The sequence below is a fragment of the Agrobacterium sp. LR_9 genome (assembly GCF_041954855.1).
GTDB classification, from domain to species: domain Bacteria; phylum Pseudomonadota; class Alphaproteobacteria; order Rhizobiales; family Rhizobiaceae; genus Agrobacterium; species Agrobacterium leguminum.
On sequence record NZ_JAVAYA010000004.1, the window covers coordinates 220,990 to 277,019 of the forward strand.

At 60.9% G+C, this 56,030-nt stretch carries 55 protein-coding genes (2 of these 55 only partly in view); 19 read left to right on the plus strand and 36 right to left on the minus strand.

Annotated elements, in window-relative coordinates; genetic code table 11:
- From RAC79_RS07465 to RAC79_RS07525, 13 genes are all read right to left on the minus strand, one after another.
- On the minus strand, nt 1–445 hold the 5' portion of the coding sequence (locus RAC79_RS07465) for a hypothetical protein (RefSeq protein WP_174038857.1). It extends 8 nt beyond the left edge of the window; only the first 445 of its 453 coding nucleotides appear in the window; the start codon lies at nt 443–445; its stop codon lies beyond the left edge, outside the window.
- A 216-nt stretch (nt 446–661) separates the two neighbouring features.
- A complete protein-coding gene (locus tag RAC79_RS07470; protein ID WP_020810758.1) occupies nt 662–1,147 on the minus strand; it encodes a F0F1 ATP synthase subunit B in 486 nt (161 codons plus the stop codon).
- Nucleotide 1,148: 1 nt separating this feature from the next.
- Nucleotides 1,149–1,790, minus strand: a complete 642-nt coding sequence (locus RAC79_RS07475) for a F0F1 ATP synthase subunit B (protein ID WP_059760786.1) — start codon at nt 1,788–1,790, stop codon at nt 1,149–1,151.
- Between the two features lie 79 nt (nt 1,791–1,869).
- Nucleotides 1,870–2,097, minus strand: coding sequence for a F0F1 ATP synthase subunit C (locus RAC79_RS07480; RefSeq protein WP_003494147.1), 228 nt, complete (start codon nt 2,095–2,097; stop codon nt 1,870–1,872).
- Nucleotides 2,098–2,169: 72 nt separating this feature from the next.
- Nucleotides 2,170–2,919, minus strand: coding sequence for a F0F1 ATP synthase subunit A (locus tag RAC79_RS07485; RefSeq protein ID WP_003521045.1), 750 nt, complete (start codon nt 2,917–2,919; stop codon nt 2,170–2,172).
- 60 nt (nt 2,920–2,979) lie between these two features.
- Nucleotides 2,980–3,345, minus strand: a complete 366-nt coding sequence (locus tag RAC79_RS07490) for an AtpZ/AtpI family protein (RefSeq protein WP_035261818.1) — start codon at nt 3,343–3,345, stop codon at nt 2,980–2,982.
- Between the two features lie 270 nt (nt 3,346–3,615).
- Nucleotides 3,616–4,779, minus strand: a complete 1,164-nt coding sequence (locus RAC79_RS07495) for a cell wall hydrolase (RefSeq protein ID WP_065654347.1) — start codon at nt 4,777–4,779, stop codon at nt 3,616–3,618.
- Nucleotides 4,780–5,146: 367 nt separating this feature from the next.
- Nucleotides 5,147–7,066 (minus strand): potassium transporter Kup, encoded by a 1,920-nt coding sequence (locus tag RAC79_RS07500; protein ID WP_065654348.1) that lies wholly within the window; start codon nt 7,064–7,066, stop codon nt 5,147–5,149.
- A gap of 15 nt (nt 7,067–7,081) precedes the next feature.
- A complete protein-coding gene (locus tag RAC79_RS07505; protein ID WP_174043999.1) occupies nt 7,082–8,056 on the minus strand; it encodes a magnesium transporter CorA family protein in 975 nt (324 codons plus the stop codon).
- Between the two features lie 340 nt (nt 8,057–8,396).
- The gene (locus RAC79_RS07510) at nt 8,397–9,530 is read right to left on the minus strand and encodes an Mrp/NBP35 family ATP-binding protein (protein WP_374996956.1); all 1,134 of its coding nucleotides are present in this window, start codon (nt 9,528–9,530) and stop codon (nt 8,397–8,399) included.
- Between the two features lie 118 nt (nt 9,531–9,648).
- A complete protein-coding gene (locus tag RAC79_RS07515) occupies nt 9,649–10,872 on the minus strand; it encodes a CmpA/NrtA family ABC transporter substrate-binding protein (protein WP_374996957.1) in 1,224 nt (407 codons plus the stop codon).
- A gap of 78 nt (nt 10,873–10,950) precedes the next feature.
- The gene (locus tag RAC79_RS07520; protein ID WP_078051191.1) at nt 10,951–11,691 is read right to left on the minus strand and encodes an autoinducer binding domain-containing protein; all 741 of its coding nucleotides are present in this window, start codon (nt 11,689–11,691) and stop codon (nt 10,951–10,953) included.
- A 211-nt stretch (nt 11,692–11,902) separates the two neighbouring features.
- A complete protein-coding gene (locus RAC79_RS07525) occupies nt 11,903–12,772 on the minus strand; it encodes an IclR family transcriptional regulator (protein WP_374996958.1) in 870 nt (289 codons plus the stop codon).
- A gap of 80 nt (nt 12,773–12,852) precedes the next feature.
- On the opposite strand from RAC79_RS07525, the gene RAC79_RS07530 reads away from it, so the two are divergent.
- From RAC79_RS07530 to RAC79_RS07545, 4 genes are read left to right on the plus strand one after another with little or no spacing between them, the layout of a single operon-like run.
- Nucleotides 12,853–13,626 carry an SDR family NAD(P)-dependent oxidoreductase gene (locus RAC79_RS07530; RefSeq protein WP_222857761.1) on the plus strand — a complete coding sequence of 258 codons (774 nt, stop codon included), beginning with the start codon at nt 12,853–12,855 and terminating at the stop codon, nt 13,624–13,626.
- Nucleotides 13,626–14,540, plus strand: a complete 915-nt coding sequence (locus RAC79_RS07535) for a 2-dehydro-3-deoxygalactonokinase (protein ID WP_174043989.1) — start codon at nt 13,626–13,628, stop codon at nt 14,538–14,540. Before RAC79_RS07530 ends, RAC79_RS07535 begins: the two co-directional genes overlap by 1 nt.
- A 15-nt stretch (nt 14,541–14,555) precedes the next feature.
- Complete coding sequence (locus RAC79_RS07540; protein ID WP_003521032.1) at nt 14,556–15,185, plus strand: 2-dehydro-3-deoxy-6-phosphogalactonate aldolase; 630 nt, start codon at nt 14,556–14,558, stop codon at nt 15,183–15,185.
- A gap of 4 nt (nt 15,186–15,189) precedes the next feature.
- On the plus strand, nt 15,190–16,077 hold the full coding sequence (locus tag RAC79_RS07545) for an SMP-30/gluconolactonase/LRE family protein (RefSeq protein WP_174038851.1): 888 nt from the start codon (nt 15,190–15,192) through the stop codon (nt 16,075–16,077).
- Between the two features lie 268 nt (nt 16,078–16,345).
- Here RAC79_RS07545 and RAC79_RS07550 read toward each other — a convergent pair whose 3' ends face one another.
- Complete coding sequence (locus tag RAC79_RS07550; protein ID WP_174038850.1) at nt 16,346–17,698, minus strand: bifunctional diguanylate cyclase/phosphodiesterase; 1,353 nt, start codon at nt 17,696–17,698, stop codon at nt 16,346–16,348.
- 86 nt (nt 17,699–17,784) lie between these two features.
- Entirely contained in the window at nt 17,785–19,404 is a 1,620-nt protein-coding gene (locus RAC79_RS07555; RefSeq protein WP_174039001.1) for a response regulator, read from the minus strand.
- A 409-nt stretch (nt 19,405–19,813) separates the two neighbouring features.
- On the opposite strand from RAC79_RS07555, the gene mutL reads away from it, so the two are divergent.
- Both mutL and RAC79_RS07565 read left to right on the plus strand, forming a co-directional pair.
- The gene (mutL, locus tag RAC79_RS07560; protein ID WP_174039000.1) at nt 19,814–21,646 is read left to right on the plus strand and encodes a DNA mismatch repair endonuclease MutL; all 1,833 of its coding nucleotides are present in this window, start codon (nt 19,814–19,816) and stop codon (nt 21,644–21,646) included.
- Nucleotides 21,647–21,794: 148 nt separating this feature from the next.
- Nucleotides 21,795–22,016 carry a DUF2093 domain-containing protein gene (locus RAC79_RS07565; protein ID WP_174038849.1) on the plus strand — a complete coding sequence of 74 codons (222 nt, stop codon included), beginning with the start codon at nt 21,795–21,797 and terminating at the stop codon, nt 22,014–22,016.
- 193 nt (nt 22,017–22,209) lie between these two features.
- Here the strand turns inward: RAC79_RS07565 and lpxK are convergent, their stop codons facing one another.
- The 6 genes from lpxK to RAC79_RS07595 all read right to left on the minus strand — a co-directional run bounded on the left by lpxK (nt 22,210) and on the right by RAC79_RS07595 (nt 28,223).
- A complete protein-coding gene (gene lpxK, locus RAC79_RS07570; protein ID WP_080856003.1) occupies nt 22,210–23,256 on the minus strand; it encodes a tetraacyldisaccharide 4'-kinase in 1,047 nt (348 codons plus the stop codon).
- Nucleotides 23,257–23,405: 149 nt separating this feature from the next.
- On the minus strand, nt 23,406–24,143 hold the full coding sequence (locus RAC79_RS07575; protein WP_174038847.1) for an HAD family hydrolase: 738 nt from the start codon (nt 24,141–24,143) through the stop codon (nt 23,406–23,408).
- Nucleotides 24,137–25,459 (minus strand): lipid IV(A) 3-deoxy-D-manno-octulosonic acid transferase, encoded by a 1,323-nt coding sequence (waaA, locus tag RAC79_RS07580; protein WP_174038846.1) that lies wholly within the window; start codon nt 25,457–25,459, stop codon nt 24,137–24,139. Before waaA ends, RAC79_RS07575 begins: the two co-directional genes overlap by 7 nt.
- A gap of 216 nt (nt 25,460–25,675) precedes the next feature.
- Complete coding sequence (locus RAC79_RS07585) at nt 25,676–25,915, minus strand: DUF4170 domain-containing protein (protein ID WP_174038845.1); 240 nt, start codon at nt 25,913–25,915, stop codon at nt 25,676–25,678.
- Between the two features lie 61 nt (nt 25,916–25,976).
- Entirely contained in the window at nt 25,977–26,783 is an 807-nt protein-coding gene (locus RAC79_RS07590) for a 3'(2'),5'-bisphosphate nucleotidase CysQ (protein WP_174038844.1), read from the minus strand.
- 93 nt (nt 26,784–26,876) lie between these two features.
- On the minus strand, nt 26,877–28,223 hold the full coding sequence (locus RAC79_RS07595; RefSeq protein ID WP_003522934.1) for a TldD/PmbA family protein: 1,347 nt from the start codon (nt 28,221–28,223) through the stop codon (nt 26,877–26,879).
- 116 nt (nt 28,224–28,339) lie between these two features.
- Here RAC79_RS07595 and RAC79_RS07600 point away from each other — a divergent pair, with 116 nt between their 5' ends.
- Entirely contained in the window at nt 28,340–30,169 is a 1,830-nt protein-coding gene (locus tag RAC79_RS07600; RefSeq protein ID WP_080852599.1) for a monovalent cation:proton antiporter-2 (CPA2) family protein, read from the plus strand.
- 175 nt (nt 30,170–30,344) lie between these two features.
- Here RAC79_RS07600 and RAC79_RS07605 read toward each other — a convergent pair whose 3' ends face one another.
- From RAC79_RS07605 to RAC79_RS07615, 3 genes are all read right to left on the minus strand, one after another.
- Nucleotides 30,345–31,271, minus strand: a complete 927-nt coding sequence (locus RAC79_RS07605) for a patatin-like phospholipase family protein (RefSeq protein ID WP_174038843.1) — start codon at nt 31,269–31,271, stop codon at nt 30,345–30,347.
- A gap of 188 nt (nt 31,272–31,459) precedes the next feature.
- A complete protein-coding gene (gene rsmD / locus RAC79_RS07610) occupies nt 31,460–32,017 on the minus strand; it encodes a 16S rRNA (guanine(966)-N(2))-methyltransferase RsmD (protein WP_035259743.1) in 558 nt (185 codons plus the stop codon).
- A complete protein-coding gene (locus RAC79_RS07615; protein ID WP_174038841.1) occupies nt 31,998–33,938 on the minus strand; it encodes a pseudouridine synthase in 1,941 nt (646 codons plus the stop codon). The genes rsmD and RAC79_RS07615 overlap by 20 nt, the downstream gene beginning before the upstream one ends.
- Nucleotides 33,939–34,009: 71 nt before the next feature.
- Here RAC79_RS07615 and RAC79_RS07620 point away from each other — a divergent pair, with 71 nt between their 5' ends.
- Nucleotides 34,010–34,468: a nucleoside deaminase gene (locus tag RAC79_RS07620; RefSeq protein WP_003522940.1), complete on the plus strand. Its 459-nt coding sequence runs from the start codon at nt 34,010–34,012 to the stop codon at nt 34,466–34,468.
- Between the two features lie 50 nt (nt 34,469–34,518).
- On the opposite strand, the gene RAC79_RS07625 is transcribed toward RAC79_RS07620, so the two are convergent.
- The 4 genes from RAC79_RS07625 to RAC79_RS07640 form a co-directional block, all read right to left on the minus strand.
- Nucleotides 34,519–35,163: a hypothetical protein gene (locus RAC79_RS07625; RefSeq protein ID WP_162934031.1), complete on the minus strand. Its 645-nt coding sequence runs from the start codon at nt 35,161–35,163 to the stop codon at nt 34,519–34,521.
- A 142-nt stretch (nt 35,164–35,305) separates the two neighbouring features.
- Complete coding sequence (ileS, locus tag RAC79_RS07630; protein WP_174038840.1) at nt 35,306–38,209, minus strand: isoleucine--tRNA ligase; 2,904 nt, start codon at nt 38,207–38,209, stop codon at nt 35,306–35,308.
- 280 nt (nt 38,210–38,489) lie between these two features.
- Nucleotides 38,490–39,470: a bifunctional riboflavin kinase/FAD synthetase gene (locus RAC79_RS07635; protein WP_078051201.1), complete on the minus strand. Its 981-nt coding sequence runs from the start codon at nt 39,468–39,470 to the stop codon at nt 38,490–38,492.
- 48 nt (nt 39,471–39,518) lie between these two features.
- Nucleotides 39,519–40,367, minus strand: coding sequence for a TIGR01459 family HAD-type hydrolase (locus tag RAC79_RS07640; protein ID WP_065654367.1), 849 nt, complete (start codon nt 40,365–40,367; stop codon nt 39,519–39,521).
- 368 nt (nt 40,368–40,735) lie between these two features.
- Between RAC79_RS07640 and groES the strand changes: the two genes are divergently transcribed.
- The 4 genes from groES to RAC79_RS07660 all read left to right on the plus strand — a co-directional run bounded on the left by groES (nt 40,736) and on the right by RAC79_RS07660 (nt 44,564).
- Entirely contained in the window at nt 40,736–41,032 is a 297-nt protein-coding gene (groES, locus tag RAC79_RS07645; protein ID WP_374996959.1) for a co-chaperone GroES, read from the plus strand.
- A gap of 74 nt (nt 41,033–41,106) precedes the next feature.
- Entirely contained in the window at nt 41,107–42,741 is a 1,635-nt protein-coding gene (gene groL / locus RAC79_RS07650) for a chaperonin GroEL (protein WP_063947704.1), read from the plus strand.
- A gap of 784 nt (nt 42,742–43,525) precedes the next feature.
- Complete coding sequence (locus RAC79_RS07655) at nt 43,526–43,966, plus strand: hypothetical protein (protein ID WP_142843985.1); 441 nt, start codon at nt 43,526–43,528, stop codon at nt 43,964–43,966.
- A gap of 151 nt (nt 43,967–44,117) precedes the next feature.
- Complete coding sequence (locus tag RAC79_RS07660) at nt 44,118–44,564, plus strand: DoxX family protein (RefSeq protein WP_003519535.1); 447 nt, start codon at nt 44,118–44,120, stop codon at nt 44,562–44,564.
- Nucleotides 44,565–44,624: 60 nt separating this feature from the next.
- Here RAC79_RS07660 and hisG read toward each other — a convergent pair whose 3' ends face one another.
- From hisG to hisS, 4 genes are read right to left on the minus strand one after another with little or no spacing between them, the layout of a single operon-like run.
- The gene (gene hisG, locus RAC79_RS07665) at nt 44,625–45,317 is read right to left on the minus strand and encodes an ATP phosphoribosyltransferase (RefSeq protein WP_174038837.1); all 693 of its coding nucleotides are present in this window, start codon (nt 45,315–45,317) and stop codon (nt 44,625–44,627) included.
- Nucleotides 45,314–46,441: an ATP phosphoribosyltransferase regulatory subunit gene (locus tag RAC79_RS07670; RefSeq protein ID WP_174038836.1), complete on the minus strand. Its 1,128-nt coding sequence runs from the start codon at nt 46,439–46,441 to the stop codon at nt 45,314–45,316. Before RAC79_RS07670 ends, hisG begins: the two co-directional genes overlap by 4 nt.
- Nucleotides 46,442–46,457: 16 nt before the next feature.
- The gene (locus tag RAC79_RS07675) at nt 46,458–46,826 is read right to left on the minus strand and encodes a VOC family protein (RefSeq protein WP_035218711.1); all 369 of its coding nucleotides are present in this window, start codon (nt 46,824–46,826) and stop codon (nt 46,458–46,460) included.
- Between the two features lie 4 nt (nt 46,827–46,830).
- Entirely contained in the window at nt 46,831–48,354 is a 1,524-nt protein-coding gene (gene hisS, locus RAC79_RS07680) for a histidine--tRNA ligase (protein WP_078051207.1), read from the minus strand.
- Between the two features lie 156 nt (nt 48,355–48,510).
- On the opposite strand from hisS, the gene RAC79_RS07685 reads away from it, so the two are divergent.
- The 4 genes from RAC79_RS07685 (at nt 48,511) to RAC79_RS07700 (ending at nt 50,635) form a co-directional block, all read left to right on the plus strand.
- Entirely contained in the window at nt 48,511–48,738 is a 228-nt protein-coding gene (locus RAC79_RS07685; protein WP_013635548.1) for a DUF6290 family protein, read from the plus strand.
- Complete coding sequence (locus RAC79_RS07690) at nt 48,722–48,979, plus strand: type II toxin-antitoxin system RelE/ParE family toxin (protein WP_174038833.1); 258 nt, start codon at nt 48,722–48,724, stop codon at nt 48,977–48,979. The genes RAC79_RS07685 and RAC79_RS07690 overlap by 17 nt, the downstream gene beginning before the upstream one ends.
- Before the next feature lie 18 nt (nt 48,980–48,997).
- Nucleotides 48,998–49,762 carry a hypothetical protein gene (locus RAC79_RS07695; RefSeq protein ID WP_174038832.1) on the plus strand — a complete coding sequence of 255 codons (765 nt, stop codon included), beginning with the start codon at nt 48,998–49,000 and terminating at the stop codon, nt 49,760–49,762.
- Nucleotides 49,763–50,260: 498 nt separating this feature from the next.
- Complete coding sequence (locus RAC79_RS07700; RefSeq protein WP_174038831.1) at nt 50,261–50,635, plus strand: DUF305 domain-containing protein; 375 nt, start codon at nt 50,261–50,263, stop codon at nt 50,633–50,635.
- A gap of 52 nt (nt 50,636–50,687) precedes the next feature.
- On the opposite strand, the gene RAC79_RS07705 is transcribed toward RAC79_RS07700, so the two are convergent.
- On the minus strand, nt 50,688–51,605 hold the full coding sequence (locus RAC79_RS07705; RefSeq protein ID WP_080855993.1) for a LysR family transcriptional regulator: 918 nt from the start codon (nt 51,603–51,605) through the stop codon (nt 50,688–50,690).
- An 81-nt stretch (nt 51,606–51,686) separates the two neighbouring features.
- On the opposite strand from RAC79_RS07705, the gene RAC79_RS07710 reads away from it, so the two are divergent.
- Nucleotides 51,687–52,730: a YeiH family protein gene (locus tag RAC79_RS07710; RefSeq protein WP_174038830.1), complete on the plus strand. Its 1,044-nt coding sequence runs from the start codon at nt 51,687–51,689 to the stop codon at nt 52,728–52,730.
- 15 nt (nt 52,731–52,745) lie between these two features.
- On the opposite strand, the gene RAC79_RS07715 is transcribed toward RAC79_RS07710, so the two are convergent.
- Both RAC79_RS07715 and RAC79_RS07720 read right to left on the minus strand, forming a co-directional pair.
- Nucleotides 52,746–53,189, minus strand: coding sequence for a hypothetical protein (locus RAC79_RS07715; protein ID WP_003524901.1), 444 nt, complete (start codon nt 53,187–53,189; stop codon nt 52,746–52,748).
- The gene (locus tag RAC79_RS07720) at nt 53,186–53,815 is read right to left on the minus strand and encodes a DNA-3-methyladenine glycosylase I (protein ID WP_003524902.1); all 630 of its coding nucleotides are present in this window, start codon (nt 53,813–53,815) and stop codon (nt 53,186–53,188) included. The genes RAC79_RS07715 and RAC79_RS07720 overlap by 4 nt, the downstream gene beginning before the upstream one ends.
- Before the next feature lie 235 nt (nt 53,816–54,050).
- Between RAC79_RS07720 and RAC79_RS07725 the strand changes: the two genes are divergently transcribed.
- Complete coding sequence (locus tag RAC79_RS07725) at nt 54,051–54,827, plus strand: L,D-transpeptidase (protein WP_174038829.1); 777 nt, start codon at nt 54,051–54,053, stop codon at nt 54,825–54,827.
- Nucleotides 54,828–55,090: 263 nt separating this feature from the next.
- Nucleotides 55,091–55,750 carry an outer membrane beta-barrel protein gene (locus tag RAC79_RS07730; protein ID WP_065654383.1) on the plus strand — a complete coding sequence of 220 codons (660 nt, stop codon included), beginning with the start codon at nt 55,091–55,093 and terminating at the stop codon, nt 55,748–55,750.
- 209 nt (nt 55,751–55,959) lie between these two features.
- Here the strand turns inward: RAC79_RS07730 and glcF are convergent, their stop codons facing one another.
- Nucleotides 55,960–56,030, minus strand: partial view of a glycolate oxidase subunit GlcF gene (glcF, locus tag RAC79_RS07735; RefSeq protein WP_174038828.1) — the final stretch only. Its footprint extends 1,231 nt past the window's final position; only the last 71 of its 1,302 coding nucleotides appear in the window; its start codon lies off the right edge, out of view — the gene reads right to left on this strand; it ends in the stop codon at nt 55,960–55,962.

Genomic DNA, 56,030 nt, shown 5'->3' on the forward strand with positions numbered 1-56,030 from the left:
CTCCCTTGGTATTCCGAGCGAGAGTTGCGGGCAGTAGTGCGCTGATACCGGTTGCTTCGTCACCTAAATAGCCAGACGCAACGGCACTACACTCCAAACCGTTTTCCTGTGCCGAAGGGTCGTTCAGGAAAATCACTGGTACGCAAAGAGCATGGGCGAAGGCCGCTTCCATCAACGTATTTGGTCCGACGTACCCCTCAATGCCTCGCTTCGGGAAATTAGCGATCAAGACGACATCGCAGTGCCTGATTATCTCAAGATGCCGGTCGATGTAATATTTCTTATTTGCAATTACGTCGGTATTCTTCAAATCCGACCCGTCGACATCTCGCTCTTCCCGGGCCGGGGCCGTTGGCCGGTATCCCATCGCTTCCAGCGCACTCGCAATTGCCTCCATTTCATCCACAAAGGCCGTCGAGCCACAGATAGCGATACGAACAGTCATACTTAACTCCAAAATTTCATCAGTATATTATCTCGCGATTAAGAAAATAGACCATAAAAATCGGCAAGAACTCAGCAAAATTCCACATTCCGTCGCGAGACTTGCTGCGGAATTGGGCGCAATCTTGCTCCTTAGACTGTCCGGAACTTGAGTAAACAAACAAAAAACCCCTCGCGGCTTGCGCCGGAGGGGTTTTGAACAATACCGAGATAAATCTCAGTTCAGCTTCGACTTCACTTCGCCGATCGTGGCGGTGAAAAGCTTGGCCTTTGCGGCGGCGGTGGTCTTTTCGGCAATGAGCTTCTCGGAAGCGGCAATGGCGATATCCACGGCGGCGGCGCGGACGGCGCCGATGGCGTCGTCTTCGGCCTGCTTGATCTTCTGTTCCGAAAGGGCCGTGCGGCGGGCGACGAATTCTTCCGTCTTCTGCTTGGCTTCTTCCGTCAGGGCTGCGGCCTCACGCTCGGCGGCGGCAACGATACCTGCGGCTTCGGCTTCTGCTTCCTTACGCTTGCGCTGATATTCGGCCAGCAGGTGCTGGGCCTCTTCGCGCAGGCGCTTGGCTTCGGCCAACTCGTCCTGAATGTTCTGGGCGCGCTCGTCCAGAGACTTGGCGAGCATGCCGGGAACCTTGAGATAGGCGACCAGAACGAAGAAGAGGACGAGACCGACGAGAGCGAAAAATGATGCATCAAATGCCATATCAGGCTCCCTTCACGTTCGAAGCGGCGGCAATCGCTGCCTTCACGTCCGTGTCCTTGACCTTGGCGCCGACCAGCTGGTCGACGATGGCGGTCGCGGTTTCTTCGGCGATTGCGCCGACATCGGCGAATGCCTGTTCCTTGATGCCGGCAATGCGCTTTTCGGCGGCGGCAAGCTTTTCGGCAAGACCGGCTTCGATAGCGGCGCGGTCGGCATCGGCCTTCGCCTTTGCGGCGTCACGGGCCGCAGCGCCGATGGAGCCTGCCTTGGCGCGGGCTGCCGCGAGTTCTTTTTCATAGGTTTCGACGGCAGCGTCGGCTTCGCTTTTCAGCCGTGCCGCTTCATCGAGATCCTGTGCGATGCGTCCGTGACGGTTTTCGAGAATGCCGCCGACGCGCGGAACGATGACCTTCTGCATGAGCAGGTAGAAAAGGCCGAACGTGATCGCCAGCCAGAGAACCTGCGATGCATAAGTAGACTGATCGAACGGCGGGAATACGCCGGAAGCGCCGTGTTCGGCGCCGTGCGCCACACCGGTTTCCGTGTGCGTGGCTTCCGGTTGCGGCTGGCCGACAGCCGGAGTTTCCGTATGCGTTTCACCTACGGTCGGTGCTGACTGGGCATAAGCCTCGGTCACGAACATGCTCACCTCCAGGGGTACTGCAAATGCGAAGGATCACGGCACGCCATTTGCGGGCCGTGATCCAGACCTGATGCCGATATTAGACAGCGAACAGGAGAAGGAGAGCAACGAGCAGCGAGAAGATGCCCAGAGCTTCCGTAACGGCGAAGCCGAATACCAGACGGCCGAACTGGCTGTCGGCAGCAGAGGGGTTGCGCAGTGCGCCGGACAGGTAATCACCGAAGATACGGCCGAGTGCGAGGGACGTACCAGCCATGCCGAGGCATGCGAGACCTGCGCCGATGTACTTTGCTGCTTCCGCTTCCATGTGAGACTCCTTGAGATATTGGTTGTTGCGGCTGTTTTTGACGCCCGTTGCCGGGGCCAGCGACTTTACTTCTCAGTGACCACCATGCACGGCGTCGTTCAGGTACATGCAAGTCAGTACCGCGAAGACATAAGCCTGCAGGAAGGCAACGAGAAATTCGAGAGCGGTCATGGCGACCGTCATGATGAGAGGCAGGACAGCACCGCCGACACCGAGCGCGCCGAGCGCGCTCATGGAGGCGACGAAGCCTGCGAAAACCTTGAGCGTGATGTGGCCGGCCAGCATGTTCGCAAAAAGACGAACCGAAAGGCTGATCGGGCGCGACAGGAACGAGATCATTTCAATCGACGCCACAAGCGGCAAAAGCGCCTTGGGCACGCCCGAGGGGGCGAAGATGCCGAAGAAATGCAGGCCATGCTTCCAGAAACCGTAAACCAGGACCGTACCGATGACGAGGCAGGCGAGTGCAAAGGTGACGATGATCTGGCTGGTGACCGTGAAGAAATACGGGAACATGCCGAGAAGGTTAGCCGTCAGCACGAACATGAACAGCGAGAAGACGAAGGGGAAGAACACCATGCCCTTCTTGCCGGCGCCTTCGCGCAGCATGGAGGCGATGAATTCATAGGACATTTCAGCAACGGACTGCATGCGGGTCGGGATCAGACCGCGGTTCGACGTTGCGAAATAAAGGAAACCGGAAGCCGCAGCCACGGTCGCGACCATGAAGAGCGACGCATTGGTGAAGGAAAAATCGACGCCGCCAATTTCGATCGGAATGATCGGCTGCACCAAGAACTGATGGGTCGGATCGTTTGCCACCGGCTGCCCTCTTTACCTGTCGCCGCCTGTCGCGGCATCTCAACTGCAAGAAAAAACAGCTTAAACGCCGCCTTTTCCACCCTCGTCTCGCCTGTCCGCCTTCTCCAGCAGCGGCGGCTTGGCCACCGCGCCCGTCGAGCGCAACACATTCAATACGCCTGCGCAGAAACCGAGAAGAAGAAGAACGATCATCCCCCACGGCGTCGTGCCGGCAAAATAGTCCAGAAGATAACCCAGCATAGCGCCGACCACGATGGCCGAAATGAACTCCGATGAGAGCTTAACCGCCATCGCAAAGCCCTTCCGGCTTTCCGCAGCGTTGGTCTCCGCCCTCACTTCCGCCTCATCCTCCGCCTTCACCTTGGCCAACTCGTCAGCAAGGCGCTTGCGGCGCTCGTCCAGACTATCGTCACGGTTGCCAGTCATCTTAAAATCCCACCCATTTTCTCCGTTCCAGCCATGCCAGAACCCTTTGGAGTTGTAAACGGTGACGGATTAAGCCTGTTCCAGCCCGCTCTGAAGTCGCGCGCAACATAGTTTTAGGGGCTTCTCTAGTCAAGGCACTGGCGACGGTTGTTACAGCACAAATTAATCATGCAAAAACAACAGCTTGACCTCAAATCGCCGTTTGACCGCGATGTTTCGCAAAGGAATCGGCATTTTTGACACGCAAAATGCGACAAATCGGCGGTGGTATCAGCTCCAGCCGCCACCATAGGTACGGTAAAAGACATGCAATCCGATTCTGCCGACCTTCTTCATCGTGCGGCCCCAGGCGGGACGCACATAAACGGCGTGATAATGGGTTGCCGAACCCACTTCCTTCATCCAGATTTTGCCGGCGGTGGTGGCCATGGCCACTTCGCGCGCCATTTTCCAGTGGCGTTCGGAGTTCACGCGGTCCTTGATATTGTCGCAGGCGAAGGAAAACTGGCAGCGGTTACGCCAGTCCTTGTTCTGATAGACGACGCCGCAGATGGTTTTCGGATAGGCGGGATTGCGCACGCGGTTAAGAATGACCTGTGCCACCGCCGCCTGCCCCTTCACCGATTCTCCGCGCGCCTCGAAATAGATGCCGGAGGCAAGGCATTGCTGTTCGGCTGCGGAAAACACGGTGGCGGGCAGCGGGGTGGCTGCCCAGGCGTGGTCGTCCTCGGCGATCTGCGGCACGAAACGGCCAGCCTCGGGCTTTTTGAGAATGGCGTCGAAGGGCGACTCGCGGGCAAAATCCGGTTCGGCCGGCGCATAGGCCGTGGCGAGAATATCCGGCGTGCGATTGGTGATGAGCTCCGCCAGCATTGGCGAGACGCTTCTGTCCGCCTTTTTTTCCTCGCGGCGGAAATAGAAGGAGGCGAGTTCCACGTCCTTGCCGCGCTTCGGCTTGACGAAAGCGGTGCGGTCCTTGCGCTTCAGCGGCTCGATATCCAGCATGCTGGTGCGCTGCAGGACGGAACCGGCGGTGAAGGCCTTGGGCGGCTGCATGATTTCTGTGGCGACGATGCGGCCCTTCTTGGCGGCGCGGTTGACGCGCTCGCTGTCGGGCGTCGTTGCCTCGCCCTTCTTGTTGGTGACGAAGGCGACCTTGCTGCCATTGGGCAGGGTCATGCCGCCGCCGTGCAGCGCCGCCTCCCCTGCCGCATCGTTAAAGGTGAGCGAGGCATTGTGCACCGAGCCCGCCGGAGAGGCCGTCAGCACCATGCGCCATTGCTCGCCGCCCTTGTCCAGACCAGCCAGAAGCGAGGCCAGATCCGCGCGCGCAGCGAGGGAGGGAAAAACCAGCCAGGCGGCAAGGCCGAAGACGACGGGCGAGGTCCATTTTGACGCCCACCCCTGAAGGGACACGGGGGACCGACGACGCATTACTCTTTTCGAACGCAAAACAAGCACTCCGAACACCGACAACCATATTTGCTACAGGTGTTCGAGAATCTCTTATTAACCTTGATGCTTGGTTAACGCCGCGCGTGGACGCGGCTTCACGTTAATGTGTAACCATCTTCTAATGCGCGTGGCGTGGCGTCGAGTTCGCTTGTGCCGATCATAACTGTCCCGCAGGGCATCTCCACATCCGTCATTCCGGCCTCGAGCCGGAATCCAGCCGACGCGCGTCCGCGCGGCGTAAAGACTCCTTTCAGCCCAAGGACTTGCGCTGGCTGGATACCGGCTCAAGGCCGGTATGGCGGAAAGAAGGAGACCGCCCAGCTACATTGAGGGCATGCCCACTTCATCAGACGACGACGTGCGAGCCCAGTTCCACCACGCGGTTGGCTGGCAGACGGAAATAATCGGACGGATCGGCGGCGGTTTCGGCGAGCGCGATGAACAGGCGGTTCTGCCAGCCCGGCATCCCCGATTTCGGGTCCGGCACCAGCTTGCGGCGGCCGAGATAAAACGAGGTCGACATGATGTCGAATTTGTAGCCGGTGCGCCGAAGATACCCCAGCGCCTGGGTGACATTCTGGGTTTCCATGAAGCCGAAATGCAGTTCGACCACGGCGAAACGGTCGCTCAGTTTTGTCAGCGTATATCGTTCGGCAGGATGAACGCGGGGCTGGTCTTCGGTGCGGATCGTCAGGATGACGTTCTTGTCGTGCAGCACGTGGTTATGCTTGAGATTGTGCAACAGTGCGGCCGGCGCCGTCTCGGGATCGCCGGTGAGGAAGATGGCGGTGCCGGGCACGCGCACCGGCGCATGCGGGCTTTCCTTTTCCACAGAGGCGACGAAGGCCTTCAACGGCACATCGGTGCGGCGGGTCTTGGCGAAAAGGATTCTCGAACCGCGCTGCCAGGTGGTCATGATGACGGTGAAGGCGATTGCCAGCAGCACCGGCACATAACCGCCGTCGTGAATCTTCAGGAGGTTCGCGCCGAGGAAGATCAGTTCCAGCGCCAGGAGCGGAGCCAGCACGGCAATGGCCAGCCAGACCGACCATTGCCAGCGCTTGCGCACGAATTCGAAGAACATCAGGCTGGTGACGACCATCGCGCCGGTGACGGAAATACCATAAGCGGTGGCCAGCGCATCCGAACTCTTGAAGGTGAGCACCAGCGCCACGACGCCGAACAGCAGGATGGTGTTGACGGCCGGCAGGTAAATCTGCCCGGTATTGGTTTCCGAGGTGAAGAGGATTTCCATGCGCGGCAGGTAGCCGAGATGGATCGCCTGACGCACGAGCGAAAACGCACCTGTTATGACCGCCTGGCTGGCGATGATGGTGGCGGCAGTCGCCAGAATGACGGCCGGCAGGATCGCCCATTGCGGGAACATCAGGTAGAAGGGATTGGACATCGCCGCCGGGTCTTTCAGCACCAGCGCGCCCTGCCCGAGATAGTTCAGCGTCAATGCCGGGAAAACCAGACAGAACCACGCCCACTGGATGGGACGGCGGCCGAAATGGCCGAGATCGGCGTAAAGCGCTTCCGCCCCGGTGATCGTCAGGAAAACCGCGCCAAGCACAACGATGCCGTAGAAGCCTTCACTGGCCAGAAACTCCACCGCATGCCACGGGTTGAAGGCGAAGAGGATGCTGAAATCATCGGCGATATGAAGGAGACCGGCCAGACCCATGACGATGAACCAGACGGCAGTGATCGGTCCGAAGAATTTCGCCACCGTGCCCGTGCCGTGGGACTGGATGGCAAAAAGGCCGATGAGAATGCCGACTGAGATCGGGATGATGAAGGCGTCCATTTCCGGCGTGACGAGCTTCAGGCCCTCCACCGCCGAAAGCACCGATAGCGCCGGGGTAATCATGGCGTCGCCCAGAAACAGTGCCGCGCCGATGAGGCCGAGTACAATGAGAACGCCGCGATGGGTGCCCGCCGTTTTCATCAGCAGCGCCAGCAGCGACAGCGTGCCGCCCTCTCCGTCATTGTCGGCGCGCAGCAGCAGGGTAATGTATTTGAAGGTGACGATGATGGTCAAAGACCAGATCATCAGCGATGTGAGGCCGATGACTTCTTCCTGCGTCACGCCGTCATAGGCGATGGGCCGCAGCGCCTCGCGGAAGGCGTAGAGCGGGCTGGTGCCGATATCGCCATAAACGACGCCGATGGAACCAAGGATCGCGGCATAAAGCCCCTTGTTCTTGTGCTCGTCATCCGCATCCGGTTTCTCGGCAACATCCTTGTCAGCGATCTGGGACATGATGATCCTGGCTCCTCAGAGCCAGCCCTTCCAACGAAAAAAGAGAAACGGGATGATGGCGGACATCAGCATGACGATGAGCGCGAGTGGGTAACCGAATGTCCAGTTCAACTCCGGCATGAGCTGAAAGTTCATTCCATAAACAGAGGCCACCAGCGTCGGCGGCAGGAACACCACCGAAGCGATGGAAAAAATCTTGATGATGCTGTTCTGCTCGATGTTGATGATACCAAGCGAGGCATCCAGCAGGAAGGTCAGATTGCCGGAAACGAAGGAGGCATGTTCGTTCAGCGACTGAATATCGCGGCCGATCGACTTGCCCTGCTCCCGCGCGCCCTTGTCTTCGCGCACCTGATCGCTGGTGGACAGAAAGGTCTGCAGGCGCGCCAGAGATGCGAGGCTCACGCGGACCTTCGATATCAGCCGGTGATAGGCGGCGATGTTGCCGAGGCGGTCTTCGAGATAGCGCGGCGCCTTGCGTTTGGAACGAGCCTGGCTGCCGAGAATGTCGGCGGCGAGATTGTCGATGCCGGCGACAGAGTTTTCGAGAATTTCAGCCGTGCGGTCGACGATCGTTTCGAGCAGCTTCAAAAGCAGCGCCGTGCCGCTGCGCATTTCGTGCGGCGCGCGGGTAATGGCGGCAATGAAAAGGTGGAACGATTTCGGCTCGGCATAACGGATTGTCACCAGACGCTTGCCAACCAGAACGAAGGCGACGTCGGTGAGACGGGGATCATCCGAATCCGCCTTCCATACCAGAGACGCGGTCATGAAGACATTGGCGTCTTCCATATAGAGACGACTGGAAGGCTCGATATCCTTCAGGTCTTCGCGCGTCGGCAGTTCCACGCCCAGCAGCTTTTCCACATGCTGCTCTTCCGCCCTGTCCGGATTGACGAGATCGATCCAGACGATGTCGTCGGGAATCTGTCCGGAGCCGTCTGACGACAGGCTGATCGCCTCGCAATTGGCGCGATAGGCTTTTATCAATCCGTTTCTCCGCTCCACATTGCAGGCTTCAGCCGCAATGCTGCTTAACATATCCTGTTTGCGCTCGGCAAACCCTTGGACGACACTTCACGGAACGCCGGAACGAGCGGGATTTTCACAATCTCGCCAGCCCGATGGACCAAGAGCCAAACGGCGCAGGCGTATGCGCCCAAAGCGAGATGCAATCAAGCAATATTTTTTCTCGACAGCATTGCAGGCGAAGCATTTCTGCAGCTCCAATCCGGAAAGTCTGCCCGATACTGGCGATTAATCTTCTGTTTTCAAAGGATTATTCAAAGCGGGCAGACACCTGCCCGATTTTGTGTCCGTGATTGCCGCGTTATTCGAAAACGATCTTCGGCGCCGCTTTTCTCTCGCCCGCACCGATGCGCGCCCAGACTTTTTCGGCAATATCGCGATAGATCGCGGCCTGCGGGCCATTGGGCTCGGCGGCGACGACCGGCGTTCCGGCGTCCGACATTTCGCGGATGGAGATGGTGAGCGGAACTTCGCCGAGGAAGGGCACGCCGATCCTTTCAGCCTCCGCCTTCGCGCCGCCATGGCCGAAAATATCGTAGCGCGCGCCGGTGTCGGGCGCGATGAAATAGCTCATATTCTCGATGACGCCCAGGAGCGGAACCTCCACCTTGCGGAACATGGTGATGCCCTTGCGTGCGTCGATCAGCGCCAGATCCTGCGGCGTGGAAACGATGACGGCGCCGGCGAGCGGCACCTGCTGGGCGATGGTCAGCTGCGCATCGCCCGTGCCGGGCGGCATGTCCAGCACCAGCACATCCAGTTCGCCCCAGGCCACTTCGCGCAGCATCTGCATGAGGGCGGACTGCACCATCGGCCCGCGCCAGATCATCGCGGCTTCCTCATCCACCAGAAAGCCCATGGACATGACCTTCAGCCCGTAATTTTCCATGGGAAGGATGATGCGGTCTTCCTGCTGCTGCGGGCGGCCGGAAATTTTCAGCAGTCGCGGCAACGAGGGGCCATAAATATCGGCATCGAGCATGCCGACCTTGAGGCCGAGCGACTGGAGGCCGAGCGCCAGATTGACCGCGGTGGTAGACTTGCCCACCCCGCCCTTGCCCGAGGCGACGGCGATGATGGCCCGCACACCCGGGACGCCGACCTTCGACGAGCCGGGCTGTTGGGCCGGCCGGCCGGTTGCGGCGGCGGGGCGCGCGGCGGGTGCGGGTTGCTGCTGGCCGGGCTTGCGGTCGGCCGTCAACGCCACGACCGCGCCGACGATACCTTCCACGCTTTTGGCCGCCTGTTCGGCGGCAAGCCGCAACGGCTCCATCTCCGCAGCCTTGTCGGCCGGGACAGTGATCGAGAAATAGGCCTTCGCATCGGCGATGAAGATTTCCGAGACCATGCCGAGTGCGACGATGCTCTTGCCGCTGCCGGGGTAAATTACCGCTTCCAGCGCCTTTTCCACCTGGCTCTTGCTGACCTCTGCCATATTCCTGCTCCGCTTCATCATCCGACCGGTATTGCGTGCCATCCATAGACAAGCCGGAGCGCTTCGCCAATGCCAAAGCGCGACAGTCCGCCATTCGCGACGATTTAACGCTGCGGTTTCAGATTTCGTCGTCCATCGCCAGCGTCTCCGGATCGAAAACATGGCCGTCGAAAAAACAGTCGGGGCCGAGCACCAGACCCGTTCGCGATGCGCCGACGTGAACAGGCTCGCGCAGCGTGCCCTCGAGCTTCAGATTAGCACCCGGCACCGGCACGAAAAGCGGCTTCATCGCCTTGCGGAAAATATCCGGCCGGTAGGCGTTGCGGGCCGCCTCCACCACGGCGGGATCGAACCGGTAATCGGCGGAAACCTCGCCCCAGCGCAGCATCTGGCTGAAGAACCACAGGGCCTGGCTCTGCCATGGAAAATTGGCGGCCTTGGCGCTGGTCACGAAAAACTCCTGAAAACGCTGCATGTCCCGCTGCGAGGTGGAAATATAGCCCGTCAGCGCCGGCAGCAGGAATTCGCCGTTCTCATCCATATATTGAGGGGCGGCGAGCATGCCGGCCAGTTCCTCGATATTGGCGGCATTGGCGCACCATTCGCCGGCACGGTAAAGGGCACGCAGCAGCCCTTCCAGAAGGGCGGGATTGTTCTCCACCCAGCGCTTCTTCGCAGCCAGTATCTTTTCCGGCGCATTATGCCAGATCAACGCCCCGGTGGTGACGATCCGGCCCGCGCCGCCGAGCACCACGGCGCTGCCCGCGGGTTCGGCGGTACAGAGCGCATCGACCTTGCCGCTTTCCAGGAGCGCCGGCATCGCCTTCGGCAGGGCCTCGACGATTTCCATATCCCGGCCGAGCAGCACGCCGCAGCTTCCGAGCAGGTAACGCAGCGCATAAAACGGCGTGGAGACGATATCCTCGACCGCAAAGACCGGCGGATTTTTCCCCGCCGCCCGGCGCGCGGCGCAGACACGGGCCATGGCGCGTCCAAAAGTCGCCGGGTCCGGCAGCTTCAGCCCTTCGCGGTAGAGCTCGTCATAAAATCCGTGGGAAACGGTCGTTGCGGATCCACCGAGCGAAAGCGTGAAAACGCCGACAATATCGGCCGGCAGGTCATCGAGGCCGACAGCGGAGCCGACGGGAACCGGAGCGGGCAGATGCGCGACGTGAACGCCATCCTCGCCAAGCGCCGCAAGCACGGCGCGGGCGGACTGTTTTCGGAAAAGTTCGAGTTCTATGCCTTCATCGGCAGCAAAGCCTTTTTCGGCAGCGGCTATCAGCACGGCGCAATCGATAGTCGGAGAAAATCCTGCTTTTACCTTATGCCGTTCCGGCAAACGATTTCTCCTTTCCGGTGATTCGAAAAGAGGATCGCCCAGGAAGCGGTTTATCACAATGATAAAATTAAGATTTCGCTATTTTATCAGGCCGACCCGCAGCGCTTTTGCCACGGCCTGGGTGCGGTTGACCGTGTCGAGTTTTTTCGTCGCACGGTTCAGGTAATGATTGATGGTATGTTCCGACAGCATCATGATTTCAGCGATTTCGGCGCTGGTCTTGCCGGCGGCGGTCCAGTTCAGGCAGTCGATCTCCCGCTCGCTCAAGGTTTCGGGAACCCTGAGATCGAGGCGGCGGATTTCAGACAGCCGGGCAAAGACATGGCTGGAAATGTAAAAAAGCTCCGCAAGCCGGCTGGCGGGCACAGCCGTCTTGTTGCCGGAAAAGGATACCGCGCCCCGTCGCATGGTGATGTCGTGGACGGGGAACCAGACCGAATTGATCATTTCGAACCGTTCGAAAAGGTTGATTACGGTTTTCCTGGCGATTTCTCCGTCGCCCCTGACCAGAAAATCCATGGAGACGGAAAAGGGCACGGTCGATTTTTTCAACTGCGCCATCACCCGGCTGGTCTGGAGCATGCCCTCTTCATCGTAACGCTGCAGAAGCTCGGCCGGCCAGCTGGTGATGATCGTATATTGCGACAGTTCGCTCGCCACTTCCGAAGACAGGTCGAGTACCATGAAAGCCTTGAATTCCCAGGCCTCCGTCAGCCGTTTCAAAAACCGGAATATATCGAACTGCGTGTTGAGATCGGCGATCTCGCGAACGCAATCAACACCAATCGACTGAACGGCGGCCGTCTCTGTTTTCTGCATCAAAGCTGTTCTTCGAGAATGAGAAAATGCCGCCGCAAAGGCCCGCCCTTGCCCGGAAATCGTTGCGGATGTTACTCAGCAAAACGATTCATGCAAACAAAAGTTGAAAACTTAATTCATAATAGTCGAAAATAATGTCGAACGCATAAGAATGGGTGCATGGCCGGCGGTTCCGGACGGGCAAATCCAGGGACTGCGCGCCCTGTTTTCTTCAACCATCCGCAACCGGGGATAATCGGCAGGCAAGATCGTCGGAAATCCTGTCGGCGGTCTCGCGCACCAGAGGGGCCCATTTGCGAAGCTGTTCCACATCCACACGATAGGCCGGACCGGTGACGGAAATCGCCGCGCGAAAATTGCGGCCGGGCGCCCGGACGGGTGCTGCGACGCAGTGAATTCCGATCTCGTGTTCCTGAAGGTCGAACCCGTAGCCGTTGTCGCGAATGGTCGCCACTTCCGCCATCAGCGCTTCCGGCGTCGTGAGCGTGCTTTCCGTGAAGCGATGAAAATCCAGTTCCGCCGCCAGCTGCGCCAGATCGTCGGCGGAGAGCAGCGACAGCGCCGCCTTGCCCACGCCGGTGCAATAGGCTGGCGAGGTTTTGCCGACCTGCGAATGCATGCGCAATGTATGCTGCCCCTCCATCTTGTCGAGATAGGTGACCTGTCTGCCGTTCAGCACGGCGAGATGCACGGACTCCTGCGTCACCTCCTGCAACGCCGCCAGATGGGGAGCCGCGACGCTTCGCAGGTCGTTGCCGCTCCAGGCCTTCGCGGCCAGTTGCAGCAACCTCAGCCCCACGGCATAGGTCTGATCGGCAGCGTGATCGACAAGGCCTTCGGCGACAAGATGGGCGAGCTGGCGATGAACCGTGCCGCGCGGCTGGCCGCAGGCTTCGACCACATCGGTAAAGCGCATCGGTTTTTCAGCAAAGGCGATCAGCTCCAGCAACGAGACGGCCTTGCCGAGCGTGCCCGTCTCAACTCCGGTTTTCCGTTGCATCACCGGAACCGCATCAGGCTTTTGCCTATTGGGCTTTTTATTATCGGGCATGGCAACATCCACCATCATCTGCCTTGACATAAGCGTGACGCCAAGAGAATAATTCCACTTAGTAAAATCTAGTTCCAAATAATGGAACAATCAAGCCTTTCGTGGACGAGATGACGCCGATGACGCAAGCCCAATTTCCGGACCTCAAGGATGCGGGCGTGCTCGTCACCGGCGGCGGTTCCGGCATCGGGGCATCGCTGGTGGAAGCCTTTGCGATGCAGGGCGCGAAGGTTTCGTTCATCGATATTGCCGAAGAGCCGAGCCTGGCGCTCGTCAAGCGGCTTGCGACAACGACGAAGCATCCCGTCCACTTCTTCAAAACCGACCTTCGCGATATTGCGGCGATCGGACAGACGGTGGAGGCCGCGGCCTCCGCCACCGGCGGCATCAAGGTACTGGTCAACAACGCCGCCTGGGACGACCGCCACGACATAGACACGGTGACGGAAGCCTATTGGGACGCCAATCAAGCAGTCAATCTCAAGCAGATGTTCTTCACGGTTCAGGCAGCCCTGCCCTATCTGCGGCAGTCGAAGGACGCCTCCATCGTCAATTTCTCGTCCATCTCGTTTCTGCTCAACATGGGCGAGTTGCCCTCATATGCGGCGGCCAAGGCCGGCATTATCGGGCTGACGAAAAGCCTCGCCGGCCGGCTGGGCCCGGAAAACATCCGCGTTAACACGCTGCTGCCCGGCATGATCGTGACGGAGCGGCAGAAGGAACTTTGGCTGACGGATGAGGGCATTGCCGCCACCACCGCGCGGCAATGTCTGAAACGCACGCTCGTCGCCGCCGATCTGGCGGGCCCGTGCCTGTTTCTCGCATCATCGGCATCGAGCGCCATCACGGCGCAATCCATAATCGTAGACGGAGGCCTCCTATAATGTCTGAACCCGCTTTCATCGCCGTCGACTGGGGCACGACCAGTTTCCGGCTCTGGCTCATGAGCCGATCGGGCGCGGTGCTGGCGGAGCGCAGAAGCACGGAAGGCATGACCACCGCCATGCGGACCGGTTTTGCCGATGTGCTGCAATCGCATCTCGACGCCATCGGCGCGCCGGAAGGTTTGCCGGTTCTCGTCTGCGGCATGGCAGGCGCGCGGCAGGGCTGGGTCGAGGCGGGTTATATCGATGTGCCGGCATCGCTTTCGGCGGTTCTCGATGGCGCGGTTCGCGTGCCGGGCCAGGCGCGGGATGTGCGCATTCTGCCGGGGCTGGCGCAGCGGGATAAAAACGCGCCCGACGTGATGCGCGGCGAGGAAACGCAATTGCTCGGCGCTCTCGCCTCCTCGGACGCCGGTGAGAAACTTGTCTGCATGCCCGGCACCCATTCCAAATGGGTGACCGTGAAGGATGGCGGCGTGACCGGCTTCGCCACGTTCATGACCGGCGAACTCTTCGAAGTCGTCTCGAAACAGACCATCCTTTCCCATGCGGTGGCCGAGGCCGAAGCCTTTACCGGCGAGCATGCGGCTTTCACGGCGGCGGTGCGCGACATCTATGCCAATCCGCAGCTTGCGACCAATCGCTTTTTCACCCTTCGATCCGGCCAGTTGCTGCACGGCCTTACCGCCACCGACGCCAAGGCCAAGCTCTCCGGCATCATGATCGGGCTGGAAATCGCCGGCGCGCATTCCACCGCGCGGCGCGAGACACCGGTGGTGCTGATCGGTTCCGGTGCGCTCGGCGCCCTTTACGAAGGCGCCTTCACCGCCCTTGATATCCACTATACGGTCATCGATGCAGACGAGGCCGTGCGGCGCGGATTGCTGGCCGCTGCAAATGCCATCTGGCCATAAGAAGAAAGATCGACCATGCGTATTCCCTTCCCTTCCATCAAATATCCGCTGATCGCCATCCTGCGCGGTCTGAAACCCGAGGAAACCGAAGGCGTCGTCGGCGCGCTGATCGAAACCGGCTTCCGCGCCATTGAAATTCCGCTCAATTCGCCCGATCCGTTCCGCTCCATCGAGATCGCCGCGAAGATGGCGCCCGCCGATTGCCTGATCGGCGCTGGCACCGTGCTCAGCGTGGAAGACGTGGCCTCGCTGGATGCGGCCGGCGGCAAGCTGATGGTGAGCCCCAATGCCGACGCCGATGTGATCGTCGCCGCGCGCGTCAAGGGCATGGTGACGATGCCAGGTGTTCTCACCCCCACCGAGGCGCTGGTGGCCGCGAAGGCCGGTGCGACGGGGCTGAAGTTCTTTCCCGCCAGCATCATCGGCCCCGCCGGCATCAATGCGATCCGGACGATCCTGCCGAAGGATCTGGTCATCGCCGCCGTCGGCGGCGTCTCGGACAAGAATTTCGCTGAATATACCTCGGCCGGTATCGTGGCTTTCGGGCTTGGCACCAGCCTTTACAAGCCGGGCATGACGGCGGCGGAGGTGCGCGAACGCGCCACTGTCACACTTTCAGCCTATGATGCAGCCATCGGAGGATAAGAGCTTGGCGACTGTTTTTCCCTTTGCCGGACGTGTTCTGGATGAAACGCCGATGCTGCTCGGCGAAGGCCCGACCTTCGACCCTGCGACCGGCACCGCCTGGTGGTTCAATATTCTCAAGCGGGAACTGCATGAGCTGCATCTCGCCTCCGGCCGCAAGACCGTGCACGCTTTGCCCTTCATGGGCAGTGCGCTCGCCAAGGTTAGCGACAGCAAGCAGCTGATCGCCTCCGATGACGGGCTTTTCCTGCGCGACACGGCAACCGGCGTGCTGACGCTGCATGCCGAGCTGGAAAAGGATTTGCCCAGCAACCGCTCCAATGACGGGCGTATGCACCCCTCCGGCGCCCTGTGGATCGGCACCATGGGCCGCAAGGCGGAGACCGGCGCGGGTAGCATCTATCATGTCGCGAAGGGCACCGTGACCAAGCTGTTTGCCGAGATCAGCATTCCGAATTCGATCTGCTTTTCTCCCGATGGCGCGACGGGATATTACGTCGATACCAAGGTGAACAAGCTGATGCGGGTGCCGCTCGATGCCGAGACCGGCCTTCCCGCAGGCAAGGCTGAAGTCTTCATCGATTCCACCGGTATCAAAGGTGGCATCGACGGGTCGGTCTGCGATGCCGAAGGGCATATCTGGAACGCCCGCTGGGGCGTGGGCGCTGTGGATCGTTACGATGCGGACGGCAATCACATTGCCCGATATGAGGTGCCCGGCACACAGACGACCTGCCCGGCCTTCATCGGCCCCGACGCATCGCGCCTTCTCGTCACCTCGGCGCGCGAAAATCTCGATGACGACGCCCTTGCCGCCAATCCGCAGCACGGGCTGACGTTCGAGCTGGGGGTTGAGGTGAAGGGCCGGTTCGAGCCGCTTTACAGGCTTTAAGGCGCGGCGCAGGCCGCACGCAACAAAACGTGGAGAGCCTTCTGGCAAGGGTTGTTCCCGAAACGACCTCCCTCATTCCTGTGCTTGTCACAGGAATCTAGCCAGCCCAAGTCCTTGGGCTGAAAGGAGTCGTTTCGCCGCGCAGACGCGCGTCGGCTGGATTCCTGTGACAAGCACAGGAATGAGGGTTGTGGGGATGCGCCGGCGCACACAAGCTTGGCCGAGATGCAGTTTTCTCCAACAAGCGTCACGGCCAAGCCGTACCGCCTCAGGAAATATCCGACATTATCTCGCGGTAATTCTCGTGCAGATAGCGCTGGGTCGCGGCGGCATCGGCGGGGCGGCCGTAGAAATAGCCCTGCCCCATGGCGCAGCCGAGTGCGCGCAGCTTTTCCTCTTCCGCCCGTTCTTCGATCCCTTCGGCCACGACTTCGAGATCGAGCCCTTCGCACATGGCGACGATGGCCTTGATGATATGTTCCGAGGGGCGGTCGCTGCTGATGCGCGAGACGAAGGCGCGGTCGATCTTCACCTTGTCGAAAGTGAAATCGCGCAAGCGGCCGAGGCTCGACTGGCCGGTGCCGAAATCATCCAGAGAAATGCGAACGCCGGCGCTCTGCAACTCGCTGATGATGCGCTGGGCGGTATCTGCGGAAGTCATCACAGCCGTTTCGGTGATTTCAAGCTCCAGCCGGTGCGGATCTAGGCCGACACGCGAGAGGATGGAGAGAATATTGTCCGCCGTGCTGGGGTCCATCAATTGCGCGGAAGAGAGGTTGAAGGACAGGAAGAGTTCACGCGGCCAGAACAGGGCTGCCTCCGCCGCCTTTCGGAGCAGAGCTTCCGACAGCGCGTCGATGAAGCCGCGCTCTTCGGCAAGCGGCACGAAAACGGCGGGCGATACGAAACCGAGGTCCGGATCGTTCCAGCGGGCCAGCGCTTCGAAACCGATGACCTTCGCCTCTTCCAGCCTGACGATGGGCTGAAAATGCACGTCGATGGCATCGGTGATGATGGCGTTTCTGAGCGCCTGTTCCAGTTGCGTGGCCCGCTTCATTTCCTGCGCGATTTCGCGCGAATAGACCGTGATCTGGCCGCGGCCACGTCTCTTGGAGCGATAGAGCGCCGTCTCGGCGCTTTTCAGCAAATCCTCGAATTCATCGCCGGCGAAGGGATAGATGGCAAAACCGAAGGAGGAGGACAGGCGGACATTGCGGTCGCCGAGATCGTAAGGGGCAGAAAGCACGTCCTTGATCATGTTGCCGATGCGCTCGGCGCCCGTGCGCTCGAACACCAGCGGCAGCACGAAGGCGAATTCGTCGCCGTCATGGCGCGTCACGACCGCGCCATCGGGAATGCAGGCCTTCAGCCGGTGCGCGACCTGGCAGAGGATTTCATCGCCCGCCTGCACGCCGAACAGATCGTTGATGGGTTTGAAGCCGTCTATATTGGCGATGCCGACCGTGAAGGGCGCGGGATCGCTGGAGCGCTCGCTGGCAAGCATGCGAATCTTGTCCCGCAGACGGTAGCGGTTGCCGAGCCCCGTCAGCGGGTCGCTGTAGGCCATCGCCTGCAGCTCGTTCTGGCTGACCTGCAACGTTTGCGGCTCTGCCCGTTTCATTCCTGCATCTCGTGAATCCTGTGTCGACCGCGCTCACAATGCAGGGCAAGTATTAAAAAAGCCATAGCCTCCTGACAAAGGCTACGTCATGCCTGCAGCCGCAGGACATCATTGCCGAAAAGCCGCAGGAAAACCGCCTCGACCATATCCGGGCTGACGGGCTTCAGCAGCATGTCGTCCATGCCGGACGCGCGGCATTTATCGAGATCGCCCTCGAAAGCGTGGGTGATGACGCCGACGATGGGAATGTGCTTTTCGCCGCAAAGGCTGCGCATGCGGCGCGCGACCTCGAAGCCGTCGATATCGCCCAGCGTCGTGTCGAGCAGGACGGCGGAAGGCGGCTGTTCGGCAAAGAGACGCAGGGCTTCCTCGCCCGAAGTGGCAAGCCGCCAGGAAAGCCCGAGACCCTCGAGTATCTGCGAAAAGACGATCTGGTTGACCCTGTTATCCTCGACGAGAAGTATATCGCAGACACCGCCGGTCTTGAGGATTTCAGGCAGGTCCTCCGTCATGATCTCCCAGTCCTCGTCAGCGGTTTTCTCCTTCGGGGACGATTGCAGCCCGGCCGCAAGATAATGCAGCAGCGAAGCGTCTATTTCCTCTTCCTCGATGGTGACGACGGGCAGATCATGCGCGGCGGCAATATCGAGGCAGGCGACGCTCATCTGGGCGTCGACAACGACCACATCGATGCTCACACCGGCGGAGGTCGCGACATCGATGAAGGCGCGCTGCTCGTCCTCGCTCGTCACCGCCGCATGGTCCATGCCGCCAGCCGTCAGCCGGCGACCGGCGGCTTCCGCAAAGCGTCCGTTTTCAGAGACGATCAGCACCGCCTTGCTCTTTAAAACGCCGCCGCGCTTGTCCGTTTCCTCATCCCTGCCGTAAGTGGAGGCGACGAAAGGGACATGTTCGAGCGAGGGGATGACGGGCATGCCGTTGGCATCGATGGTGGCGAGAGCGGTCACGTCCTCCATCGTCGTCACCAGGAAATATCGCCCGGGCCTGCCCACACGCTGTTTGCGGGTGATGGTCAGCACCTCTTCGCCATTCAGCCGCCGCACCCTTTCGGGGATGACGCTCGGCGTGCCGCTATCCAGCACCATGCGATCGGCAATATCGATCCGTCCGGCGACCTTGCGCGAGTGGAGATCGAAAACGGTGCGGCCGAGAATGCTCTCGGGGCTGGTTTCGACCAAAGCGCAGGCGGATTTGTTGACGGCGGCATAGGCCATGTTCCGGTCCTTGACGAAGACGGGAAACGGCAGATTGTCGAGAATATCCTCGATGAGCTGCACGCGCTCGAGGTCGATGCGCCATTGCTCTTCGCGCTTCTTCTGTTCGGAAATATCCGCCACCACGCTGATGCCGAGGCCCGACGGCAGGCGGTTCATGACGAAGCGCAGGAAGCGTTCTCCCTTCAGCCGCTCGGTTTTTTCCGATCTTTCCTTCCAGTGCAGCGCCAGCCGCTCGCCGATCCATTCCTCCCGGCCGAGCGGGCGAGCATTGGCGGCGAGGCTTTCCGCCTCGAGCAGATAACAATCGTAAAGCGCGCTCAGATAGTCGCGCAGCCGTGCGCCCGGGCCAACGACGGCCTCTTCCAGCGGAAAAAAGCTCAAGAGTTTCCGGCTTGCGAAAATAATGTGATCGTTCCGGTCGTAAACGACGATCGCCGCGCCAAGCGCGTCGCAAAGGGCATCAAGCATCACCGTATGAACGCCCGCGCCAGAGGACGCCAAATCACTCAACTGCAAACTCCCGCCTGTTTTTCAGGGGTCAGGCTTATGTTTCTAGTGGAATCGTCCGGGGCTGATGCCGGGATGAAACGAAAAATTCCGAAAAAGAGACATCAGGGTTTGCAACTTGAAGCAGTCTTGAGGGGAAGATGACGCTCACCCATATTCGACGTCACACACCGCCCGGCGAAGGCGGCCCCGTTCCTGCGGTCATTTCAAGCCGCCTCACCATAATCAAGGCCGATTAAAGGCGGATTAACGCTTAATGCCAAGTTGACGGAAATGATCGAATGCCGGACAGGCCGCAAAACATGTGCAAATTTCCGCAGTTCGAGTTTTTTGCTTTCGAAGCCACGGCGAATCCGCGAAAATGACGATCATGGCCATCAAGCAGCTTTCAGAAACCCTCATCAACCAGATCGCCGCCGGCGAGGTCATCGAAAGACCCTCCAGCGCCACGAAGGAACTGGTGGAAAACGCCATCGACGCCGGCGCGACGCGGATCGAGATCGCCACGGCGGGCGGCGGCAAGGGGCTGGTGCGGATCACCGACAACGGCTCCGGCATGTCGCCCGCCGATCTTGAGCTTGCGGTGCGGCGTCATTGTACCTCGAAGATTTCCGATACGCTGGACGATATCCGCACGCTCGGGTTTCGCGGCGAGGCGCTGCCCTCCATCGGCTCGGTCGCCAAGCTGACAATCACCAGCCGCCAACAGGGCGCGGAACAGGGTTCGGTGATTTCCGTCACCGGCGGCAAGGTGTCCGATGTGCGGCCCGCCGCCTCGAATGCCGGCACCATCGTCGAGGTGCGCGACCTGTTCTTCGCCACGCCGGCGCGGTTAAAATTCCTGAAAACGGAACGGGCGGAGGCGGCGGCCATTACCGAGGTCGTCAAGCGCATGGCAATCGCCTTTCCGCATATCCGTTTCGTACTTTCCGGCACCGACCGCTCGACGCTCGAAATCCCTTCGACCGGTGACGACCATCTTGCCCGCATGGCGCAAATCCTCGGTGCCGAGTTCAAGGACAACGCCATCGAAATCGATGCCGGGCGCGAGGATGTGACGCTCTCCGGTTTTGCCGGCGTGCCGACCTTCAATCGCGGTAACTCGGCGCATCAATATGTCTTCGTCAATGGCCGCCCGGTGCAGGACAAGCTGCTTTTATCCGCCATTCGCGGCGCTTATGCCGAAACCGTGCCGCATGGGCGATATCCGGTCGCGGTGTTGTCCATCACGCTCGATCCCGCCTTTGTGGACGTGAACGTGCACCCGGCAAAATCCGATGTGCGTTTTCGCGATCCCGGCCTCATTCGCGGGCTTATCGTCGGCGCGATCCGGCAGGCGCTGACTCGTGACGGCGACAGGGCCGCAACGACGGGTGCGAACCAGATGATGAACGCCTTCCGCCCCGGCTACAGCCCGTCCGGCCTCCGGCCGTCGCCTTCCATGGCTGCCCCCGCGCCATGGTCCGCGGCCACGTCCCCGTCGCGGCCGCTCGCCGTTTCCGGGAACATGCAATTTGCCGAAGCGGTGCAATCGCGCTTTTCCGATATCACCATGCCAACGGCGCGGGCCGAACCGCGCGAGGCTTACGAGGCCTCCCCTGACTCTTCACCAGAGCCGGTGGTGTATCCGCTTGGAGCGGCACGGGCGCAGCTGCACGAGAACTACATCATCGCGCAGACGGAAAACGGCCTCGTCATCGTCGACCAGCATGCTGCGCATGAGCGGCTGGTGTTCGAACAGATGCGCAATGCGCTGCATTCCAGGCGGCCGCCTTCGCAGGTGCTGCTCATTCCTGAAATCATCGACCTGCCGGAAGAGGATTGCGACCGGCTGATGGATCACGCCGCCGGTTTCGATGCGCTGGGGCTCGTCATCGAGCGTTTCGGGCCGGGCGCCGTCGCCGTTCGCGAAACGCCCGCCATGCTGGGCGAAGTCAATGTGCAGGGGCTGGTGCGCCAGCTTGCCGACGAGATCGCCGAATGGGACGCCGCCTCCACGCTTGCCAACAAGCTGGAATATGTCGCAGCCACCATGGCCTGCCATGGCTCCGTGCGCTCCGGCCGGCGCATGCGGCCGGAAGAGATGAACGCGCTTCTGCGGCAGATGGAAAACACGCCGGGTTCCGGCCAGTGCAATCACGGCCGCCCGACCTATATCGAACTGAAACTTTCCGATATAGAACGGCTCTTCGGCCGTAGCTGACGCTTCATACACGCACGAACGGTGGGGCTGGCCTTGCGCCGCGCCGGGCTATATAAATTTGAGATACTGGAGCACCCAATTGTTCAGGAAAACGCTGCGCCGTTTCGGACTGGGTGCCCTGACGGGACAGAGCAGGAGACGAAAACGGATGAACAGATTTGAAGGAGGCGGCAACCGCCTCGCCGTCATCGAATATCTCGACGGTGACTTCCGCATCGTCCAGACCGGCTCGCACGTCATCTGCGCCGTGACAGGCAAGACAATCCCCGTAGATGAGCTGCGCTACTGGAGCGTGGTGCGGCAGGAGGCCTATGTGGATGCGGCGGCTTCGCTGGAAGCCGAAAAGAAGGCTGGCAATTTGCCGGCGTGAGTTGGGAAGCGGCGCATTGAGTATGGCGCGTGTGCCTCCCCTCATCCCTGTGCTTGTCACAGGGATCCAGCCAGCCCAAGTCCTTGGACTGAAAGAACTCTCCCCGCCGCGCGGACGCGCGTCGACTGGATTCCTGTGACAAGCACAGGAATGAGGGGAAGTGAGTATACGGCGGTTTATCTTCTTCGGTGCTCTAAAGCGACGTCCGCGCATTGTCCCGCAGCAGACGCGCACGGCAGTTCCTCACCGCCGTATCGATGATCGTCGCGGCCGCGTTGGGGTCGTCGAACACCATGTCGATTTCGATCACCAGGCTGTTCCACAGCAATTCTTCCGCCCGGCCGTGGTGCCCGTTAAGCCGTACCGCGTCCTTGGCCGTCGTCACCAGTTGCAGGTTCTCTTTATCGGCGTCCTGCAGAAGATCGGCGATCTCGTCGTCGCTGAAATGGTGATGATCCGGGAAGGAGCGCTGCAGCACGATATCGCCGCCGAGCGCCTCGACCGTTCGATAGAACTTGGCCGGGTCGGCGATGCCCGCATAGGCCAGCACGCGTCTTCCCCTGAAATCCTGCGGCTCCTGCGGCGTGATCGCCGCCACGAAGACGGGTTTGGCGGCCTTTGCCGCCTGCCGGACCAGGGCATCGGCCGCATGGCCATTGCCGACCTTCAGGAGCCCGGTCATGTGCCGCATCTGCTCGGCAAGCGGCGCCCTCACCGGGCCGCCCGGCACGAGATGGCCGTTGCCGATGCCGCGCATCGTATCGATGACGACGAGCGCATAATCCAGCGTTAGGCGTGCGCTCTGGAAACCGTCATCCATGATGATGAGATCAACGCCTTCCTTCACCAGCCGGTGTGCGCCTTCCACGCGCTTGCGGGAAATGACCGTGACCGCCTCTCGCGCCAGGAGCAGCGGCTCATCGCCGACGTCGGCCGAGCGGTGCTGTCCGGGATCGACAAGGGTGGTGACGTCGAGCGTGCCGCCGTAACCGCGGCTGAGAAATCCGGGTTTCAGGCCCTTTGCGACGGCGGCTCTCGCAATTGCCATCGCCGTCGGTGTCTTGCCGGCGCCACCCACGGTGAAGTTGCCGATGCAGATGACCGGAACGGCAACGCTTGCCCTCTTCGCCGTTCGCATCCGCCGGCCGGCGATCTTGCCGTAAAGAAGCGAGAAAGGAGACAGGAGCCACGCCTGCCAGCCCGCTTTCTGCCACCAGAACGGCGGCGCTTCAGAAACCATCTATTCCCGCTCCCGGCCGCGTCGCCCACGGCATTCCGTTCGCCCGTCACATGTCAGGAGGCTGTTTGCCAGAAAAAACCGTAAATTGCAAAAATGGAATAAACGGGTTTGATGGAGCCGCACCCGGCCCGGCGGAAATTCCACCGGGTTCAGAGAACCCGTTCCGGCAAAAGCGCTTCAAGCGCGGTGATGTCGTCGAAACAAAAATCGGCATCCGCGCCGAGGCTTTCGCGCGAGCCTGTTCCGGTCAAAACGGCGATACGCAAACCGGCACCGGCGTTCTTCGCCATATGCAGATCGTGATTATTGTCGCCGACCACCGCCACACGCTCCGGCGGGAAGCCTATCGCCTCGCAGAAACCGAGAACCATGCCGGGCTGCGGCTTGGTGCCGTAACCGCTGTCATATCCCGCGACAAAATCGACGTCCTTTTCGAAACCGAAGCGGATGGCCGTCTGGCGGATGGAGTTTTCATTGTCGCTGGAGGCGATGCCGAGCTTGTAGCCGCGGGCCTTCAGCCTTGCGAAAAACGCCTTGAGATCGGTCACCGGCACGGATTTATCCGCAGCCTCGGTGAACAACCGGTCGAGGCGCGCCGTCAGTTCCCCGACATCGCAGGGCGAGCCGGCGGCAACCAGACCGGCGGCGATTTCCGCGGTGTTGCCGGCGGCCAGAAGGCTGTCCGGCACCACATGACCGGTAACGGGGTCCATGCCGCAGGCGGAAAGAAGCCGGTCGGCAAGAGCGGGATCGCCCTTGGCGGCAATCGCCGCAAGCTCGCGGTTCACCGGACCCCAGCTGGCGTCATAACCGAGAAGCGTTCCGTCCTTGTCGAAAAGGACTGCGGCGATCGATTGCGCCGCGTTGAGTTCGATATCCGCTACCATGAACCGATGGCGCTCCGCGGTTGCAGCTTGGCGGAAACGGTGAGCGGATTGATATAGGGTTCCAGCGCCTTGACGGTGGAGGACAGCGCACCGCGCATATCCTGAATGACCCGGTTGCCGGCATCGATCATCTTGTAACGCTCATTGTCGTTGACCAGCAGATAATGCACCGCCTTGGCCAGCATCTCCACATCGCGGATGATACGACCGCCGCCGGCGCGGATCAGCTTCTGATAGGCCTCGCGGAAATTCTGCACATGTGCACCAGACAGCACGGCGCAGCCGAGCATGGCCGGTTCCAGCGGGTTCTGCCCGCCCTCGGCAGTCAAGGAGCGGCCGACGAAGGCAAGCTCGGTCAGGCGCAGATAAAGCCCCATTTCGCCGATGGAATCGCCGAGGAAAATATCGGTTTCCGGCGTAATCACGTCATTGCGGCTGCGGCGGGCGACCGAAAGATTCATGCCCTTCAGCATCGCCTCGACATCGTCGCCACGCTCGGGATGGCGCGGCACGATGATGGTCAGTTGCCCATTGCGCGACTTGATCGCCGCATGAACGGTGGCGGCCGCCTTCTCCTCGCCGTCGAAAGTGGAGATGGCGGCCCATGTCTTGCGATTGCCGACCTGCTTGCGATAGCTCTCCAGCAGCGCCTCGTCGTATGGCGGCGGGTCGGTGTCGCCCTTCAGGTTGCCTGAAATCACCACCGGCCAGGAGCCGAGATCGCGGAAACGTTCGGCATCGAGATCGGACTGCGCAACCACCAGCGCCAGCTTGGAAAACAGCGATTCAGCAATGTCATGCCGGGCTTTCCAGCGGTCGAAGGAACGGTCGGAGAGGCGCGCATTGACCCGGATCTGCGGAATGTGCCGGCGTTCCAGCTCCATCATCGTCACCGGCCAGATTTCCGATTCCGCAGTGATGGCTGCATCCGGCGCCCAGTAGGTCAGGAAACGGTTGACCGCGATTTTGATATCGAGCGGCACATATTGATGGATCACATCGTCGCCCAGCCGCGTGCGGGTCAGTTCGGCCGAGGTGACGGTGCCGGTGGTCAAAAGCACGAAGATATCACGCTTGCGGATTTCGCGGATCAGCGGAATAAGCGCCAGCGTTTCACCCACGCTTGCGGCATGGAACCAGACCAGCGGCCCGCGCGGGCGCTCGGCGCTCGCATAACCGAAACGTTCGAGCCGACGGCGCTTGTCTTCCTTGCCCTTCGCCGCCCGGTAGGAAAGATAGGGCTTCGCGAACGGGTAAGCGGCGATACCGGCAATGCGGTAACCGGAAAGAGCGAAACGTGCGATACGGCTGCTCATGACATTCTGCCCTTGATCATTCCGCGCAATGCCCTTCCCCTGTTTTTGGTTGTTATCGCCGCCTACTTCTTCTCAAATTGCGTCATTTTTTGTCATCGGAAACGAAAGCGCGATCACATTTTCTCGCCGTGGTATTCCCGGCCTGCGCCGCTCGCGCAGGAATCACGGAAAAACTCGCTTTCACCCAATAGTATTACAACGCAAGGGCAAAAGGACTCAAATTTTGTCGTCCGGATTGAGAAGACGGTGCATATGCACGATAAAATAACGCATATGGGCGTTATCGACGGTCATCTGCGCCTTGGACTTCCATGCGGTGAGCGCGGAAGCATAGTCCGGAAAGATACCGACGATATCGAGCGCGTTCAAATCCCGGAACTGAACATCCTGAAGGTTTTCCAGTTCGCCGCCGAATACGAGGTGCAGCAGCTGTTTCTGTTTGCCAGATTCCGTCATGTCTTTGTCTCTTTCTTAAACTCTGAGAGAGGCCTTCATCTGCGGGATTTCCCGGCAAACGTCAACTGTCAGACAGATGTGAAAACGCTTTCAAAAGTACAGGCAGGGCATAATCTGCTGCAGCGCACAATGCGGGGTGGTTCACCTGCCGGCGATTATACATCAGAGGTTTTCCATCGAGCCCGACCAGCCGGCCGCCAGCCTTCTCCAGAATGAGGTCGGCGGCGGCGAGATCCCACTCGTGCGAGTTGGCCTTGACCAGCGTTCCGTCGATGCGGCCATCCGCCACCATGGCCAGCCGATAGGCGAGCGAAGGTACGTGCGGAATGCGCTTGACGCCACCCCGCACCTCTTCCGGCAGATGCGTGATTACGTCTTCTGGCGCCGCCAGATGGAAGATGCCAGCATTTTCACGCGCGGCAAAAACGGGCGCTCCGTTTTTCAGCGCTTCGCCGCCTTCCAATGCGGTGAACTCCTCGGCAAGCGCCGGAGCGACAAGGGCCGCGACCACCGGCCGGCCCTCATGCACCACCGCGACGCTGACGCACCAGGTATCGCGGCCACCGATGAAGGCGCGGGTGCCATCGATGGGGTCGACAACGAAGACGGTGGAGCGGGAAAGCCTGTCCGTATCGTCATCCGTCTCTTCGGAGAGCCAGCCGTATTCCGGCCGGGCGGAGCGCAGGATGGTTTCGAGAATTTCATTGGCGGCGTAGTCGGCCGCGCTGACCGGCGAAAGCCCGCCATTCTTCCACCAGACCTCGGGATCCTTGCGGAAGAAACCGAGGGCCGTCTCGCCCGCCTTGCGGGCGGCTTCAAGCACCAGCCTCAGATCGGAGGCCCAGCGGGCCTCAGCCATATCGTTCATTTTGCCGTCTTTTCCGCGCGCCTCACACGGCGCGCCCGTTTTTCTTCTCGCACTTGCACACAAAGTGCCGGCGAAAACAACCCGCAGGCCGTCTCACTTGCCCGCGATCGTCATGCCTTCAATGGCGAGCGTCGGGGCGGCGACGCCGTATTTGCGGTCGATATCGTTGGCCGGCGTGACCCGCATGAACATGTCCTTCAGGTTCGAGGCGATGGTGACCTCGGAAACCGCAAAGGTCTTTTCGCCGTTCTCGATCCAGAAACCGCTCGCCCCGCAGCTATATTCACCCGTGATCATATTGGCGCCGTGGCCGATCAGCTCGGTGACGTAAAAGCCGGTTCCGACCTGTCGCAGCAGATCCTCCGGCGAGAGATCGCCCGGCTCCAGCGCCAGATTGGTGGAGGCCGGCGAAACCGCCGTGCCGCCGCGCACGCCGCGACCGTTGGTTTCAAGGCCGAGTTCCCGTGCCGCCGAGGTGGACAGGAACCAGTGCTTGAGAACACCGTCCTCAATCATCGTCATCTTCTCGCCGCGCACGCCCTCGCCATCGAAGGGACGCGAGGACGGGCCGCGCACGATCTGCGGATCGTCGGTGAGATAAAGGCCCTTTTTCAGAACCTGCTGACCCATCTTATCGCGCAGGAAGCTGGTTTTGCGGGCAACCGACGCGCCGTTGATGGCGCCGGCAATCGCACCGACAAAACCGCGGGCGATGCGCGGATCGAAAACCACGGTGATGTTGCTGCCGGTATCGACCTGGCGCGGGCCGACACGGCGCACGACTTTTTCCCCGGCGCGGCGGCCGATTTCTTCGGCGGCATCCAGATCGGCATAATAAAGGCGGCTGTCGAAATCGTAGTCGCGCTCCATCTTCGTGCCTTCGCCGGCAATGACGCTGACGGAACGGCTGAAGCGGCTGCCCATATAGCTGCCGGAAAAACCGTGCGAGGTGGCAAGCACGAGGCCGCCCATGCCGCTCGATGCGCCGGCGCCGGAGGAATTGCTGACACCCTTGACCGCAAGTGCTGCCTCTTCCGAAGCAAGGGCTGCCTCACGCAGCTGATCGGCCGACACTTCCGTCGCATCGAAAAGCTGAAGATCGTCATAGGAAGTGGCCAGCCGTTCCTTGTCCGCAAGGCAGGCAAAGGGGTCTTCCGGCGAAACCTTCGCCATCGCCACGGCCCGCTCCGCCAAGGTCTTCAGGTCGAAGCCCGGATTGGCCGAAACGCTTGCCACCCGGCGGCCAACGAAGACGCGCAGGGAAAAATCGTCGCTTTCGGAGGATTCGGTGCTTTCCACCTTGCCGAGCCGCACGCCGACCGATTGCGAGCGGGAGCGGACGACAACGGCATCCGCCTCATCCGCACCGGCGGCACGGGCAAGATCGACAAGCTGGCTGGCGCGATCGAGAAGTTTGGAAGAATCTATTTCTGAGGACATGAGTTGGCCTTTCATTCCTGTTCCATTTATTGTGCCAGCAACCCCGCATCAAGGGCGAAACGCCGCTTTCTCCATTCGGACGGTATTGTCGCCACCCTATTCGAAAGTCCGCCCGCATGACCGAGCACGACGCTCTCTTTTCCGAACCCCTGCTGCTTCTGGCCGGCGCGGTCATCGCGGCCTCGGTTTTCCGCAAGCTCGGGCTCGGCACCGTGCTCGGTTATCTGGTGGCGGGCATCATCATCGGGCCGTTCCTGCATCTGGTCACGGATGCGAAGGACATCTTCAATGTCTCGGAACTGGGCGTGGTTTTCCTGCTTTTCATCATCGGCCTCGAACTGAAGCCGTCGCGCATCTGGCAGATGCGGCGCGATATCTTAGGGCTGGGGATGGCGCAGGTGCTGGTGACGGGCAGCGTGCTGGCGGCCATTGCCTGGTGGGCAGGGCTGATCGACTGGCGCGGCAGCCTCGTCGCAGGTTTCGGCCTTGCGCTTTCCTCCACCGCTTTTGCACTGCAAATCCTTGCCGATGACGGCGACATGAATACGCGGCACGGCAACCGCTCCTTTTCGATCCTGCTGTTTCAGGACCTCGCCATCGTGCCGCTTCTTGCCCTCGTCACCATTCTTTCCAACCGGCCGGATGTGCCGACGGATTCGATGGTGTCCGATCTCATCGCCTCCGTCGTTGCCGTGGCCGGCATGGTGCTGGCCGGGCGGTATCTGCTGACGCCGATGTTCCAGATCATCGCCCGCACCGGTGCGAGGGAGGTGATGATTGCCGCTGCCCTCTTCGTCGTCATCGGCGCCGCCGCCATCATGGAGGCGGTGGGTTTGTCGATGGGCATGGGCGCGCTGCTGGCGGGGCTGATGCTGTCTGAATCCTCCTACCGGCACGAGCTGGAGGCCGATATCGAGCCGTTTCGCGGCCTGTTTCTGGCGCTGTTCTTCATGGCTGTCGGCATGTCGCTGCATATCCATATCGTCTATGAGCATATTCTGCTCATCCTGATCGCCGTGCCGGCGATGATGGCGGTGAAGGCGGCGCTGATCTATGGCCTTTGCCGCATCGCCGGCTCGTCGCGTTATGCATCGAGCCGCATCGCGCTGCTTCTGGCGCAGGGCGGCGAATTCGGCTTCGTGCTCTTCACCACCGCTGCCGCCTCCGGGCTGTTTCCGCAGGCGACGGCCTCGATCCTCGTTGCCGTCGTCACGCTTTCCATGGCGCTGACGCCCCTTCTGGCGGTGATTTCACGCCGGCTGACGGCGGAGGATGCGGAAGAGGACAAGCTGGAGGAGGATTTCGACGGGGCGGGCGCGGATGTGCTGATGATCGGCTTTTCCCGCTTCGGCCAGATCGCCTCGCAGATCCTTCTCGCCGGCGGGCGCGACGTGACTGTCATCGACAGCTCGGCCGACCGCGTGCGGCAGGCCGCCCGTTTCGGCTTCCGCATCTTTTTCGGCGATGGCACCCGCAAGGACGTGCTGATCGCCGCCGGCATCGAGCGGGCCGATCTCGTTGCGGTCTGCACCCACAAGAAGGAGGTGACCGACCGTATCATCGACATGATCCAGTCGGAATTTCCGAGCGTGCGCATCTATGCCCGCTCCTATGACCGCGTGCATTCCCTCGACCTCAGAAAAAAGGGCGTGGAATATGAAATCCGCGAAACGCTGGAATCGGGCCTGCTGTTCGGCAGGCGCATTCTGGAGGGGCTGGATATGGATGGCGAAAGGGCGCTGGCGATTGCCGACGACATTCGCGAACGGGACGAGGAGCGATTGCAGCTACAGGCCGTGGAAGGCCTCGCCGCCGGCCGGCAGATGCTGCACAACAAGCCGGTGCGCGAGGTGAAGCCCGAACCGCTGATGAAGCCGAAGACCAAGGCGGAAAAGTGGGAAGAAGAAGAGGATGCGGAGGACAGCGAGACGGAAGTTTCGCTGTGAATTGAGTTCAACTTAGTGACTGGGAGCGCCGCGCTTGTTTCTTCTCCCCGCCGGGGAGAAGTCCGCGGCAGCGGGATGAGGGGACAAGAGTAGCGATATTCGGAGAGGGTACCCCCTCATCCGGCCCTTCGGGCCACCTTCTCCCCCTCGGGGAGAAGAAAACTCGCCTCACTCGTCACGCCTCCACACCCTGCCCGCGGTGAAACAGTTCCACCTGCATGTCGATCTGCCGTTTCAGATCGTCCTTGATGCCAGCCGATGCGTTCAGCACCTCTTCGGACTTCAGGAAATCCAGCACACCGAAACGGTGCACGGGCGGGCGCAGGAAAATATGCGGCGGGCGTAGCCTCAGTTTCAGGGCAATCGCCGCCTGCATCATCAGCTGGCTGGCGCCGAACAGGCTGTCCAGCCGGTTCGGCATGGTGGTTCCATCACCTTCCGGGCCACCGACGACATCAACGCCGATGACGATATCGGCGTGATCGAGCAGATGCTCATAGGGCACCGGATTAAAAATGCCGCCGTCGATCATGATGCGGCCATCGATACGCACCGGCATGAACAATGCGGGAATGGCGGCAGATGCGGCCAGCGCCTGGATGATCTCGCCGCGTTCCACCACCACTTCGGTCTGGGCGTAATAATCCGTGGCTATCACTTTGAGCGGAATGGCAAGCTCGGAAAAATCCTTCGGCAGAGCCTGCGGCATCAGGGCGTGCAGGATGAGTTCGAGGTTGAACTGCCCGAGGCGAAAACCGTCCACCGCATGGCGCATCGATGCCGGGCCGAGGCTCCAGAGCCGGTTGGCGACCGAGCCTTTTCGTCCCATCAGCTCAAGTGTGTATTCACGGATTTCCCGGCCGGTCATGCCGGCCGCCATGCCAGCGCCGATGATGGAGCCGATGGACGAACCGGAAATCGCCACGGGCCGGATGCCGAGTTCGTCCAGCGCCTCGATGACGTTGATGTGGCAGATGCCGCGTGCGCCGCCGCCGCCGAGCGCCAGTCCGAAGGTCGGCTCATGGCCGCCCGCACCGTCACCTTGGAGAACCTCTTCCCCGGCGCGGACGATCGTTATGCTCTCGTTTACACCCTGCTCCATGCGAATACCCAAATTCTTTCCACGGTAAAGACTCTGCCTATTGCGCAAACAAGACAAGACCGTGGCGTGACGGGAAGGTGTTCCTGTTAGAGCGTTCTCGCTTTTCTTCGAATCGCGAAAAAACTCTAACTCTTTGTTCTGTCGCATTTCCGGGCGGAAAACCGGGCTCCACTTTTCCTGGAAATGCTTTAGGGCTCGTAACGGTAGAAATGCATTTTCGTATCGCCGAAGATGCGGCTTTCGAGCGGTTTGAAAACCGGATCGACCTTGACCGTCACATCGCCGCGCTCTTCGAGGATGGCGAGGGCGCCGGGGTTCAGCCAGCCGCCGCCATGGGCGGCCGCGAAAGCCTTCTCGCCATGGCCATAGCCATAGGGCGGATCGGCGAAGAGAAGATCGAATGGTTCGATATTGTTGACGCCGCCGAGCTTGGTGGCGTCACGCCGCAGGATACGGGCGCGGCCATGCAGACCCAGCGCATCGATATTTTCCCAGAGCAGCCCCCTGCCCTCGACGCCGTTTTCGACGAAGAGCGCCACGCGACAGCCGCGCGAAAGCGCCTCCAGACCGACCGCACCGGTTCCGGCAAAAACATCCAGAACGCGCGTGCCATCCAGACTTTCCGGATAGGCATGGCTCAGAATATTGAAGAGGCTTTCCCGCGTCCTGTCGATGGTCGGACGAATGGAATTCGATTTCGGCGCGGCCAAACTCCGGCCGCGGAACTCACCGCCTACGATCCGCATTACGTGTCATTCCCCTGCCTCCAGAAGGTTTGCCACCCGGGCCTTTGCCGCCCGGCTTGCCGCCGCCGGGACCACCGGGGCCTTTGCTCTTGCCTGAGAAACCCGAACGTTCGCCACGCTCGCCCGACTTTCCGAAAGATGGCTTGCCGAATCCGGATTTACCGGCCGGCTTGCCGCCACGGGGCTTTTCGCCCGCCGGGCGCTCGCCGCGTGGGCGGTCACCGTCTTCACGGGGTCTGTCGCGGAACGGACGGTCACCGAAAGGTTTTTCACCGCGAGCGGTGCGATCACCAAAACTCTTCTCGCCACGTGGGCGGTCGCTGCGCGGGCGATCACCCTCTTCGCGCGGCTTGTCACGGAACGGCCGGTCGCCGAAAGGTTTGCCGCCGCGTGCCGGGCGGTCGCCGAAGCTCTTTTCACCGCGCGGACGATCACCCTCTTCACGCGGCCTGTCGCGGAATGGCCGGTCGCCGAACGGCTTTCCGCCGCGCCCACCACGATCACCAAAGCTCTTTTCGCCACGCGGACGGTCGCCGCGTCCGCGGCCACCTTCTTCTTCGCGGGGGGAATCTGAGCGGATCCACTCGCCCTCGGCATCCGCATGCCGCACGACATTGCGCCGCGCTTCGTCCTGGGCGGAAGGCTTCTTGAAGAGGTTTTCGGCTTCCGCGCGGGCGGAAGACTTGCGCTCCTTGCCGTCACGGGTGGGCCTTGCACCGGGCGCCATCCAGACATTGGCCGTGCGGCTCGTGCCGGCGGCCTGGCGTGGGCGGCGGTCGTCGCCTTCATCCTCGCCGCGGCCCTTTGCGCCAAATTTCCCGGCGGGCTTGGAGCCGAACTTGCCGGCCGGCTTGTCGCCGCGCTTGGTGTCAAGACGGCCGAGCGCCTTTTCACGACGATCCTCGGACTTGCCGCTCTTTTCGAAGCGCGGCTTGCTTTCCGGCGCATCGCTCTTTGCCCATTCGGATTTCACGGGCCGCTTCGGCGCGTCGTCTTCTTCATCCTCAACGGGCGCATTGTAGATCGGCGCGTCGAAATTGGCGCCAGCCTGTTCGATCAGACGCGGGCCGAGCTGGTCGCGCAGCATGCGGCCGCGCACTTCCAGCACCTTGCCTTCAGCGAGATCGCCGAGCTGGAACGGACCGTAGGAAACGCGGATCAGCCGGTTGACCTCGAGACCGAGCGCGCCGAGCACGTTCTTGATTTCGCGGTTCTTGCCTTCACGCAGGCCCATGCTGATCCAGACATTGTGGCCCTGGGTACGGTCGAGCGTGGCGTCGATTGCGCCGTAGAGCACGCCGTCGACGGCAATGCCTTCCTTCAGCTTGTCGAGCGCGGCCTGATCGACCTCGCCATGGGCGCGCACGCGGTAGCGGCGCAGCCAGCCGGTGGTCGGCAGTTCCAGCACGCGGGAAAGTCCGCCATCGTTGGTGAGCAGCAGCAGGCCTTCGGTATTGATATCGAGACGGCCGATGGACAGAACGCGCGGCAGTTCACCGGGCAGATTGTCGAAAACGGTCGGGCGGCCTTCCGGGTCGGAGTTGGTCGTCACCAGACCGGCGGGCTTGTGGTAAAGCCACAGGCGCGTGCGCTCGGCGCCGCGAATCGGCATGCCGTCGACTTCGATCTTGTCGGAGAGTGTGGCGTTCACCACCGGCGTATCCAGCTTGACGCCGTTCAGCGACACGCGGCCTTCCATGATCATGCGCTCGACATCGCGGCGCGAGGCCACACCGGCGCGCGCCATGATCTTGGAAATGCGCTCGGGCTTGGAAGCGCCAACGGTTTCCGGCACCGGGGCGGCCTTTGCCTCGGTCGGTTTCTTTTCGCGCTCTGGGGCGGGCTTGCCGGGGCCTTTCGGCTTCCTGTCGCGGCTAAATGTCTTGCCGCCGTCACGCTTCGGCTTGTCTTTAAAAGTCATTTGCTGTTTGCCTGTTGTTTGGGCTGTCCTATCAGGTCCAAGCACAAGGGTTAAGAGGAAATTGAAACGCAATGGCCGAAAGGACGCATTTCATGGAGCTGGCGCTTTCGGAAGCCCGTGCCGCGGCTAAGCGGCAGGAGGTTCCGATCGGCGCGGTACTGGTTATGGACGGCCGCGTCATCGCCAGTTCCGGCAACCGCACCCGTGAATTGAACGATGTGACGGCTCACGCCGAAATCGCCGTGATCCGCATGGCCTGCGAGGCGCTGGAGCAGGAACGCCTGCCTGGCGCCGATCTCTACGTGACACTGGAGCCCTGTACCATGTGTGCGGCGGCAATTTCATTTGCCCGTATCCGCCGACTCTATTACGGCGCGCGAGACCCGAAGGGCGGCGCAGTGGAGAGTGGCGTGCGTTTCTTCAGCCAGCCGACATGCCACCATGCGCCGGATGTCTATTCGGGACTGGCAGAAAGCGAAAGTGCGGAAATCCTGCGGCAATTTTTTCGCGAGAAACGCCTCGACGATTGAGCGACCGGCGGGAGATGCAAGCTTTCCCGCAGGCCATCAGCCATTCGTTATTATTGGAAGGGGTTCCACCAGCTCTTGCCGGTATTTGCCACGGCCGCTTCTTTCTTGCGGCGCTTTTCCTTCTTCAGCTCCGGTTCGCCGAGATCGGTCAGCTGATCCTGCGGAACGCTGCGGTATTCAGCCGGCGGATCGGTGAGGAACCTGCGCTGGGCGTTGACGACGGAGCCGCCCTGGGCTTCGGCCTTGGCCTTGCGGAAGGCTTCCCATTTCTGGGTTTCGGTCATCTGGCCGGCGGTGCCGTTGCCTGCGAGCAGCGGCGAGCGATAATGCGGGTTGTTCTTGTTCGCATCGGCCTCTTCGCGCAGGCGTTCGCGGGTTTCTTCCGGCGATTCGACCCATTGCGGATTGTTTTCGCGGCTTGCCATGTTCTGCTGCGGCGTGGCCAACTGTTCGGCACGGGCCTGAGCAGGAACGACGAGGCCCGGGCGGGGGCTGTATTTCAGGTTGCGCTTTTCCTGGTCATTGCCGGTGATCGAGGTCGCGTTGCCAAGATCGTCGACAAGCTGTTCCGCTGCCGTCTTGCCCGTGCCGTAGGTCGGGCTCGTGCACGCGCCAAGCAACACGCCTATCGTCGTGATGCCAATAACCGTGCGAAACATGCCCAAACCCTGCGCATTACCCTGCATCGTCTTCATTGAAACCCTTCCAGCCGTCCGTCCCACTTCGCCAGACATCGTCTTTCGGCAGGCGGCAGCCCGCATTGCCGTGCAAATCCGGCCATTTTCAGGCAGGTGTACCGGATGAAGAGGCAAAGCGCAATTCATCCGGTCATTTTCGTTACGAGAGTGCGGCAAGCTCACGCAGGGCCGCTGCATCGCGGGCAGAAACGTCAGGATAATCCGGATCAGACCCGACATCGGTGGTGATGCGCCACGAACGCGCGCATTTTTCACCTTCCGCGAGCTTCTGCTCGACCACAACCTTCGGCACTTCCGGCAGGCGGAAGCCATCGGCCGGGCCTTCGTCACCCACAACCGTGATGGCCGAGGTGATGCAGATTTCGGCGAAGTCCTGATCCTTCAGCGCGGCCAAAAGATCGGCGTCGGCAATGTGGACGACAGGTGCTGCCTCCAGCGAGGAGCCGATGCGCTTTTCACGGCGCTCGACTTCAAGCGCGCCCGTCACGACGGTACGGACCTTGCGGATTTTCTCCCACTTCGCTTCCAGCGCATCGTTCTTCCAGTTTGCCGGGATTTCCGGGAACTGGGCGAGATGCACCGACTCCGCATCCGGGTAACGCGACAGCCACGCTTCTTCCGTGGTGAAGGGCAGCATGGGGGCAAGCCACGTCACCAGGCAATCGAACAGCTTGGCGATGACCGACAGGGCCGCGCGGCGCTTTAGCGACGACGGCGCGTCGCAATAAAGCGTGTCCTTGCGGACGTCGAAATAGAAGGCGGAAAGTTCGACATTGGCAAAGTCGATCAGCGCGCGGGTGATCTTCTTGAACTCGAAGCCGTCATAACCCTCGCGAACCACGCCATCGAGTTCGGACAGGCGGTGCAGCACCAGCTTTTCGAGCTCCGGCAGATCGTCATAGGCGATCTCCTCGCCCTTGTAATGGGCGAGCGTGCCGAGCATCCAGCGGATGGTGTTGCGCAGCTTGCGATAGGCATCGACATTGGTCTGGATGATGGCCTTGCCGAGGCGCTGGTCTTCCCAGTAATCCGTGGTCATCACCCACAGGCGCAGGATGTCGGCACCCGACTGGCTCATGACTTCCTGAGGGGCGACCACGTTGCCGAGCGACTTCGACTGCTTGCGGCCCTGCTCGTCCATGGTGAAACCGTGGGTGACAACGGCATTGTAAGGCGCACGACCACGCGTCGCGCAGCTTTCAAGCAGCGACGAATGGAACCAGCCGCGATGTTGGTCGGAGCCTTCGAGATAGACATCCGCCGGCCACTTCAAGTCCGGTCGGTCTTCCAGCGTGAAGGTGTGGGTGCAGCCGCTGTCAAACCAGACGTCGAGAATGTCCATGACCTGCTGCCACTTGGCGTGGTCGTGGTCATTGCCGAGGAAGCGTTCCTTGGCGCCTTCGGCGAACCAGGCGTCAGCACCTTCGGCTTCGAAGGCCTCGAGGATGCGGGCGTTGACGGCCTCATCAATCAGGACTTCACCCTTCTCATCCGCGAAGACGGCGATCGGCACGCCCCAGCTGCGCTGGCGCGACAAGACCCAGTCCGGGCGGCCTTCGATCATGGCGCGCAGACGGTTCTGGCCGGAAGCCGGCACAAAGCGGGTCTGGTCGATGGCGGAAAGCGAACGGGAGCGCAGCGTCGTGCCGTCGCCCAGTTCCTTGTCCATATACACGAACCATTGCGGTGTATTGCGGAAGATGACAGGCTTCTTGGAGCGCCAGCTATGCGGATAGCTGTGCTTCAGACGGCCACGGGCAAACAGGTTGTTTTCCGCGATCAGCGCCTTGATGACGCGCTCGTTGGCGTCACCCTTCTTGCCGTTATCGTCCATGACGCGGGCAGCGCCGCCTTCAGCGGACGGGCCGAAACCGGGGGCGTCTTCGGTGTAGAAACCGTCGTCGCCGACCGTGAAGGGGATCTTGGAGGAGATGCCGCGCGCTTCCAGATCGCGCGCCTGCGCCATCCACGCATCAAAGTCCTCGCGGCCATGGCCTGGAGCAGTATGCACAAAGCCGGTACCGGCATCGTCGGTGACGTGATCGCCATCGAGCACCGGAACAGGGAAGGTGTAACCCAGCGATGCCAGCGGGTGGGCGCAGCTGACAGCCGCGAGCTCTTCCGCCTTCACGTCGCGCAGGCGTGTAAATTCGAGCTTTGCCTTGGCAAAGCATTCCGCTGCCAGCTTGTCTGCGAAGACGAGTTTTTCACCCGGCTGCGGCCCGAAATCATTCGCAGCCGCCGTGACCTCATAAAGGCCATAGGCGATGCGTGACGAAAACGAGACGGCGCGGTTGCCGGGGATCGTCCACGGCGTGGTCGTCCAGATGACGATGGAAGCGCCATTGAGCTCCGCAGAACCTTCAACGACCGGGAACTTCACCCAGATCGTGTCGCTCTCGACGTCATGATATTCGACTTCCGCTTCCGCCAGCGCCGTGCGCTCCACGACCGACCACATGATCGGCTTGGAACCGCGGTAGAGCTGGCCGCTCTTGGCAATCTTCAGCAATTCGCCGGCGATGCGCGCTTCGGCGTGGAAGTTCATCGTCGTATAGGGGTTTTCAAAATCCCCCTCGATGCCGAGGCGTTTGAACTCCTCGGACTGGACCTTGATCCAGCCGGCCGCAAACTCACGGCACTCCTGGCGGAATTCGTTGACCGGAACTTCGTCCTTGTTCTTGCCTTTGGCGCGATAGGCTTCCTCGATCTTCCATTCGATCGGCAGACCGTGGCAATCCCAGCCCGGCACGTAATTGGCGTCGTAACCGCGCATCTGGAACGAGCGGGTGATGACGTCCTTCAGGATTTTATTGAGCGCATGGCCGATGTGGATATTGCCGTTGGCGTAGGGCGGGCCGTCATGCAGCACGAATTTTTCTCGGCCGGCGGCGGAGGCGCGCAGGCGTTTGTAGAGGCCCATTTCCTGCCAGCGTTTCACCGTTTCCGGTTCCTTCTGCGGCAGGCCGGCGCGCATCGGAAAATCCGTCTGCGGCAGATAGAGGGTGGAGGAGTAATCCAGTTTTTCTGCGGTGTCGCTCATAATCGTACCGTTGTTGCGCGCCGTGTCGGTCGCGCCGTCTCAATTTCAAAGAGGGCAAATACGGAAAGCGCCATGACCAAAGTCATGACAAGCGCCAAAATCCCGGACCTTCCGGCTCGTCAGAGCGGGCGGAAGGCCGGGCCAATAATTCGGCCAATCTGAGTTTTGAACATCAACCGGTATTGGGACATGGCCGGTTGTTTATGCGGTTTTCCGGCAAAAAGGAAGAGAAAAGCGACGGCAATATCGGCCGGAACAGAGGCTGACCGGCCTTACCCGGTCAGAACGCGATCCTGGCGTCCAGTTCGCTGAGCGGACGCACGCCCGATAACATCGCCCTCGCCTCTTCTTCATCGCGCCTGATCTGGGCGACGAGCGGATCGAGACCGTCGAATTTCAGCTCGTCGCGCAGGTGCCCGAAGAACGAGACCGAACAGACCTCGCCATAGAGATCGCCGGAAAAATCGAAGACGAATGTTTCAAGCAGCGCCGCGCCGTTTTCAGTGACGGTCGGGCGATAACCGAAGCTCGCCACGCCATCGCGGATCGAACCGTCCGGGCGGCGGAACCGCACGGCATAGATGCCCGCTTTCAGTTCCGTTTCCGGCGCCAGCGCCATATTGGCGGTGGGATAACCCAGCGTGCGGCCGAGCTTCTGGCCGCCGATGACTTCGCTTTCCACCGTGAAGCGATAACCGAGCAGGCCTGCGGCGCCCGCCACATCGCCTTCGCATAGAAGCGAGCGAATCCGGCTGGAAGAGACGACATCCGCACCCTCGTCGCGGAAGGCATCCACCAGCGTCACGTCGAAGCCATGGCGTTTGCCGGCCTCCATCAGAAATGCCGGGCCGCCTTCGCGGCCCTTGCCGAAATGGAAATCGAAGCCGGTGACGACAGCGCTGGCGTGGAGCCAATCGACCAGAATGGACTGGACGAATTCTTCCGCCGAGCGCTGCGAAAATTCCCGGTCGAAGGGATATTCGATGACGGAGCGGAAACCGATGGCCTCAAGGATGCGCGCCTTGAGGGGCGCGGGCGTGAGACGAAAAACCGGCGTATCGGGACGGAAGACGGAACGGGGATGCGGCTCGAAGGTCAGCACCAGCGCGGGAACGCCACGGGCGTCCGCCAGTTCCAGGGCACGATCCAGCACAGCCCGGTGGCCGCGATGCACGCCGTCAAAATTGCCGATGGCGATGACGCCGCCGCGAAGAGCTTCCGGCAGCGGCTCCTTTTTTTCATTGCGGTGAAAGACGGTCATGGCAATCGATCCATTCCTGCGCCAGCTATTCCTTGAGGCGAGATGTCCTCAGGCGAGACGGGGCATCCACCAGCCGGGAGCAGCACCCTGCCCCTTGAGATAGGCGTTGAGAAGCGCCTCGTCCGTCTGGCCGTTCAGCGTATATTCGGCGGCGTGAATGCCGCCGCTGATATAAAGAAGGTTGAGACCGCTCGCAATCGCGCCCTTCACATCCGTTGGCATGCCGTCGCCGATGGCAAGCACGCGATCCTTGGCGAAAGCGCCGCGCACTTCTTTGGCCGCCGCAAGGCAGGCCTCATAGATCGGCGCATGCGGCTTGCCGGCAATGCGGACCTCGCCGCCGAGCTGTTCATAGTATGCGGCCATGGCGCCGGCGCAGGGAATGATGCGCTCGCCGCGCTCCACCACCAGATCGGGATTGGCGCAGATCATCGGCACGTTGCGGGCAATGAAGCCCTTGAGCATTTCGGTATAGTCCTCGGGCGTTTCCGTCTCGTCATCGAAAAAGCCGGTGCAGACCACGGACTGCGCTTCCGCCTCGCCGACGCGCTCGACATCGAGACCGTCCAGCAGCGGCAGATCGCGTTCCGGGCCGAGCAGGAATACTTTTTTCGGGCCTTCCGCGATCAGGCCGCGGGTGACGTCACCGGAGGTGATGATGCGGTCATAGGCCTCATCCGGCACGCCGAGAACGCGAAGCTGGGCGATGACGCCGGGAGCGGGGCGCGGCGAATTGGTGATGAGCACCACCGTCTTGCCGGCCTCGCGCGCTTCCCGCAGCGCAACTGCCGCATCCGGAAAAGCGCTGACGCCATTGTGCAGCACGCCCCAGACATCCGAAAGAATAACGTCGAACCCAGCCGTGATTTCGCCGAGAGTGAGAATGCGATGGGCCATGAGATGCTTTCCGGATGCGAGAAGAGGCTGAGCGTCACATCGCAAAGCGGGACGCCGATGGCAAGGAAAAAAGCGCCGCCAGACCGGTCTTTGGCCCGCCTGACGCAGCATGAACACAAATGCCCCTTAGATGCGATGCGGCCGGAACGCACGAAAAGAATGTCGTCGCGGCGCGCATCCGCGTATGGGAAATTTCTGTCATGGAACGCTGATAACCATAAGCCATGAAATTTTTCAGACAGGGCGTTCTTGACTCCGGCAGAAGCCCTCCTTATCTCGGTTCCGCTGGCACTCGATAAAGGAGAGTGCTAACACCCATCAGGCGAGTTCCAAAAGCTCGCGCAGTCATTTGATCGAGGGATTAGACAATGACAAGCACCAATTTCCGCCCGCTTCACGATCGCGTCGTCGTTCGTCGCGTTGAGTCCGAAGAAAAGACCAAGGGCGGCATCATCATTCCCGACACCGCCAAGGAAAAGCCGCAGGAAGGCGAAATCGTCGCCGTCGGTTCCGGCGCACGTGACGAGGCCGGCAAGGTCTTCGCTCTCGACGTCAAGGTTGGTGATCGCGTTCTGTTCGGCAAGTGGTCGGGCACCGAAGTCAAGCTCAACGGCGAAGACCTTCTGATCATGAAGGAAGCCGACATCATGGGCATTATCGGCTGATTTCAGTCGACCCATCGTTTCCTTAAATTTCAAGCCGGACCCGGTCCGGCCATTCGAAACCAGGAGTTTTGAAAATGGCAGCCAAAGAAGTAAAATTCGGCCGCACAGCACGCGAAAAGATGCTCAAGGGCGTCGACGTTCTTGCTGATGCAGTGAAGGTAACCCTCGGCCCGAAGGGTCGTAACGTCGTTATCGACAAGTCCTTCGGCGCTCCGCGCATCACCAAGGACGGCGTTTCCGTCGCCAAGGAAATCGAACTGGAAGACAAGTTCGAGAACATGGGCGCACAGCTCGTTCGCGAAGTTGCCTCCAAGACCAACGACATCGCCGGTGACGGCACCACCACCGCGACCGTTCTGGCCCAGGCCATCGTTCGCGAAGGTTCCAAGGCAGTTGCTGCCGGCATGAACCCGATGGACCTGAAGCGTGGTATCGATCTGGCCGTTGCTGAAGTCGTCAAGGACCTTCAGGCCAAGGCCAAGAAGATCAACACGTCTGAAGAAGTTGCGCAGGTTGGCACGATCTCTGCAAACGGCGAGCGTCAGATCGGTCTCGACATTGCTGAAGCAATGCAGAAGGTCGGCAACGAAGGCGTCATCACCGTTGAAGAAGCCAAGACCGCTGAAACCGAACTCGAAGTCGTCGAAGGCATGCAGTTCGACCGCGGCTACCTGTCGCCCTACTTCGTGACCAACCCGGAAAAGATGGTTGCGGACCTCGAAGACGCATACATCCTTCTGCACGAAAAGAAGCTCTCGAACCTTCAGGCCATGCTGCCGGTTCTCGAAGCCGTCGTTCAGACCGGCAAGCCGCTCGTCATCATCGCTGAAGACGTCGAAGGCGAAGCTCTTGCAACGCTCGTCGTCAACAAGCTGCGTGGCGGCCTCAAGATCGCTGCCGTCAAGGCTCCTGGCTTCGGCGACCGCCGCAAGGCCATGCTGGAAGACATCGCCATCCTGACCGGTGGTACCGTCATTTCCGAAGACCTCGGCATCAAGCTCGAAAACGTTACCCTCGACATGCTCGGCAAGTCGAAGAAGGTTTCGATCTCCAAGGAAAACACCACGATCGTTGACGGCGCCGGCCAGAAGTCCGACATCGAAGGTCGTGTTGCCCAGATCAAGGCCCAGATCGAAGAAACCACCTCCGACTACGACCGCGAAAAGCTGCAGGAACGTCTTGCCAAGCTCGCTGGCGGCGTTGCCGTTATCCGCGTCGGCGGTTCGACGGAAGTTGAAGTGAAGGAAAAGAAGGACCGCATCGACGACGCTCTCAACGCGACGCGCGCTGCCGTTCAGGAAGGCATCGTACCGGGCGGCGGCGTTGCCCTGCTGCGTTCGTCCACGAAGATCACCGCAAAGGGTGAAAACGACGACCAGGAAGCCGGTATCAACATCATCCGCCGCGCCCTGCAGGCTCTGGTTCGCCAGATTGCAGACAACGCAGGTGACGAAGCTTCCATCGTTGTCGGCAAGATCCTCGAGAAGAACGAAGACAACTACGGCTACAACGCCCAGACCGGTGAATATGGCGACCTGATCCAGCTCGGCATCGTCGACCCGGTCAAGGTTGTTCGTACGGCTCTGCAGAACGCAGCTTCGGTTGCTTCGCTGCTGATCACCACCGAAGCCATGATCGCCGAGCTTCCGAAGAAGGACGCTCCGATGCCGGCAATGCCGGGCGGCGGCATGGGCGGCATGGACTTCTAATCAGTCCTGTCACCGGATTAAGAAAGGGCGGTCTCCGGATCGCCCTTTTTTCGTTGCCGCCCATGCCCTTTAAGTGGTCCGGCGTCGCAAGCGCGCCCGACGGGCGGCATGGACTTCTAATCAGCCCTGTCACCGGATTAAGAAAGGGCGGTCTCCGGATCGCCCTTTTTCTTTGCCGCCCATGCCCTTTAAGTGGTCCGGCGTCGCAAGCGCGCCCGACGGGCGGGATGGACTTCTAATGGGTCCTGTCACCGGATTAAGAAAGGGCGGTCTTCGGACCGCCCTTTTTCTTTGCCGTGCCTGTGGGATTGACGGAAGGCGGCGCACCTTATCGACGCTCTCGCAAGAGATGCCTCATGAAATCAACAGGTTGCATAATTCTGAAGGCCGAAAGCGGAAGGGTTCGTGTATTGTCTCGTTTTGGAACAGGCGTGATTTTATCCGGCTATTTTTGCAACCCCATGCAATAATGGGGCACATCCAAGAGCGAATCACCACCCCATATGGGGCGGATTTCCACTCGGACCGGCTTATAAGTGCGCTATTTAGTTGTGCTTTTTCGCATGCCTCGCGATTTTGAAGAAGAAATACATAATATTTTTGATTTTCTCACTGGCTGGTTGTTGTAGGTAGGGGAAAATAAACTATAAGTCAGCCCCCGTAAGGGTTCCGCGACGGGGCGGCCAGCATTGAAAGGGGTTTCGATGCCTGGCAAATACGTTCGACTGCGGGTGGCGGTAAAGGTTCAACCTGGCAGTGGCGCTTGAAGAGGCGGCGCTGGCACGTGTTCAAGCGGGGGCGCGATTTGTTTGAAATATCAAGACGCAACGATGCTCTGCCTGCGGCGGTAACAGCCACGCCCGATCCCCGGACCCTGTCGCATTTCTTCATGTCGGAAGAGTGGAGCAGCGATCTTTCCAGTGGCGTCATCCGGCTCGGCGAACACGCATCGTTCATGCACGGCCTGCCGCCAGGCGAGTGCGGATTGCTCAGCCTTGTCCGCTGTTACGACCGCGCTGACCACGCCCGTGTTCTGGAACTTTTCGAGCAGGTTTCCACCGCACCTTCACGTTTCTGTTTTTCATCCGGCCTCTCCATCTTGCCGGCGATGCGGCAGCCGGTCATCTGCATGGGAGAATCTTCCGGCTTCGAAGACGGCCAGCAAGGGCGCATATCAGGGCTTTTCCTGTTTCCGCGCTTTGAGGATATTCGCTTCGCCGCCTGAACATAGCGGGACAGACGCCCAGCACCGTTCACAAAATGAAGACGATTTGTCTTCTATTGTTCATCTTTATGGGCGGATGATTTTCGGTCATTGATATCTCCAGACATTGCAGTTCAACCGGCGACACGCCGATTATTTACCGGAGATATCCATGTCCAGCAGCCAGAACGTTCTCGTTCTCATCGCCCGTATTCTGCTTTCCTTCATCTTCATCACCTCGGGCTTCAGCAAGCTCGTCGATCCCGCCGGTACGGCCGGCATGATCACTGGTGCCGGCCTGCCCGCTGCAACCGCGCTTGCCTATATTGCAGGCCTGTTCGAACTCGTTGCCGGTCTTGCCATTCTCGCTGGTTTCCAGACCAAAATCGCTGCCTGGGCGCTTGCCGTCTTCTGCGTCTTCACCGGTCTGGTGTTCCACAGCGGCACCGTTGCCGTACCCGGCTGGCCTGAGCCGGCTCTTGGCTGGATCAACACGCTGAACGGCATCATGATGGTGAAGAACATCACACTTGCCGGCGCTTATATCCTGCTTGCCGCCTTCGGCCCCGGCGCCTACTCCGTCGACGCCAAGCGCGGTGCGGCTGTGGCCCACGCATAAGCCAAATGGATCGACCAATAAAAAAGCCGCCGGATCGCTCCGGCGGCTTTTTTTACGTCGTCAGACCGCAGCCCTGATGCGCGAGGCGATCTCCTGAACCGCCGGATCGCCGTCATGTTCCGGCTTGCGGGCGCGCACGAAGCAGGCTTCCGAACGGACGATGATGCCGTCGGAGAGAATTTTCAGGTGGTTGGCCTTCAGCGTCGATCCAGTCGAGGTGATATCGACGATGATATCCGCCTGCCCTGCGGCCGGCGCACCTTCGGTCGCGCCAAGGCTTTCAACGATGCGATAAAGCTGAATGCCGTGCTGGCGCGAAAAGAACTGCTGCGTCAGCCGCCAATATTTGGTGGCGATGGCAAGCCTGCGGCCATGACGGGCGCGGAATTCCGAAGCGACATCGCCGAGATCGGCCATGCTGTCCACATCCAGCCAGATTTCCGGCACGGCGACAACGACATCCGCATGGCCGAAACCGAGGCGGGCGCAGAATTCCACCTGCGCATCGGCATTGGTCAGCCCCTCGCGTACGAGGTCCTCTCCCGTCACGCCGAAATCCACCGTACCGGCGCCGATTTCGCGGGCGATCTCGGAGGCCGAGAGATAAGCGATCTCGATATCGTCACGTCCTTCGATGCGGCCGCGATAGGAGCGGTCATTGCCGACAGCCGCGACTTTCAGCCCGGCGCGTTCCAGAACGGCGGAGGCGTCTTCCTTCATCCGGCCCTTTGAGGGTAATGCGATGGTGATCATGGCTTGTCGCTCCCGCGCACCGCTTCGATGCGATCCAGCCAGAGCGAGAAGCCCACGGCCGGGATTTTTTCCTGTGCGCCGAGCAGGGTCAGCAGCCGGTCGAAACGGCCGCCGCCCGCCAGAACGCTGTCTCCACCCGCTTCCACCACCTCGAAAACGAGGCCTGTATAATAATCAAGCGGACGGCCGAAGGCCGCGCCATAGGTGACGGTTTCGAGATCGACACCGGCATTGGCGAGCGCTGCGACGCGTTTATCGAAAGCGGAAAGCGCGCCATCAAGCTTCAGTTGCGCCTTTGCGGCAAAATCCGCCAGAACCTGCGAGGCCTGCGGCAGAGGCGCCTTCAGGGCCAAGAACTGCTTGAGCAGCGCGAAGCTTTCATCCGGCAGGCGCGTGGCGGCAAGCGCCAGCTTCTCCCGCAGGCGGCGGGCGATTTCCTGCGGCGCTCGGCTGGCATTGGTGGAATAGCCGGTTTCCTGCATCACCGTATCGAGATAATCGACAAGCACCGTCTCGTCGCCCGTTGCCAGAAGGCCGGCGACCCCGGCATCGAGGCCGGTCATCGGCTTGGGATGTACAAGGCTTTCCAGCAGCGCGTCGAGCTGCGCCATGTCGCCGAATGCCTGCACCAGCCGCTTCTGCCAGCCGAGCGGCAGGCCAAGGGCGGCAACAACCGCCTCGAACACCTGCTGGTCGCCCAGCGTGACGGCAAGCGCCCGGCCTGGCAGCAGGCGCTGCAGAATGCCGGTGGCGTCAATCACAGCGCGGGCATCGGCGGCGGCGATATCGGTATCACCAAGATCCTCGATACCGGCCTGATAAAACTCGTTGGCACCTTCGCGGCGCTGGCGGAAGACTTCGCCGAGATAGGAATAACGCTTCGGCGTGCCGGTCGCCGTTTCGATATGGCGCAGGCAGACCGGGATGGTGAATTCCGGGCGCAGGCACAGGCTCTCACCCGTTTCGCTCTCCGTCATGAAGATACGGCGGCGCAAATCCTCGCCGGCCATATCCAGAAACGGTTCGGCGGGCTGGATGACGGGCGTGTTCACGCGGCTCGTGCGGCGCGCGGCGAATTCTTCCAGTAGCTCTCCGGAAAATTCCGGCATGTCGATCAGGGGCATGGAACGGTACTTTTCGTCACGGTTCGAGCGGCTGCATCATTTCGATGCGGTTTCCGAAGGGATCATGGACATAAAAGCGGTGATACCCTTCAAGCGGCTCATCCTCAACCACATGGCAGCCTGCTGTTTCAAGTGTTTTTCGCAAGGTTGCCATATCATCGACCAGAAAGGCCGGATGGGCTTTCTTCGCCGGGCGGAAATCCTGCTCGACGCCGAGATGCAGTTTTATCGAACCCCGGCTGAACCAGCATCCGCCGCGTGCGGCCAGATTGGCAGGCTTTGCCTGCTCCGCAAAGCCGAGCAGGCCGCCATAAAAAGCGCGCGCCTCATCCTCACGGCCCGCCGGCATCGCCAGTTGAACATGGTCGAGCGCGAGGATCGCCATGGCCTTAACGCCCTTCGGCAGCGCGGCGAACGTCCTCTGCCTGATGCTCCAGAATCTCGCGGACCTTCGCCACCAGCTCGGCTTCCGGCACGCTGACCTGAGCCACACGCGCCTCGCGCCAGCTGGCATTGTCCTCGATCTCGCCGGACAGGCGCTTGCCTTCGATCAAATCCTTGATCTGCACCACACCTTCGGCGCGCTCGTCACCGCCCTGGATGATGGCGATGGGCGAGCCGAGACGGTCGGCATATTTCAGCTGGTTGCCGAATTTCTTCCAGTTGCCCTGATACATTTCGGCGCGGATGCCCTCGGCGCGCAGCGCCTGCGTGAAGCGTTGATAACGGCCCATGCTTTCCACATCGCCATCCATGACGGTGATGAGAACCGGTGCGAGCGGCTTGACCTGACCAAGCTTGCCGAGGTTCTTCAGCGCCGTCATCAGGCGCGAAACGCCGATGGAGAAACCCGTGGCCGGAACCGGCTGGCCCATGAAGCGCGAAACGAGGCCGTCATAACGCCCGCCGCCGCCAACGGAACCGAACACGACCTTTTCACCCTTTTCATTGGTGACGTCGAAGCTCAGCTCGGCCTCATAGACGGGGCCGGTATAATATTCGAGGCCGCGAACGACCGAGGGGTCGATCTTGATGCGCGTTGCATCGTAACCGGCACTGGTGACCAGAGCGCCGATGATGTTCAGCTCCTCAACGCCTTCCTCACCTTTCGAGGTGCCCGCGACCAGTTTGGCCAGATCGTCGGCGCTTTCCGCATAATCCTTGATGCCGACGAAAAACAGCACCTTTTCGATCTGCTCCTCGCCAAGACCAGCGCCCTTTGTGAAGTCGCCGGATTCATCCTTGCGGCCGGGGCCGAGCAGCAGCTTCACGCCTTCGGGACCGAACTTGTCGAGCTTGTCGATGGCGCGCAGAACGTTGAGGCGACGACCGGCATTGTCCTCGCCGCCGAGGCCGATGGCTTCCATGACGCCATCGAGCACCTTGCGGTTGTTGACGCGAATGACATAGTCGCCGCGCTGAATTCCGAGCGCTTCCAGCGTATCGGCCATCATCATGCACATTTCGGCATCGGCCTGCACACCGGCGGCGCCCACCGTATCGGCATCGAACTGCATGAACTGCCGGAAGCGGCCGGGGCCGGGCTTTTCATTGCGGAACACGTAACCGGCGCGATAGGTGCGGTATGGCAGCTGGATTTCGTTGAAATTTTCCGCGACATGGCGGGCGAGCGGCGCGGTCAGATCGTAGCGCAGGCTCATCCATTGGTCGTCATCGTCCTGAAGCGAAAACACGCCTTCGTTCGGACGGTCGCTATCGGGCAGGAACTTGCCGAGCGCATCGGTATATTCGAACAGCGGGGTTTCCACCGGATCGAAACCGTAAAGCTCATAGACCCTGCGGATCTTCTCGATCATCTCATTGGTGGCATGAATATCGGCAACCGAGCGATCCACGAAGCCGCGCGGCAGGCGGGCTTTCAGTTTCTGAGGCTTTTTTGCTTTTTCGCTCATGGGGCCGATCCGATATTTTCCTGAAATCAAGCCGGTGTATTAGAGGATGAAGTCCGGTGCGGCAAGCCGCAAAGGCTCCGGTCTTACTGGCTCACGCAGCCAAGCGGGCTATATGGGATGCATGTATCCCAATTCTGATCGGGAAGGACGCGACCCATGAGCAAACAGACGGCCATACGCCTGCCTGATGAGACCTATGAGCGGCTGAAAGCGCTTTCTGAGCGCACCGGCCGCACATCCGCCTATTACATCCGCGAGGCGATCGAGAAACATATCGAAGATATGGAAGATCTCTATCTTGCGGAAGAGGCGACGCGGCGCATTCAGCGTGGAGAATCGAAGGTTGTAAGCGCCGAGGAGTTCTGGCGTGATCTGGACAATTGAATATCACACGCTTGTCCAGAAAGAGATGCGCAAGATAAATCCGGAAACGCGCCAGCGAATCCGGAGTTTTCTGCATGAACGATTGGTGGCACTGGATGATCCACGCCAGACCGGCGCCGCCCTGCAAGGCTCCGAACTCGGAAATTTCTGGCGCTACCGGGTGGGCGATTACCGCATCATCTGCGATATACAGGATCACAAGCTCGTCGTGCTGGTGGTCGAAATCGGCCATCGCCGTTAAATCTACCGTTAGGCATTCATGATCCTCGAAGCCCTGCAATATGCCGCCACGCGCGCGGTCACGCCGAAAGAATTCCGGCCGCATATCCGCTATTCTGTCAACCTGTGGGCGCGCGCCAACCGCTGCGCCAAAGCCTGGGCGGAGCATGAAAACAACAGCCGGCAATTCGTGCTGCAATCGGCCAGAAAGCTGAAGCAGCGGCGAACGGCCGTCGTGCTGGGGTCTGGCCTGTTACGCGATGTGCCCTATGATGCGCTGGTGGCGATGTTCGATACGGTCGTGCTGGTCGATCTGGTGCATCTCGCCAGCGTGCAGGCGAAGCTGCGCCTCAATGCGAAAAAGAATGTCCGCATCGCCAATCGCGATCTTTCCGGTTTTGACGACGCTATCGACGGCCGGCCGGCGGAACCGCTCGATTTCCTGCGGCGGGTGCCCTATCTCGATCTCGTGGTATCGGCCAATCTCCTGTCACAGATCGGCACCGGCGCACGCCACCGGCTGGAGCGGGAAAAGATCGCAAATGCCCCGGACGATCTTCTGCCGAAGCTCATTCACACCCATCTGGAAGCGCTGGCTGGCCTGCCCTGCAAGGCCTGCCTGATAACGGACACCTCCTTCGACGTGATCGGCAAAGACGGCAACCTGCACCAGCATGAAGACCTGCTGCATGGCATAGAGCTTCCCGCCCCCGCCGCCGCATGGGAATGGCCGCTTGCCCCGTTTGGCGAGGAAAGCAGGGATTATCGCATCGTGCATCACGTCATCGCGCGTGAACTGACCTGATCGTCATGCTTATTCCATAATTCCAGCGGTAAATTCACGCCATGTCCCAGGTGGTCCGCACATTGATGTTCCTTGCCTGCCTGCTATACGGCGCAATGCCGGCGCAGATGGCGATGAGCATGCCGATGGCCTCGGGCATGGCAGCATCCTCGCAGTCGCCAATGAAACATGACGGTGCCCATTCGCATCGAGCCCCGGATCGGGACCAAGTGTCTCGGGCGCATGCGGAGAATGGGGCTCACGGAGGGGGCACGGGCGGTCGCTGCCCGCATGGTGAAGATGCCGCACATCCCGGTTCCTGCGCCGCCTGCCTGATCGTGGTTCCGCGAACTATCTTCGCCGATAGTGGCCGGGTGACCTTTGACTATCCCAAGCCGCAGCGCGGCATCGTCTTTGACGGCAAGGCTTCCGCGCCGCCGCTACCGCCTCCCCGCGCCTGACCCCAGATTTTTTCAGACCCGTCTTCGAAAAATCCGTCAGACACAGGAAGGATAATCCATGTTTATCAAGACCATTACGCTCGCCGCCGCTTTTGCGGCCTCTCTCGCCATGCCCGTTCTCGCACAGGAAGCGGGCGGCCATGCCGGACATGACATGTCAAAAGGCAGTATGAGCGACAGCGCTTCCACCAAGGCCTTCATGGAAGCCAGCAAGAAGATGCATGGCGATATGGCCATCGATTATAGCGGCGATGCCGATGTCGATTTCGTGCGCGGCATGATCCCGCACCATCAGGGCGCAATCGACATGGCCAAGGTCCAGCTCGAATACGGCAAGGACCCGGAAATCCGCAAGCTGGCCGAAGAGGTCATCAAGGCGCAGGAAGGCGAGATCGCCATGATGAAGGCCTGGCTGAAGTCCAAGGGCAAGTGACGACCGCTAGTGTCAAACGGGGAGCGCCGGCTGGCGCTCCCTCCCCCCAAGGTTACAACCCCGCAAGACCGGCCTTGTAGTCCTCCGAGGCCGCACGGCTGAGGCGCTCCAGCTCCATGGCCGCCCGGCTGGTATGGCGTTCCTTGTGGCGCAGCAAAGCAAAGTTGCGGGCAGGCAAATCGATGCCGGCTCGGACCAGCAGCCCCTGCCGCAAAAACAGCGAGGCGACGGAGGCGGAAACTGCCGTGGCCGCGCCGCCGGAGCGTGCCGCCATCACCACCGCCTCATTGGACGGCAGTTCCAGCATGACGGACAGTTCAGCGGGGTCCACCCCCATCTGCCGCACCGCCGCCTCGAAGGCGGAGCGGGTGCCGGAGCCCTGTTCGCGCAGAACCCATGAGGTGCCGTAGAGCATATCGAGCGCGGTGAGATAACGGCCATCCGCGAAGGGATGGGCCGAACCGGTGACGACCAGCAGCTTGTCTGACACGACCGGCTGCACCATCAAAGCCGGCTCATCGATCCTGCCTTCGATGAAACCGACCTCCGCCAGACCGTCCAGCACGGCCTGTGTAACCGTCTTGGTATTGCCGATATCGAGCCGCACGGTCACGCCCGGATAAAGTTTCTTGAACTGCATCAGGATCGGCGGCAGCCAGTAGCTTGCAATCGTCTGGCTGGCGCAGACGGTGATTTCGCCGCGCGTCAGCCCGCCCATTTCAGAGAGAATCAATTCCGCATTGCGCACACGCGCCAGCGTCGCTTTTGCTTCGCCCAGAAACGCCCGACCGCTTTCGGTCAATTCAATGTTGCGGCCGACGCGATGGAACAGCTCGACATTATAAAAGGCTTCGAGATTCTTGATGGCGGAGCTGACGGCGGAGGCGGTCAAACCGATGGCTTCGGCGGCCCTTGTGAGGTGCTCGCGTTCGGCGACGGCGATGAAGATGCGGAGCTGTTCGAAGGTCATGGCTTTTCATTCGATTTTATCGAATAATATATGCCATATTATTTGATAGAATAAAACAGGCCGCTACGGCATTGTCTGGCCATGGCACAACATCGTACCCTCGCTCATCCCTTTCAGTTTTCGCTTCGCTGGCTCACCCCGCTTCTGCCGGGCATTCTCATCTGCGCGGCGGTCAGCTGCGCCGCCATTCTGGCGGAGCGTTTTCAGGTGCGGCTTGCAGGCCACGCATGGCTCGGCGATCTGGTGCTCGCCATTCTGATCGGCACGCTGCTGCGTTCGCTGGTGTCTCTGCCCGCGGTTGCCTCGGCCGGCATCAAATTCAGCGCCAAGACGCTGCTTGAAATCGCGGTGGCGCTTCTCGGCGCATCCTTGAGCCTCTCCATCCTCAAAGGTGCCGGCGGTTTGCTGATCGGCGGCATTGCGCTGATCGTGGCGCTGTCGCTGATCGTCAGCTATGCCGCCGGGCGGATGCTCGGTCTGCCGCCCAAGCTTGCGACGCTGATCGCCTGCGGCAACTCCATCTGCGGCAATTCCGCGATTGCCGCCGCCGCACCCGCCATCGGCGCCAAGCCGGAAGATGTCGCCGCCTCGATTGCCTTCACCGCCGTTCTCGGTGTCGTCGCCGTGCTGCTGATGCCGTTTCTGCCACAGCTTCTGGGTCTCGACGCCACCCAATATGGCATTTTCGCCGGGCTGACGGTCTATGCCGTGCCGCAGGTTCTGGCTGCCACAGCCCCGCTCGGCGCAATCGCCGTTCAGACCGGCACCATCGTCAAGCTCATCCGCGTGCTGATGCTGGGACCTGTGATCGCCGCCCTCTCCGTCATCCATGGCCAGTCCGGCGCGGAACGCCTGAGATTACAGCAGATGGTTCCATGGTTCATCATCGCCTTCGTGCTGATGATCATGGCCCGGTCCTTCGGCCTCATTCCCGAGGCTCTGATCGGCCCTGTCGCCTCGCTTTCCAACATTCTCACCATCATGTCGATGGCGGCACTGGGCCTTTCGGTCGATATTCGCAGCCTTCGCCATGCAGGCGGCAAGGTTATCATCGCCGCCAGCCTTTCGCTCGTGCTGCTTGGTGTCTTGAGTTTCGGCCTGATCGTGCTGACCCAGGCGGCCTAGGCAAAAGGCGCGCTGTTATTTCCCGGTGCTGACCGTCAGCGTGTAGTGCGCGCCGAGACCGCGGCGTGGCGAGCCCAGGATGAGCGTCGGGCGGATCAGCCACTCCGTATCCGCCTTCGGCGTCAGGGTTGCGACCTTGCCTTCGGAATCGCTGAAGAAGATCGCGTCCTCATCCGGCGTCGAAAAATCGAAGACCGCCATCAGCACGAATTCGCTGGAAGCGGCAAGCTCGATCTTCACCGTCTGCCCGGCCTTCACCTTCAGGCGATAGACGTCGCCGCGCCCGCGCCGCGTCCAGCCGTCAAGCTTCAGCGGCCCGGCCGGCGGCAGCGCCACCTGCTTCAGCCTTTCGCCGTCATCGAGCCAGATACCGTCGACATTGCGGCCCTCCGCGAAGGAGGCATGCGGCACGGCGGCCACGGCCATGGTGAGAGCCAGAAGAAGGGAGGTTACCTTCATGGACGTACAAACTCCCGCCGCATGGCCTCTATCGGCTGGCGGCAATGACAGCCTTCGATATGGTCGTTAACCATACCCATGGCCTGCATGAATGCATAGACGGTCGTCGGGCCGACGAAACTCCAGCCCCGCTTCTTCAGGTCCTTCGAAAGGCGAATGGAGGCGTCGCTGGTGGGGTTGGCCCTTAACGTCGCATAGTCCAGCCTTTGCGGCCTTTCTGCGGCGGCCGGTTCGAAACCCCAGAAATAACGGGCGAGCGAACCGAATTCATCGCGCAACTCCATGGCGCGGCGGGCATTGTTGATGGTCGACACGATCTTGCCGCGATGGCGGATGATGCCCTTGTCGGCAAGGCATCGCTCGATATCGGCCTCACCGAATTCCGCCACTTTTTCGAATTCGAAGTTGGCGAAGGCGAGACGGAACGCCTCGCGCTTGCGCAGAACCGTCAGCCAGGAAAGGCCGGACTGGAAACCTTCCAGACAGATCTTCTCGAAAAGGCGGCGATCGTCGGTGACGGGATAACCCCATTCCTCGTCGTGGTAACGGCTGTAATCCGCAAGCCCCTGCTGCCAGAAACACCGCACAAGGCCATCCGCGCCCGTTTCAAGTCCCGCTTCATTCATTCCGCAACCACCCTTTTCCACTCCGCCCGTGACCGGTTCAGACCGCGCACTTACCACTCATTCACCACGTTTCAAAACCGGGTGCTAACCTTAAATCCAGCTTTCCCTAATCAAGCGCTTTTTAATGAACAGCCATTTACGATTCGCTGGCGTCGAGGTGCGAACGTGTCCGGCAAAGCGGGCGAACAGTTCCGCAAATCCATAGTTGCGACATCCCGCAGAGAGAGTCCACCCGATGACGATGAAGTCCGTTTTTCTGGCGCTGAGCCTCGTTTCCACCTTTGCCGCCACGGCCGCCATGGCCAATGAGCGTTATCGCGAGCGCCCGCCCGTCGTCGTCAGCCCGGATCTTTCCGCCCCCTGGGTCACTCAGCTCGGCGGTCGCGGCAATGTGCGCCCCGTGGTTTATCCGCGCGCACCTGCCGCACGCCAGCCGTTCTTCCAGCAGCGCCAGGCCGCCATGCCGCAGCGCCCCAGCTCCGGCGTCACATCGCAGCGCCCGGCACGGGTGCAGAATGCCGCCGTCCGCCCCAATGCGCCGGTGCGCACCCAGATCGCGCCGCAATTCCTGCCGCAGATCGTCACCTACCCGACCAATGAAAAACCCGGCACCATAGTCATCGATACGCCGAACCGTTTCCTCTATCTCGTGCTCGCCGATGGCAAGGCCCGGCGGTACGGCGTCGGCGTCGGCAAGCCCGGTTTCGAATGGGCCGGCACCCACAAGGTAACCCGCAAGGCGGAATGGCCGAGCTGGACCCCGCCGAAGGAAATGATCAGCCGCGAGGCGAGGAAGGGACACTATCTGCCGGCCTTCATGGAAGGCGGCCCGGCGAACCCGATGGGCGCGCGCGCGATGTATCTCGGCTCGACGCTTTATCGCATCCACGGCACCAACCAGCCGTGGACGATCGGCAGCAACAATTCCTCCGGCTGCATCCGCATGCGCAACGAGGATGTCACCGATCTTTACGAGCGCGTCAACGTCGGAACCAAGGTCATTGTGATATGACGGCAACGGTTCAGCCTTTCCGGCCGCTTCAGAGCCGGTGTGGCGGCGTATCCGCTTGAATTGCCGCCTTGCGGCGGTACAATCCGGCTCACTTCATTGGAATGAAACTTGGCGGGGGACGCCAGGAGCCGGACCTCTCTCAGGGGGATGATGGAACGGCCTTAAAACGGGTGGTCAATCGGCCGCCCGTTTTTCGTTTCTGTCATTCAAATGTTATCAAAAAACGGTTTGGTGAATTACTGATATCAATCTGGATTCACTCCATGCCGCGCCATTGTTTATTTGTTTGCGCCCTGCTGTTCAGCGGCGCTTCCTTCTCTGCCGCAATCGCGGGCGAATTTGAAATTTCCGGTTATGGCGGCTGGCAAAGCGCGCCGCACAGCGACGTGAAGGTCTCCGACGGGCCGGATTTCCGGGCCGGATGGGAAGGCAAGTCGTTTTCCAATCCGCCCTATTGGGGCGTGCGCGGCACCTACTGGTTCGATGAGGGCCAGCTGCGGAATTTCGGCATCTCGCTCGATTTCACCCATGACAAGGTCTATGCCGACGACCAGACGCTTGCCCGTTCCGGCTGGTCGCATTTCGAATTCACCGATGGCCTGAACCTACTGACGCTCAACGCTCTCTACCGCTTTCCGCTGGAATCCCTGCCCATCACCCCTTACGTTGGCGCCGGCGTCGGCATCAACGTACCGCATGTGGAAGTGTACCGTCCCTCGGGCAAGACCTTCGAATACCAGTTCGGCGGCGCAACCCTGCAGGCGCAAGCTGGCCTCAGCTACCGCATCACCGACAACTGGTCGACCTTCGTGGAATATAAGGGCACCTATTCCTTCGTCGACGTCGATATCGACAATGGCGGCTCGTTGAAGACCGATATCATCACCAATGCGGTGAATTTCGGCGTGGCGTATAAGTTCTAGCTCTCTTCCCTCATCCCTGTGCTTGTCACAGGAATCCAGCCGACGTGCGTCTGCACGGCGGGGAGAGTCCCTTCAGCCCAAGGACTTGGACTGACTGGATCCCTGTGACAAGCACAGGGATGAGGAGAAGCCTTTAGAAAGGTGCGCGGCCCCAATCTATACGTCACGCACCGTCATGCAGGATCGCTGCCTTATCGGCACACCACGCTCTAGACCGAAAGCCTCGCCGGTTTCGGCCCGCCATAGGCCCAGTCCAGCAGCTCCACCGTGTGCAGGATCG

What these genes read in the sequence shown, in the direction of transcription:
- lpxK (WP_080856003.1), bottom strand. Translation starts at nt 23,256, where the DNA reads ATGGTTTCTGAAGCGCCGCCGTTCTGGTGGCAGAAAGCGGGCTGGCAG.
- RAC79_RS07530 (WP_222857761.1), top strand. Translation starts at nt 12,853, where the DNA reads ATGACGCCGATGACGCAAGCCCAATTTCCGGACCTCAAGGATGCGGGC.
- RAC79_RS07555 (WP_174039001.1), bottom strand. Translation starts at nt 19,404, where the DNA reads ATGCTTGATGCCCTTTGCGACGCGCTTGGCGCGGCGATCGTCGTTTAC.
- RAC79_RS07500 (WP_065654348.1), bottom strand. Translation starts at nt 7,066, where the DNA reads ATGTCCCAGATCGCTGACAAGGATGTTGCCGAGAAACCGGATGCGGAT.
- RAC79_RS07535 (WP_174043989.1), top strand. Translation starts at nt 13,626, where the DNA reads ATGTCTGAACCCGCTTTCATCGCCGTCGACTGGGGCACGACCAGTTTC.
- RAC79_RS07615 (WP_174038841.1), bottom strand. Translation starts at nt 33,938, where the DNA reads ATGACTTTTAAAGACAAGCCGAAGCGTGACGGCGGCAAGACATTTAGC.
- rsmD (WP_035259743.1), bottom strand. Translation starts at nt 32,017, where the DNA reads ATGCGGATCGTAGGCGGTGAGTTCCGCGGCCGGAGTTTGGCCGCGCCG.
- hisS (WP_078051207.1), bottom strand. Translation starts at nt 48,354, where the DNA reads ATGAGCGAAAAAGCAAAAAAGCCTCAGAAACTGAAAGCCCGCCTGCCG.
- RAC79_RS07730 (WP_065654383.1), top strand. Translation starts at nt 55,091, where the DNA reads ATGCCGCGCCATTGTTTATTTGTTTGCGCCCTGCTGTTCAGCGGCGCT.
- groL (WP_063947704.1), top strand. Translation starts at nt 41,107, where the DNA reads ATGGCAGCCAAAGAAGTAAAATTCGGCCGCACAGCACGCGAAAAGATG.
- RAC79_RS07720 (WP_003524902.1), bottom strand. Translation starts at nt 53,815, where the DNA reads ATGAATGAAGCGGGACTTGAAACGGGCGCGGATGGCCTTGTGCGGTGT.
- RAC79_RS07550 (WP_174038850.1), bottom strand. Translation starts at nt 17,698, where the DNA reads ATGAAACGGGCAGAGCCGCAAACGTTGCAGGTCAGCCAGAACGAGCTG.
- groES (WP_374996959.1), top strand. Translation starts at nt 40,736, where the DNA reads ATGACAAGCACCAATTTCCGCCCGCTTCACGATCGCGTCGTCGTTCGT.
- RAC79_RS07725 (WP_174038829.1), top strand. Translation starts at nt 54,051, where the DNA reads ATGACGATGAAGTCCGTTTTTCTGGCGCTGAGCCTCGTTTCCACCTTT.
- RAC79_RS07520 (WP_078051191.1), bottom strand. Translation starts at nt 11,691, where the DNA reads ATGCAGAAAACAGAGACGGCCGCCGTTCAGTCGATTGGTGTTGATTGC.
- waaA (WP_174038846.1), bottom strand. Translation starts at nt 25,459, where the DNA reads ATGAGCAGCCGTATCGCACGTTTCGCTCTTTCCGGTTACCGCATTGCC.
- RAC79_RS07640 (WP_065654367.1), bottom strand. Translation starts at nt 40,367, where the DNA reads ATGGCCCATCGCATTCTCACTCTCGGCGAAATCACGGCTGGGTTCGAC.
- RAC79_RS07605 (WP_174038843.1), bottom strand. Translation starts at nt 31,271, where the DNA reads ATGGAGCAGGGTGTAAACGAGAGCATAACGATCGTCCGCGCCGGGGAA.
- RAC79_RS07635 (WP_078051201.1), bottom strand. Translation starts at nt 39,470, where the DNA reads ATGACCGTCTTTCACCGCAATGAAAAAAAGGAGCCGCTGCCGGAAGCT.
- RAC79_RS07670 (WP_174038836.1), bottom strand. Translation starts at nt 46,441, where the DNA reads ATGCCCCTGATCGACATGCCGGAATTTTCCGGAGAGCTACTGGAAGAA.
- RAC79_RS07495 (WP_065654347.1), bottom strand. Translation starts at nt 4,779, where the DNA reads ATGCGTCGTCGGTCCCCCGTGTCCCTTCAGGGGTGGGCGTCAAAATGG.
- hisG (WP_174038837.1), bottom strand. Translation starts at nt 45,317, where the DNA reads ATGATCACCATCGCATTACCCTCAAAGGGCCGGATGAAGGAAGACGCC.
- RAC79_RS07715 (WP_003524901.1), bottom strand. Translation starts at nt 53,189, where the DNA reads ATGAAGGTAACCTCCCTTCTTCTGGCTCTCACCATGGCCGTGGCCGCC.
- RAC79_RS07695 (WP_174038832.1), top strand. Translation starts at nt 48,998, where the DNA reads ATGATCCTCGAAGCCCTGCAATATGCCGCCACGCGCGCGGTCACGCCG.
- RAC79_RS07700 (WP_174038831.1), top strand. Translation starts at nt 50,261, where the DNA reads ATGTTTATCAAGACCATTACGCTCGCCGCCGCTTTTGCGGCCTCTCTC.
- RAC79_RS07595 (WP_003522934.1), bottom strand. Translation starts at nt 28,223, where the DNA reads ATGTCCTCAGAAATAGATTCTTCCAAACTTCTCGATCGCGCCAGCCAG.
- RAC79_RS07600 (WP_080852599.1), top strand. Translation starts at nt 28,340, where the DNA reads ATGACCGAGCACGACGCTCTCTTTTCCGAACCCCTGCTGCTTCTGGCC.
- RAC79_RS07590 (WP_174038844.1), bottom strand. Translation starts at nt 26,783, where the DNA reads ATGAACGATATGGCTGAGGCCCGCTGGGCCTCCGATCTGAGGCTGGTG.
- RAC79_RS07675 (WP_035218711.1), bottom strand. Translation starts at nt 46,826, where the DNA reads ATGGCGATCCTCGCGCTCGACCATGTTCAACTGGCGATGCCGGCGGGC.
- RAC79_RS07710 (WP_174038830.1), top strand. Translation starts at nt 51,687, where the DNA reads ATGGCACAACATCGTACCCTCGCTCATCCCTTTCAGTTTTCGCTTCGC.
- RAC79_RS07540 (WP_003521032.1), top strand. Translation starts at nt 14,556, where the DNA reads ATGCGTATTCCCTTCCCTTCCATCAAATATCCGCTGATCGCCATCCTG.
- RAC79_RS07475 (WP_059760786.1), bottom strand. Translation starts at nt 1,790, where the DNA reads ATGTTCGTGACCGAGGCTTATGCCCAGTCAGCACCGACCGTAGGTGAA.
- RAC79_RS07705 (WP_080855993.1), bottom strand. Translation starts at nt 51,605, where the DNA reads ATGACCTTCGAACAGCTCCGCATCTTCATCGCCGTCGCCGAACGCGAG.
- ileS (WP_174038840.1), bottom strand. Translation starts at nt 38,209, where the DNA reads ATGAGCGACACCGCAGAAAAACTGGATTACTCCTCCACCCTCTATCTG.
- RAC79_RS07585 (WP_174038845.1), bottom strand. Translation starts at nt 25,915, where the DNA reads ATGACGGAATCTGGCAAACAGAAACAGCTGCTGCACCTCGTATTCGGC.
- RAC79_RS07490 (WP_035261818.1), bottom strand. Translation starts at nt 3,345, where the DNA reads ATGACTGGCAACCGTGACGATAGTCTGGACGAGCGCCGCAAGCGCCTT.
- RAC79_RS07685 (WP_013635548.1), top strand. Translation starts at nt 48,511, where the DNA reads ATGAGCAAACAGACGGCCATACGCCTGCCTGATGAGACCTATGAGCGG.
- RAC79_RS07480 (WP_003494147.1), bottom strand. Translation starts at nt 2,097, where the DNA reads ATGGAAGCGGAAGCAGCAAAGTACATCGGCGCAGGTCTCGCATGCCTC.
- RAC79_RS07620 (WP_003522940.1), top strand. Translation starts at nt 34,010, where the DNA reads ATGGCCGAAAGGACGCATTTCATGGAGCTGGCGCTTTCGGAAGCCCGT.
- RAC79_RS07660 (WP_003519535.1), top strand. Translation starts at nt 44,118, where the DNA reads ATGTCCAGCAGCCAGAACGTTCTCGTTCTCATCGCCCGTATTCTGCTT.
- RAC79_RS07470 (WP_020810758.1), bottom strand. Translation starts at nt 1,147, where the DNA reads ATGGCATTTGATGCATCATTTTTCGCTCTCGTCGGTCTCGTCCTCTTC.
- RAC79_RS07510 (WP_374996956.1), bottom strand. Translation starts at nt 9,530, where the DNA reads ATGGCAGAGGTCAGCAAGAGCCAGGTGGAAAAGGCGCTGGAAGCGGTA.
- mutL (WP_174039000.1), top strand. Translation starts at nt 19,814, where the DNA reads ATGGCCATCAAGCAGCTTTCAGAAACCCTCATCAACCAGATCGCCGCC.
- RAC79_RS07575 (WP_174038847.1), bottom strand. Translation starts at nt 24,143, where the DNA reads ATGGTAGCGGATATCGAACTCAACGCGGCGCAATCGATCGCCGCAGTC.
- RAC79_RS07625 (WP_162934031.1), bottom strand. Translation starts at nt 35,163, where the DNA reads ATGAAGACGATGCAGGGTAATGCGCAGGGTTTGGGCATGTTTCGCACG.
- RAC79_RS07565 (WP_174038849.1), top strand. Translation starts at nt 21,795, where the DNA reads ATGAACAGATTTGAAGGAGGCGGCAACCGCCTCGCCGTCATCGAATAT.
- RAC79_RS07525 (WP_374996958.1), bottom strand. Translation starts at nt 12,772, where the DNA reads ATGTCAAGGCAGATGATGGTGGATGTTGCCATGCCCGATAATAAAAAG.